The following is a 57,671-nucleotide window of genomic DNA, read 5'->3' on the forward strand; positions in this document are numbered from 1 at the left end:
GCTGTTTTAGGGTAGAATGCGATACACCCCCTTCGCGGTTTTCTTTCTTTTTACCTATAAACACACGCTCCGCTGCCAGTTCGTGATACGACACCCCCCACTGAAACAGCACACTTAAATTAATATACGTAATAAACTGCCATACATTTTTTAAGCGCCATTTAAAATCATTGCTTAAACGCAATAAGCCATAACCAAAGTCGCGGTCTTTACCAATAATATTAGTGTAGGTGTGGTGTTCAAAGTTATGAACGCGATGCCAACTTTGCCCATCGCAAGCAATATCCCATTCGTAGTGTTGTGAGTTAAGCTGCTTGTCGTTCATCCAATCGTATTGGCCGTGCATAACATTGTGGCCAATTTCCATGTTGTCTAAAATTTTTGCCAGCGCTAATAACAGTACACCCGCAACCCATAAAAGTGGCTGAATAAAGCCCAGCATAAGTAAAATACGGCCACTCCACTCACATAGCCGCTGCTTTTTAACAACCGAGCGAATGTAGTTTGCATCTTGTTGCCCTACTTTGCCTAGCGTATCCATTTTTATGCTATCTAAATCGTGGGCTAACTGATCAAAGTTTATGTTTTTCATAGCTGTAACTCCAAGTCGCTAACAGGTTGACTTACACACAGTTGAATTAACTGCTCGCCGTTATCACTCAACTCACCAGTTTTTAAATTACGCACCACGCCTGACTTTTTAATGCACTGGCACTGGTGGCAAATACCAATGCCACACCCGCGTTTAACCGGTAATTGTTTTTCCTCAAACTGTGCTAACAATGCGTTATTAGCATTTACGACATGAGCGCTGCTATTAATCTGTACGTTAAACAGACTGTCGTCATTTTGGCTTGGCAGCGTTAAACCAAATGCCTCTTGGTAGTAATTTAAATGGTGTTTTTTAGCAAAGTCACACACCGTTTTCATAAAGTTTGCAGGCCCACAGCAGTATATGTCTGGGTTTTCCCATACATTTACATGGCGAGTAATATCATCTGATTGCTCGCGTGTGAGCAGTAAAAACGAAAAATGCGAAAACTGGTTTGCTAATGCGCTTAGCTCGTCTACACATTGGTGCGCTGCGGCTTTGGCATAATAAATCAGCGATACTTTTTGTGTGGTATGTTTTAAATGCTCACTAATCATGGCTAGCATAGGTGTAATACCCGAGCCGCCCGCTATAAACGTTGCATTGTTTTGGGTGTTTTTATAAACAAAGTCGCCACTAGGCGCTGAAATATTGCACCACTCACCGACTCGTAAAGCACTGCTTAAAAGGCTTGTAAAACGCCCTTGCTCATTAGTTTTAATTAATAAACGCACCAAGCCCGTAGTTTTAAATTGCACAGGGCTTGAGGCAACCGTAAACACACGAGTTAATAAACGCCCGTTTATTTCTACCGTTAAACTAATATGTTGCCCAGCAATGTGTGCCTGCCAGTGCTGAGTAGGCTTTAAGGTAATACTTAAAAAATCACCATTGTGCTGCGTCAGCTCTTCTATTTTTGCTCTATAAAGACCAGCACGCCACGCAGGCTTAACCATTTGCATAATGGGCTCAATGTAGCCTGCAAAGCTTTGATGGTGTAAAAACCACTTCGAAAATTGGTCTAATACTTTAGTAATCATCACTATTAATCTCTTGGATATTAAATATTGAATTTGAACTTACATGTGTACGCTCAAACTTCAGCGCACAAGTGTACGCCCAAAAAAATTAATTTCAATAGTATTAGAGTAAATATTCAGTTTTTTAGCACGGTTTTTACGCAGCTCACTAATTTAAAGCGCTGTACTAAAGCCTCAATTAAGGTGTAATAAATAGCTGTTTAAAATATTAAAACCAGCCATACAGCACTGCGGGTAAACTCTTCATGATTGAAATATATATAGTTTTTATTAAAGCGCTACATTTAGCAAAATCTGCAGCAGCATGCTAATGTAGGTATTACTTGCTTATTTATTGGACAGGACAACAACTGTGTTTTTACCTATAAAAACGATTGCTAAAACATTATCAACGGCGTTTATAGCTGTACTCGTTTCAATGCCGGTGGCGGCTGTTGATTACAAAACCCTTGATGTATTACCGCTCAATGTAAAGGCCGTCAGTGTGGCTAAAGGGGTAACTATCCCCTGGGCTATCGAGCCGTTAAGTAACGGTGATTTACTTATAACCGAGCGAAGCGGCACACTTTATTTACTGCCTAAAAACTCATCAACCTTAACTAAGCTCTCGGGTTTGCCACTAATTGATGCTAACGGGCAAGGCGGTTTACTAGATTTAGCCCTACATAGCGGATCAGACGATAGCCAATGGCTTTACATAACTTACTCAAGTACCCAAGGCGCTAAAAGTGGCAGTAATACAGCCCTAATGCGCGCCAAGCTTAGTGACGATCGCACTGAGCTTTTAAGCACACAATTACTATATAAAGGTGAGCATAACAGCACAAAAGGCCAGCACTACGGAAGCCGTATTGTGTTTGATAACCAAGGGTATGTTTACTTTTCGATTGGCGATCGCGGCTCGCGCGATAAAAACCCGCAAGACTTAACCCGTGATGGCGGTAAAATTTATCGCTTACACGCTGATGGCCGTATTCCTAAAGATAACCCGTTTGTAAATCAAAAAAGCGTTAAACACGCTATTTGGTCTTACGGACACCGTAACCCGCAAGGCATGTGGTTTGATAACCAAAATAATATTTTATGGTCTCACGAACACGGCCCACGCGGCGGCGATGAGCTAAACATAATTAAAGCGGGCGCTAATTATGGCTGGCCTGTGGTTAGTTATGGTGTTAATTACAGCGGTACGTCGTTTACCGACATACAAGAAAAAGACGGCATGCAATCGCCCGTACTGCATTGGACCCCCTCCATAGCCCCTTCTGACATGTTATTGGTTAGCAGCGATAAGTACCCGCAATTAAAAGGCAAGCTTTTGCTATCGTCTATGAAGTTTTCGTTTTTAAGTGCACTGGAAATATCCAACAAAGGTGTTTCAAAACAATATAAAGTTTTAGAAGGAATAGGCCGCGTTCGCAGCTTAGCACAAGGGAGTGATGGCTATATCTACTTAGGCATTGACGGACAAGGAATTAAACGCCTTGAGCCTGAGCAATAAAACCGTTAGTAACCGCAGCATAGCAAATAATGCGTTTACCTTATTTTTGTATAACAAGGTAAACGCCCTACGGCTAAAAGAACTATTTAGCTCTTTGTAGCGTATGGTAATGCTAGGGCGTGTTGATCTTTGATGGTTGAATTTGCAGCAGTATGTTTGGTTTTTAGGCAAGGCAGAGCCTATGAAGTGTGGTTACTCCCCATAAATAGGCGATAACGCAGCATAAATGCCAAACATGCGCTGCCCTTCGGGTTCTGCCTAGGGGCGATAAACTCTTTGTTGCCTACATGGATGTAGGTAAGGGGCGTGAGCAGGACGCGGAAGCTTTACTCGGTTTTTACTTAGCCCACTAGGTTACAAACCTCGCGCCGCGATTTAATCGCCCCTAGATTGAACAAATTTCAATCCGCAAAGCTCAACACGCCCTAATACTTTTATAAAACTAAGGAGCCACATGTTTTCACTATTCAAATCAGACCCGACAAAAAAACTACGCAAAGAGTACGATGCAAAGCTTGAGCAAGGCATGCAAGCACAGCGTAAAGGCGACATTAAAAGCTACGCCGTGTTAAGCGCAGAAGCCGAAAAAATCTGGAGTGAAATAGAAGCGCTTGAAGCTAAAAAGCCAGATAATACCAATCGTGTTAAGTAATTAGACATTTATAGCGATGGATAAATAGAGTGATAACAAGGCATAAATTTCGACATGTAGTTTTTCTACATGAGAAATTTATAACGCAGTTAACGCTTTATTTAGCACGCGAGAAAGGCTAAATATTTAAGTCGATTGGTATAAATATCGTGTCTGTACTGTTTTAAAAGTAGAAAGACGCGTTTAGTAAATAATTCATCACCTCGTTTTATAGCCTCCACCAGCCAAAAACCACCTTTTATAATAGGCTTGCATAAACAAATGTACTTAAAGCGGTTACTTATATTTTCGATGCAGTTTTTAGTGGCGGTTAAATGATTAAAAAAGGGGTTTGGATGTCATTTTAAATCTTTAACTGCTGTATTTGCTTACTGCGCTGGCGTTTTTCCTCCTAAGTCAGAAAATGAGGACTCTTTCCTCTTTTCCACCTGCCATAAAAAGAACACCCAGCCTTAAAGTTTAATACTCGCAATGTGTTACAAGATTTGTTATTAATATTAAAAATAATTAAGAGGACGTACATTGCTCATAAAAAGAGGAAAGTGTCCTTTGATAAAGTTGTTAGGCATTTAAATGAGCAACGAAGGATTAGTTAAGGTTCACGTATCTTTACCCAATCACTGGATGATTGGTGGCGAGTCTATGTGGGCAGAGCCTCTAGGGAATAATATTTACCGGCTTGAAAATGTTCCATTCTTTTCATACTCGTTAAATTTTAAGGATGAAGTACAAGCTTTAGAGGACGATAACGGCATTTTAGAAATTGAAAATGTCATAGCAAGAAGCGGTAACCGCACGCTCAGAATAATCTTTGACAAAACAATTGATAGAAACAAACAAGATTTTTATATCAAAAAAATACGCAATTTGGATTGTTCATTGGAAAGATGGGATGAAACATATTTAACTGTCAATGTTCTTAAATCTGCTAGCTATTTAGATGTAATCGAACAGTTTGATATCTGGGATGCGGAAGATATTTTTGCTTATGAAACATGTGACGAACATATTCCAGGATCCTTTGATGCTGAGCAGGATGACGATACCTAACATAACAAACTATTTAAAATGGACTATATTACGTTGTATTGATTTCGCTCCGCTTCACATTTTAACCAAGATACTTTTGCCTAAACACAGGGCGTGAGATTTTTATGATTCAATCTGAAAATTTACATCAACTCTACGCCGACTTTGGTATGGTAGCAGAGAAAGCTCAAGTATTGGAGTTAGAAGCGGGAAATGTCGTTTTGTCATTTATTGCGCTAACAGTTGACCCAAATAATATTTCACCAGCTGACAAAGTTGTTTATAAAAAACTAGTTGACGAGGTTGACCGTAAAACTTTTGGAAATTTATTGCGTCAAGTTAGAAAGGTTATAGAGTTTGACTCATCATCAGAAGAAGTAATCTCTGATGCCTTAAATAAACGGAATTACCTAGTTCATGGCTTTTTCAAAACCCACAACTTTGCGATTTATGATGACTCTGGACAGGTTAAAATGCGTCAAGAACTAAGTGACATATCAAAACAAATGGATATTGCACACATGCACTTATCCGCAATATGCCAATTATTAGAAAAGGTTGCAGGTAGAGAGCCATCTGATGAAAAGGCAAAGGAATTTATGGCGCTAGGGAAATCAATCGAAATCTAACAAGAGCTTTAAATTGAACATGCTCTTCCCCTTTTACTATACCTCTCTAGTATTTCCCTCATACACATTTTCAGTATTAATTTGCATTAGCAATGCTGGGTTATCTATCGGTTTAAAACCGTATTGCGCATACAGGCCATGCGCATCCGATGTCGCTAATAAAAAGCGCCTTAGCCCTTGCAGCTCAGGGTGCTCTACTATCGTTTTAACCAGTAACTTGCTCAAGCCATTACCTTGCAAATCTGGGGTAATAAATACATCAGCCAAATAGGCAAAAGTGGCGTTGTCGGTTACTACGCGGGCAAAACCCACTTGCTCGTTATCAGCGCTGTAAACACCAAAGCACATTGAGTTATCAATCGCTTTTTGCATAACGCTTTTAGGTATTCCTTTAGCCCAATAGCTATTAGCAATAAAGTTATAAATAACGTTAAAGTTAAGCTTGCTTTTATCTGTGCTTATCGTGAAATTGTGGGTATTTACAGTCATAATTTATTGTCTTTTAATCATAAAATTTGAATCAATAATCTTTAACATTTTTTAACTGTTTATCATGTACTTTTGAAAGCAGCAATATCGAGCAAATAGCCCCAAGTAAGGCAATTCCCATATCAGATTGAGTATCCCATACGTACCCTTGCGTACCTAAAAATGCTTCTGCGTTTTCACCGCTTAACACTGCAACCCACCACTCTATTAGTTCGTAAAAAGCACTAAACGCTAAACATATCGATACAACAAACACATTTAGCCAGCCTTTACCATTTACTACGTTTTTACGTAGTAATATTTCACGCGCTAATAATGCAGGCACAAACCCTTGAAAAAAGTGCCCTACTTTGTCGTAGTTGTTACGCTCACTGCCAAATAAGTTATCAAACCAAGGGACTTCGGCGTAGGTGTAATGCCCGCCAACCATTAGCACAATACAATGCGCTAATATAAAGCCATATAAAATGGGGGTGAGTTTAAAATGCTTATAGCTGCTTGCCATAAGCACTAAACCAATTATTGCGGGGATTACTTCAAGCAGCCAAGTAAACTGATCTTTTGGGTTAATTCCGGACCAAATTAATACAATAAAAAACAGGCCAAGCCATAAATACTTCATTTAGAATCCTTGTCTAAATTGATTGAATTTACAGCATTTTATATCTCTAAATCGCCCGATGCTACCGATAGTTTGTTTTAGCGGTTAATCGATTAAATACACGAGGAAAAAACCGTTTAATGGTCGGTGCCCAGCCACTTAGGCCTTTGCCAACAATCACTTCGTCTTTTTTATTATGAATTGCGAGGATCATTTTTTTAGCGGCTACGCTTACATTCATGCCATTTTCTATTGAGTGCTCTGGCTTGTTTTGCGCTATGCCTTGCTCGTTTAACGAATTATGTGCAATGGCGGTTTTAATAGAGCCGGGGCAAATAGTTAAGCAATGAATGTTATGCTCTGCAAGCTCAGCACGCAGGCAATCCATAAAGCCCACTACCGCATATTTAGAGCCTGAATAGCCCGTTCTAAATTTAGAGCCTACTTTACCCGCAACGCTACTAATAGAGACGATTGAACCGCTTTGTCTTGCTACCATACTAGGCGCCACCGCTTTAGTGAGTGCAATGAGGCCAAAATAGTTAACTTCCATCAACTGGCGGTAAACATTAAATTCGTTTTCTAAAAATAGGCTGCGCTGCGATACCCCGCCGTTATTAATTAAAATATCGATAGCAGGTAATGTACTCATTAAATCAGTAACTTGAGCTAAAACAGCTTCAGGCGATGACAAATCAAGAGGCACAATAATGTGGCCATCGCCATGTAAGCTTTGTTTTAGTTCGTTAAGTTTATCAACGCTTCTGGCTGATAAAATAACCTTGGCACCCAGTGCTGCAAACTGTATTGCGAGCTCTTTGCCAATACCTGATGATGCGCCGGTGATCCATACGGTTTTATTGTTGTATTGCATGGGTTATTTGCCTTTATTATTTTATCCGCTGCTAATAACAAGCGTGTTAAGTTTTAAACGTTTATAACGACAGATATATGATTTATAACGTGGTTAACGCTTTATTTAGCACGCTCGAATAACTAAATATTTAAGCCGCTTAGCATTATGCCTTGGTGGGGCCTGCTATGGCGTTAACTTCATGCTCTAGCGATTTATAAAGCCCCATTAAAAATAAAAGCTCAACGGTTACATACAACGGGCCAATAATTAGGCCAATTAAATCATCTACAAACGCAGGCTTTTTACCCTCATAATAATGGCCAATAAACTGCAGCACCCAGCCAAATACAAATACACTCACACCAATACTTAACCAAGGCCAAAAAGCCATAGCAGCGATTGGCTGTGCTGCTAAAAGCAATAAGGTAAACAGTACACCCATTATTAAACCAAGCGATACGCTCAGCATTAAGTAATACACCACGCTTGCAAAAACAAAAAGCTGCGCGCCATCAATAAGCAGGCTGCCAATGGGTATTAGAATACGCGCTAACAAGCACAGCACCGCAAATACAATAAGCGGAATACCAAAAAAATGAGTTAAAACATTGCGTTTAGAGCGATGGTACAAACCGTATGTACCAAGCTGTTGCTGTAGAGTTTTCATGTGTGTGCCTTTTATTGTGTTTTTTTACACTATATCAGGCTTTTAAAATATCACTCTGTCGGGGAGCCGACATTTACTGATTACAAAGTAGCTCTAAAGCAGATTGGTTTAAAATGGTCACTTTGTTATAGCCGACCTCAATGAGTTGCTGCTTTGCTAACTTTTTTAGAATTTGATTGGCGGTTTGCCGTGTAAGGTAAGTCATATCAGCCAATTGCTGCTGAGACAAAGTAAAGGTATGGCCATTACTATGCGCTAAATGCGCGCACAATATAAGTAAGCGTTTTGCAACGCGCTGCTCGGCACTTAATAGTGCGTGATCTTCCACGCTAGTAAACATAACTCGCAATTTTTGGGCAAGGAGTAACCCAAAGTCTTGCCAATAATGCGGGTATTGTTTTAACAATTGCTCTAGTGCGCGTTGCCCAATAAAACACAGTGTTACATCGGTTTGCGCATAAACATCGTGGGTGCGCATTCCGCGGTCAAATAAAGTGACTTCGCCAAACCACAGCGAGGCGTCAACAAAACTTAAAACAGCTTCTTTACCATTATTACTTACCCCACTAATACGCACCACACCACTTAATACAGCATAAATACCGTCGTGTTTATCACCTCGTAAAAAAAGAGATTGGTGCGCGCTAAGGCTTAAAGTTTTTGCGTGGCTTAATAAAAACTGTTTTAAGTGTGCATCACGCTTAGAAAACCACTGCCCTTGTTCAATAATGTTACAATGTGCTTTACTTAATCCATTCATTGCATTGTGTTTATATGTGGTTGAAGCTCTATCGCCAACGACTTAGGCAAGTCTAAATTACTGGCAATAACAAAGTCGTTATACGCCTCATTACCAGAGAAAAACTCCGCAATAAGCGTTTTATTTTTATATACGTTCACTGAAACACCACTGCCCATACCACCAGCATTAATAATGTAGTAATAGTAATTGCCTTTGTTAAAAAACAAAATACTTTCGCCTACTTTCCCTATTTGACGATAGTAGCTACCAAATGGCTGCGCGGCAGTGGCCGTATACTCTAGGCCAATTTTTTGCTCAGTGCCATAACGATAAGTAATAGCTGAGTTATCATTGGCCACACACACAGACAAAATATTATCAGTGGGCTTTAGTGTATAAGTCACTTTTGCAGTTGGGTTGCGTATAACCTTTTGCATTTTTGCATTTATATACGCTGTTTCACCACGTTTACAGTGACTTGGTACAATTCCCTCAATTAGGCCTTCTACAACAAGGTGCTTTTGCTTAATAGCCGTTGCCGGTAAATTAGCGTTTTCGTTTTTAGCCACTAACGGCGTTTTACTGCTACTAAATAAACTCACTTCCTCATCGCAACCATTTAAAAAGAGTACGGGAATACAATAGCAAAAAGAGATCAATTTGAAACTCATACTAATTCCATCTAATACAACTTAACCTTAAAATAGCGGCAAAATTAAGCACTAGCAACCATTAAAAATGGTAAGTTTTATAAATCTTTTTTTTAACCATGTTATGCAAATATTGCTTTACTATTTAGTGACTTATTTAATATTTATTTACACATTAATTGGTTTATTTACGAACAATTCATAAACCAATTAATACCCGTATGTCTATTTTCAATATAGGGACAATAAGCCCTCTTTTTATAATACTTAAACACAATAATTGCGAATAAATGTTGGCTTAGCCTAAAACAATGTTGGCTTTTATTAATACAAATTCGCTTGGTTAGGTAATCTATTTTAGATAGGAGGCGTGTTGAATTTTAGGCAAAAATTACATTGTTGAGCTTTCTTCAGCAGAACACTTTAACGTAGCAAGGTTTGCTTTGGGTTCTATAGTATTAGCTAGAAAAGTTAGCGCATGCCTTTTAAAGGCATGCGCGGTAAATAATAAAGCACAGCGACTCCTGAGCTAAAGCTAACCTAATCAGATGAAGAATCGTTTTCTTCACGTTTATATATGTAGGTTTGCTGCGTTTTAAAGCCAAAGCCTAATGTGTCGCTGTCATTTACAAGTTTAACTTTACCATCAACAACAGTTAGCCCTGGTCCGTTAATTTCAGGCGGTTTGATTGGGTTTACTGCGCCTTCACCAGTAAGGCTCGGGCCGATTAAATAAAACTGGCTTACTTGGCTCACAGGTATTGTTTCTTCGTACTCGTAGCCACCGCCTGGGGTACCGTCATCTGGGTCACCATCATCAGGTGTTGGCACATCACATAATCCATTATTATTAGCATCTATACATGAGTCGCCTTCACCAAAATACAACTGAGCGGTATCGGGTACATCGTAGCTGGTAGTAAATTTAAGTTGGTCGTACACTTTTGTGCCATAGTGCAAATGAAAAGCATACATTGCACCACCGCCCCCTGTTAAAGAGCACTGATTTTTATCAGACTCTAGTGCAGGTGTAAACGATGTATAATAAGCTACGCCTCCTACTACGGTGGCTGCAGCCAATGATTTTTCACCATTACTTAGCTCATATCGCCACCCTTTAAAGCCTGCTAAATCAGCTTCAAGTTCTACAAACTCATCTACATTATCTAGTGCATTGCCAAATGGGTCGTCATTCATAAGCATTAAATCACTTGGCACTATGGGCTCTGGCGTATTTTGTGAATCGAAGGTTTTAGTTACGGTTTGTTCATCGCGAATCATGTAAAGGTGATCTTGCTCATTGGTTGCAAGCGGATTTGAGCGATTACCACTGCCTATCACGATGGCATCGTAAGGCGTATCTAATCGTGTGGTTATTTCTTCACCGCCATAGCTCGTTTTGCTCACTTTACTAAACATAGTACGTGCCACTAGTGGCTTGTAAAAAAAGCGTCGGTCTTGCGTTGCTAATGAACTGCCAAGCTCTGCTAATTTGTAATGAGAAAAACTATTTTTGTCTGAGCCAGGCATATCCACACGCCAAATATTACCCCCAGTATCGGTGGCATATAAACGGTCAATGTAACCATCATAATCTGAGTCAAGCGTTGCTATATCGGCAGCTATACTGTGCTTACCTTGAAAATTATTATCCTCAGGCGTTAACGCCCATACTCTTTCGCCAGTTTTAGCCTTAACAATGTAAATTCCCGTGCCTGATTTATCCTCGCTACGAATCGCATTGTCTTTGTTTGTATCGTATCCGCCACCAAATACCAGTAAAGGCTCATCTCCAAACGCTTTAATATAGGCTATTTGTGGTTTTGACCAGGTTTGAGCTAGGTATTCAAACCCATCTGAGCCGCCTACAATAGGCTTACTCCAAAGCTGTTTTGGTTTATCTGGTGAGCTAATATCAAGTGCATAATAGTTTTTACCCCCACGGCGCATACCAGCAAATGCCCATACTTCATCACCTTTAGTGGCATCTATTACTCCGTCATTTAAGCCGTCACTGTTTAAACTTTTATTGTTAAAAAACACACTAATAGGCCCATCCATACCATACACTTTAGTATTGGCTTGATTTGTACGAAGCGCAGGTATGTTTTTTAACAGCTCAGCAGGCATAAACGCCCACTCCTCTTCAATGCTGTTACCTTTATCGTTAAACATGTGTAAAAAGCCAGCATTAGTGCCCACTAAAATACGTATGTTGCCATCACCATAATCAATAGATACCGGTTTAGAATGCAAAGGATCACCAAAAATATTGGCACGCTGATCTACTGATGAGCTATCGCTATCTTCGTTATCTACATCCATGCCTCTTGCCCAATTAATATCATTGCGCGAGATAGCAATATCAGTACCCGGTATGATGCCACCTATGGCGTCTGACACTATATTTAAAATTTCTTTAACTCTATCAAAGGTAAAATCAACAATACTACCGTCCGAATCTATATACAGTTTGCGGCTTTGTGAGTCTAAGCTTGAAAGTAAGTAGTTTACGCCGCCTTGTGCGACTAAATTACCATCGGCCGGTTTATTTGAAGGTAGCCAAAACGTGCGAGCGTCTTCTTTAATTAAGCCGTCATCACCTATTGCCTCACGGCCTGTGGAGTCAACTATGTTAGAGCCCGACATAACTAATTTTTTTAAATTGCCGCCCCAACGAGCCCCGGTCTCTGGGTAGAACATAGCAAAATAAATTGCTTCTCGGCTGCGGGTTTGGTCAACGTTATTACTGGCAACCGTAGGCGATGAAAAGCTATCGTTTACTTCGCGTATTCTAGAAATAGTATTATTTAATGCTTCAGAGAGCTCTGCTGAGGTATCTGCGTGAAGGTACTCGCCACCACCAAGTTCAGCAGTTTTTTCAAGAAGCGTTTTACCTTTGCTACTCATGCCACTACCAAAACCAATAGTAAATACGCGGCCTGTGTCTGCTACCTCCGGTGTGTCTTCGTAAAGATCTATTTCAACGTCTTGTGTACCATGAATTATTTGCGCTAATACCGCTAAATAACTGTTACTTGTTTTACTTGGGTTATAACCAAATTTTTGCTTGTATAAATCTTTAATATCGTCATTGCGGTTATTATCCTGAGTAGGGTCGCCGTCGGTCATTAATATTAAATTTATAGAATTATCACAGCGCTCTTGCGAACCATATGCCTGTCTAAACGGCGATATATAATCAGGGGGCGTTAAAGGGTTGTCATTGGCCTCTACACTAAAGTCACGTTGATTGGTATTTTGTCCATACCAAACGGTTTGGCCTGTCATATAAAGGTAGGCTTCCCATAAGGTTTCTGTAACGGGGGTATTACCGCTAGCAGGTAGCTTTTCAATTTGGCCTAAAATAGTGTCATGTGATGAGCCTAAACCAGCCATAATATAACCACCGTTGTTACCATTAAAACGCATTAAACCAAAGTCAATGGCGCTATTATCATTAACCAGTTGGGTCATGGCATCTTTAGCTGCATCTATTTTTTTAGGTCCGTTGTAAGGAAGCTTACTTCCCATACTTCCGGAGGTATCAAAAATAATCACAACACGGGGGTTTTCATCGGTTTCTACGTTATGGTTTACGTATAGCTCTATATCTTCGGCGGTTACAGAGAGGCTAACAGTTGCTGCAAAAAAAGATGCAACAATGCGATTGAAGGTAAGTTTCATTTCAAATCCTTTTATCTGCGCTAAAATCACGCAGTTCCATTAAAAGTGCAGTTACTTATTTATTTTTAGTTTTAATTAGAAAAATGCACAAAACAGCTAAATGCCATTAAACATAAACTTATTTACAAAGATTAATATTAACTGAATTTACTATATTTTAAGTACTTTAATGAAAATAGGCGAAAATATAAAGAAATTTAATACCCTTAGAGCATTTTATATACGCATCGCCATTAGTAAAATATCCCGCTTTTAAAAACAATTAACCCTGCAATTCTCGGTTAACCTTACACGCAATGATGTAATTACCATATTTTAAGGTTAAAACCCCCTATTAAAATAAGTATTTAAGTGAGGATACACGTTAAACTCGCTTAAAAATTAACAACTCGCATTGGTTAATTTCAAAAATAAAAACTAAAAAGCCCCCGCGAGTTATAAACTCGCAGGGGCTTTTTAAGTGCTAAGTAATAATTTATAACGATAAATCTTCTTTAGCACGCGTTAAGTTATGAGATACCAGTGAGTTTTTAGAGATTTGATACGCTTCGTATAAATCTGAAAGGCCTGCGGTGTCTTTTTTAGCCATCATGCGGGCTACACCACGGTTACTTAATGCAAACGATGTAAGTTCGCGTACTTTTAAACGTGGGCCACGGCTTTCTTTTAATAAGGCAATTGCTTGTGTACAAATGGCTTCAGCTTCTGTGTAGTTTTTAGATTCTACATTAAGTGCACAGCTATTAAATGGCTGTTCAAACTCTGGTGCGGCTGTTACAGAATTTTCAATAACCATTAATTTGTAGTCACTTTGATCAGCCATTGCAGCAGCTGAGCAAGTTAATAATGAGCCAAGAGCGATGGTTTTTAAAAGTGTACGTTTCATGATTATCTTCCTGTTTGGTTAGTCGTACTTGTTGCCGACAACTTAACTTTAGATAAATCCTCTCCCCCCGACAAACGATAAAAACAAACCTAATAAATGAGAAATACTAACTTATAGACTTAGCCTACCCTTCTTTTACAGCAGAAGATTGGCCGACTGAAAGCTATAAATAAACTTAAATAAACTCAACAATTTACACAATGGTTACCTATTGCCAAAAAAGCATTAGTGTTGTAACTTTGTTAATTAACCCAATATTTACAAGGATTGTCATGATTAAAAAAACAAAAAATATAATTTTATCTAGCTCAATTTTATTACTATGTGCATGTGGCGGCTCCTCAGAAGACGAAGGCAAGGTTATAAGTTCCGACCCTGCAATATGTGCTAGTCAAACAGCACAAAACGAAGCCCTTTGGGACTACCTTCAAACAGATTACCTTTGGAGTGAGCAGCTAAATACCTCAACAAACCCATCTACATTTGACTCATTAAGCGATTTAATGAGCGAAGTTAAATCGCAAGTAGAATTAGATAAATACAGTTATGTAGTCACTGCGCAAGAATATGAAGACCGATACCTTAACGCGAGCTATTTTGGTTATGGTTTAGCAAACAAAATAGAATCTAACGGTCTTCTTGTAAAGTATGTATTTGACGATGGTAATGCAGCAGCTATGGGGTTAACCAGAGGCTCATTAATCACCAAAATGAATGGCGTAAATATTGAAGAAGCAATAACCAACAATACGTTTGACTACGATGCCTTATTGGGGCCTGAAGAAGAAGGCTATACAGTAGACGTAACCTGGATAGATTTAAACGGTGAAGAACAAACCGGCACTATGGCACGCGCAACGGTTAGCACAAACACTATTCTAGACGCCCGCATATTAGAATCTAACACAGGTAAGGTTGGCTACCTGGCCTTTAATAGCTTTATTGAACGCAGTGCCCCAGACTTAGATGACGCATTTTCGTTATTCGAGCAAGAGGGCGTTTCAGAGCTAGTACTTGATTTACGCTATAACGGCGGCGGTTACCTATCTATAGCGAAGCAACTAGCAAGTCAAATTGCTGCAGATCAAGTGCTAGGTAAACCGATGTATAGTTACGAATATAATCAAAACCGTAAATCTAAAAGCACAAATTTTGAGCTAAGCAGCAGCAACCCTCGCCTGAATTTGCCTCGAGTTGTAGTGCTCACCACTGAACAAACATTGTCTGCTAGTGAATTGGTGATTAATGCGCTAGAACCCTACATTGAGGTTCAAGTGGTTGGCACAAGCACAGGAGGAAAACCTGTTGGTATGGATGTTAATGAACTTTGTGACCACGTTGTGTTTGCTATAAACTTTAAGATAGCTAATTCAGCTGGGTATAGTGATTACTTTGATGGTTTACCTGCAGATTGTTACGCCGAAGATACCATTAATTCAGATTGGGGCGATACCAAAGATCCTCTTGTAAACGAGGCTCTATACTTATTAGCTAATAACAGTTGCTCAACAACTCAAACAAGCCAGTTACCTAAACAAAAATCGCTTTATAACAATTTTGGTCTATTCGATAAAAACACGATATAACACTTTCAATTGTATACAAAAAAGCCGATGCAGGATTATCCCTTCATCGGCTTTTTTATCGCGTTATAAAACGTTTTTATAACGATAAATCTTCTTTAGCACGCGTTAAATTATGAGATACCAGTGAGTTTTTAGAAATTTGATACGCTTCGTATAAATCTGAAAGACCCGCGGTGTCTTTTTTAGCCATCATGCGGGCTACACCACGGTTACTTAATGCAAACGATGTAAGTTCGCGTACTTTTAAACGTGGGCCACGGCTTTCTTTTAATAAGGCAATTGCTTGTGTACAAATGGCTTCAGCTTCTGTGTAGTTTTTAGATTCTACATTAAGTGCACAGCTATTAAATGGCTGTTCAAACTCTGGTGCGGCTGTTACAGAATCTTCAATAACCATTAATTTGTAGTCACTTTGATCAGCCATTGCAGCAGCTGAGCAAGTTAATAATGAGCCAAGAGCGATGGTTTTTAAAAGTGTACGTTTCATGATTATCTTCCTGTTTGGTTAGTCGTGCTTGTTGCCGACAACTTAACTTTAGATAAATCCTCTTGCCCCGACAAACGATAAAAACAAACCTAATAAGTGAGAAAATCTAACTTATAGACTTTAGTCTAATACCTACTTTGAATAACGTTTCTTTCACTCTCAAAAAATACAGCAAAAACAAGTGAGTTAACAACGTTGGCAGCTAATCAGTAAAGGCCCATCCATACATAAAACTGAGTTAGTTAGCAGTTAACTTTTTATGTGGGTTTAAAAAAAACATCTTTTTCCACCCTTGGCTTTGCGTTGTGAAAAGCCACGGCATAGGCATAAGCGATAATATAGAATAATGCACATGAGGTTGCTTTCCTGCGGCATTACCGGTATCACCCAGTAAGCCAATTTGACTGTTTATGCTAACTACATCCCCTGCACTTACATTGTAGTCATTTAAATGTGCAAAATAATGCACTCGCCATTTTGCACCTAATACCGCAACCACTTTGCCACCTCGGTTTAGTTCACCTGAAAAAATAACAATACCGCTTGTTGCAGCAACCACAGGCGTGTTTTTAGCGCCAAAAATATCAATTCCTTTATGCACACCCGAGCGCCCCCAAGGCTCATACCAAAACGTATTGTGGTTCCAATCCTTACTTGTAGCGCCTTGCACAGGAATTACTAGCTTCTCGGGAATGAGTAAACCCACTATTAATAAAATTATAACTGCGCCCAAAGTCCACTTTAGTAGTTTCAATGCATTACCTTTGCTGTGAATAGTCATTAAATTATTAATTACAATACCTGAACGCCTAGTGAGTATTGTTAGAACGAAACACTTTTTTAACGTGAACTAAACTCATTAATTTTAATACAGGTTTTATTATTAATTGCGCACTGCCAGCTATAAAAAGCCAGGTACCGCTTTCAACTAATGACTCATTTAAAAAGAAAAAGCTACCAATTAAAAACCACACCGCAATTAAAAAATCGTTAACTGCGCCTAATGCTTCATAACGGCGTTGGATAGTAATATGCTCTTGTCCTAAGTCTAAATTAAGCTGATTTTTGCTGGAGCCCATCAATACTACTCACTCTTTTTACTATGTAATTAAAAAACTGTTTTCACTAGCATCTAATACCAATTCGCTTAATTAAGTATTATTGCGAATTGGTATAGGCTTATCTGCATAATACAATAGCAAAAAACACACAATAAAAAACGCTGCCTGATATATCAGCCAGCGTTTTTATTGGTGTAGAGTCTTTATAACTAAAAACTCACTATTGCTTGTATATTTAATTGTTTATTTTTGGTCTTTTTCTAAACGTTTTTTAAGACTTAAAGCCGCATCTGCCGCTAATAATCGCATAAATTCAGAACCATTGCTTTGTTCGCCCTGCCCTGCACCTATTACAATTTCAGGCACTAAACGGCTTTTTCCTAAACTATTGAATAAAGCAGTTTGAATTTTCACCTCAGCTTTTAATGTTTCATCAAACACATATTTAGGATCAAGCGCTGCTGATTTAGCACGTAACCGTGCCTCAGCTAACACATCCATGCCTAGTGCTTCTAAACGCTGTTGCTTTAATATCTCTTCTTGCTCTTTTGCCAACTCAGCTTTTACAGCTACACGTTGCTGCGCAGAAATAATAGCATTCGCTTTAATACGCTCGGCATCGATTTGCTCTTTAATTTTAAGCTTTTCAGACTCTGCCCGCTGCTTTGCTATTGCTTGTTCGCCTAAGGCAACTTCTGTACGCGCTTGTTGCTCTGCTTTTTTAAGATTTTGACGTGCCAAGGCTTCATCTGCAGCCGCTTGCTTTTGCGCTTCTAAGCGCGCGTTTACTTTACTTTCGTAGTCAATATCAATAATACTTGCATCTACAACAGTAATACCATACGCACCTAAAATCGGCGCATTACGCAGCGGTTTACCCTCTTTATCAGATTTAATATTTACCGTTACACGCTGCTGTTTACTTAAGCTACCTAGTTCATCGCTTTTATCCCGCTCACCGCTGCTGATTATTTGCTCAGTAACAAAAATACCATTAGTAAGTTGATCAGAAAAGTCTTGGCTAAGTTGCCCGTTTCCACCAGAATAATGCTGCTCAACCGACATCATACGCGCCGACGCTTTAACGTTTTCTGTAGTAGCACGCATAAGTAAATTAGATATAAGCGTATCTTGCGAACCAAACTCTTCGTGTATTTTTAGTAATCCACGTAATTCACCTTTTTCAGTGGCTGGTACATTGCCTGGCAACCTAAAGCGCGATACACCACGTGCACCACCGGTTGTTGTATCCAAAAAGCGTATTGGAATAAGAGGTACAATTGCACTCGCAGTCGCGTTTTCGTCACCCGTAAAGTTAATCGATATAACCTTTTTATAAGCAGATGTAGTGCCAAATGCTTTTAAGTATGGGCCAGCTTGGTTAATAACCGTTAACTTTCCGGTAAACGCCGATTGATGAACTAAACGCTCGTCAGCTTCGTTCCAAGAAATAACTTGTGAAGTAAGCGTTGCTATAACAGCCAACACAACCACTATTGATGTTACTAAAATGACATTTCGGCGGCCAAAACGACCTATAAATGATTGTGACTTTTCTTCTGGAACCGCTTTTTTATCGCTATCCATTTTCCTTACTCTCCATGTTTAGTTTTTTCTTAACAAAGTAAATAATTTCTTGCTCGCTTAAATGCGCACAAAAACTACCTGAGCGATGCAATTCTATAAATGTTGCAAGGATCTCTTCTTTGCCTTTTATTTTTTTATGTTTATCTGCTTGGGCTTGGTTTTTATCCGTAAGTTGAGTAATAAGCTCATCTACAATGGTGTCTTTATCAAACAGCACATTGTATTCCTTAGTTTTTCTTACTCGGTTTTTGCGTATATTGCTATAAATAACATAAATAGCTAAACACAAAATAATAACCAATGTACTCAACCCAACAATATAGAAAATCATATAACCTGCTTATATTTAGTTGAATGATTACGTCAATAACAGGTGTTATAAATCAATAACAAATGTTAACTCATTAATTTTACAGAAACCTCGTATAAAAAACAGGTAAAAGTAATAATTCCAAAAATAAAGCTTTCTAAAACGGGCTTTCTCGCTTTTAAATTTACATGTGAGTTTTATAAAAAATTTTATTACACGCACAAAAAAGCCCCTACCAAATATAAATCGGTAGGGACTTTTTTGTGACTCTCGCTAATTAAATTGCTTTATAAGGCAAGCTCTTCTTTAGCGCGAGTTAAGTTATGAGACACTAATGTGTTTTCAGAGATTTGTACTGCTTCGTATAAATCAGCTAATGCTGCTGTATCGTTATGCGCTTTTAAACGTGCAACACCACGGTTGCTTAAAGCGTACGATGTAAGCTGGCGTACTTTAAATTTAGGGCCTTGTGCATCTTTTAAAAGTGCAATGGCTTTAGTACAAATTTCTTCAGCTTGAGCGTAATTTTTAGATTTAACGTTAAGTGCACAGCTATTGAATGACTCTTCAAGTGGCAATGGTGCAGTAGCGGTTTTGATAACCATTAGTTTGTAGTCACTTGAATCAGCCATTACAGCTGCTGAGCAAGTTAGTAATGAGCCAAGAGCGATGGTTTTTAAAAGTGTACGTTTCATGGTTTGTCTTTCCTAATTAAGTTAGTCGCGCTTGTTGCCGACAACTGAACTTTAGAGTAATAGCTCAGCGCCGACAAACGAGAAAAACAAACTCAATAAGTGAAGAAAATTAACCTATAGACTTTAGTCTAATATACGTACAAATTTAAATGTTTAACAGCGTGTAAACCAGCGTAATTACTGCTTGTTTTGAAAAAGGTTTTAAAACGAGTGTTATGCAGTAGCTACGCAAACAAGCCTATGAGCTGTACAAAAATCAGTCTTTATAATTTATTTTGTTTTTATGCTTTTGGCGACTTTTCCTACGCTCAAGCCCTGCACTAAAATTGAAAAAACCACCACCGCATAAGTTAAAGCCAATAATATATTACGCTGCGCTCCGTCAGGTAGCTGCAACACCAGTGCCACCGAAATACCGCCACGTAACCCTCCCCAGGTTAACACTTTCCATGCACCGCTGGGCAGCTCGAGCTGTTTATTAAAAATAGTTGTTGTTAGGCCAACCACAATAAGACGTGCGCATAGCGCAATTAAAATGGTTAAAACGCCCGCCACCAGCAAATTAGCTGAGTACACAATCATTACCACTTCAAGGCCAATTAGCACAAATAAAATGGCATTTAAAATTTCATCAATTAGCTCCCAAAACAAATCAACATAGTGGCGAGTTTTATCACTCATGGCTAAATTACGGCCATGATTACCCACCATTAATCCCACCATAACCATCGCAAGTGGCCCCGATAAGTGCCAGTGACTCGCCAATGCATAACCGCCTATAACACCCGCTAGCGTAAGTAATACTTCTTCTTGGTAGCTATCTATTGCCTTTAATAAATAATTTAAAGCAGCGCCTAATATAAAACCAAATATTATACCGCCCCCCGCTTCAACAGCGAGTGTATGAGCCACTGAGTATGTAGTTGGCATATCACCACTGGTTAAAATTCCTAATAAAAGCGCAAATACCACCACGCCTATACCATCATTAAATAGCGACTCCCCCGCTATTACGGTTTCAATACTTTTAGGCGCGCCAGCAGAGCGTAAAATACCCATTACCGCTATCGGATCGGTTGGCGAAATCAACGCACCAAATAATAAACACCAAATAAACGATAAATTAAATCCCAATAAAGGCACTACTACATATAACGCTGTAGCAATAATCACTGTTGAAATTAGCGTACCCACACACGCTAAAATACCTATGGGTAATTTATAACGTCTTAAGTCACTTACATTAACGTGCAGCGCCCCAGCAAAAAGCAGCATTGAGAGCATGCCATCGAGCAATACATGAGTAAAATTGAGTTGATCAAGTAGGCTTACTTCGTAATCAATAAGTTCATCAAACCCTAAAAAGCCCAAAAATATGGCCACAATAGACACTAAAAGCGAAATAACCATCACCCCAATGGTGGTTGGCAGGCCAATAAACCGATGATTTATATAAGCAAGCAATGCGGTTATAGATAAAAAAATCGCGCTAATTTCAAATATACTCAACGTACTGGTGACATCCATAATCTAGCTCTCTTAAATTTAAAGCCTAATAGGTAGTTTCCACTTTTATGATTTGCACTTTTTAACCGTGCAACGCAAAAAGCCCATGTTAAGAATAAACCTAACATGGGCTTTTTATACACTAGCTTAATTAAAGCATGTTTAGTGCTTTTTTATAGCGCAAGCTCTTCTTTAGCAAGTGTTAAATTATGCGATACCATTGTACTGTTAGACATTTGCGCTGCCTCGTACAAATCAGCAATGGCTGCGGTGTCATTATTTGATTTTAAGCGTGCAACACCTCGGTTACTTAACGCGAATGACGTAAGTTGGCGTACTTTAAATTTAGGGCCGTCTGCATCTTTTAAAAGTGCAATTGCTTTTGTACAAATTGCTTCAGCCTCTGCATAGTTTTTTGACTTAACATTCAGTGCGCAACTATTAAATGACTGCTCAATTGGCTGCGGTGCAGTCGCTTGTTCGATAACCATTAATTTGTAGTCACTTGTATCAGCCATTACAGCAGCTGAGCAAGTTAATAAAGAGCCAAGAGCGATGGTTTTAATAAGTGAGCTTTTCATGATTATGTTCCTGTTGAGTTAGTCGTGCTTGTTGCCGACAATTCAACTTTAGAGAATTAACACAAAACCGACAAACGATTAAAACAAAACCAATAAGTGAAGAAAATTAACTTATAGACTTTAGTCTAATGGAGAATTACTAATTTACGGCAATTGGTATTTATACAATCAGTAACCGAACCCGCTCTTTACTTAGTCCGTTCAAGTAGCTTAACTTTTCCATAACAGCTTCAAACTTAAAGCCTATGTCTGCAGCATCATTTATCCACCAAACCAGCTGTTAAAGCACCAAGTGCTTAGCAAATTTGCGTTTGATTTACTTTGGACCGGTAATAACTATTTGCAAAAAGGTTAGCAAGCCATGGGCTATAACGGCGCGCCCCCTTACTTTTAATTCGTGATTGTCGATTGGAACAAAACTCAAACTTGACGTATTATTCCAAAGTTCCGCGAACACATTTATCACCCAAAACTATAAACTCCCTCGCCCATATGCCATAATCTAAATAATTCATTATTTTAGTAACTTGGCGTGTATTTAAGCGTTTTTAAGTTAACTACTCAGGGTTTTCAGCATGGCATATCAAGAGCAAAATCAAGCAACAATCTACTGGCACGATTATGAAACTTGGGGGGCGAGCCCTCAAAAGGATAAGCCGAGCCAGTTTGCGGGGATTCGTACCGACCTTGATTTAAATATAATTGGCGAGCCGCTTATTGAATATTGTAAGCCGCAAGCGGATTACTTGCCTCACCCTGAGGCATGTTTAATTACCGGTATTACGCCACAAGTGGCGATGCAAAAAGGTTTGGTTGAGGCTGAGTTTATAGCCAAAATTCACGCTGAATTTAGTGCGCCAAACACCTGTGTGGCTGGTTATAACAGTATTCGCTTTGATGACGAAGTAAGCCGTTATAGCTTTTATCGTAACTTTTACGACCCGTACGAGCGCGAATATAAAAACAATAACAGCCGCTGGGATATTATTGATTTAGTACGTGCGTGTTATGCGCTGCGCCCTGAGGGGATTGAATGGCCGTTAAAAGAAGACGGCAGCCCGAGCTTTAAGCTTGAACATTTAACGGTAGCTAATGGCATTGAACACGCCGCTGCTCACGATGCGCTAAGCGATGTAACTGCCACTATTGCACTGGCTAAACTTATAAAAGAAAAACAACCAAAGCTTTATAATTTCTTTTTTGGGCTGCGTAATAAAAAAGCGCTTGGCGAGTTAGTTGATGTATTTAACATGACGCCGCTGGTACATACCTCGTCACGCATTCCAGCCACACAAGGCTGTACTACGTGGGTAGCGCCTATGAGCTTTCATCCGGTAAATAAAAACGCGGTTATTTGTTTTGATTTAACCCAAAGCCCGCAAGTATTGCTTGATTTAAACGTAGAAGAGTTACGTAAACGTTTATACACCAAACGCGTTGATTTAGCCGAGGGTGATTTACCTGTTGGTTTAAAATTGGTGCATTTAAACAAGTGCCCTATTTTAGCGCCTGCTAAAACGTTATTGCCTGAAAACGCAGCCCGTTTAGGCATTGACCGCGAGCAATGCCTCGCTAATTTAGCTATTTTAAAAGCCAATACCGAGCTTCGCGATAAAGTGACTGAGGTGTTTAACGAAAAAGGCGATTACAGCGCGACCACTAACGTTGATTACTTACTTTACGATGGCTTTACAAGCCACGCCGACAAAGCTAAATTTGCGATTATTCGCGATGCTAAACCAGACGAGCTAGCGGGCTTAAATTTAGATTTTGAAGATAAAAAGTTCAATACATTACTGTTTAGATACCGCGCGCGAAACTGGCCAGAAACGCTCAACCAGCAAGAGCTTGACCAATGGCGTCAGTATTGCCAAAACAAGTTAATGCACGGAGAAGATCAACCCTCAATTAGTGCACAAGATTTTATGATCACCCTTGAAAACTTGGCCCATGAGCACGACGACAGCGAAAAAAACCTAACCATTTTAAAGGCTTTGTACAACTACGCGCAAAGCATGTAATTTAGTTTAAGTTTGTGTAGAACACTTTTAAAACGCGACACTTTAGCAATAAAGTGTCGCGTTTTTTGTTTTATATAACTTTACTACTACAAGTAAAGCCAAAAAAATTTTTCACAAAGAGAAGCGAATGAGAAGTAAATGAGAAAACATAAAGGCCAACAACAATCTTTTTAGAACTATCACTGCCTCTAAAAGCGCAGCGCCTCTTACCCTCTTTGTGAATAAATCGCTTTACGGGCTTTACCCATCACGCCAGCAAGCTTCGCGTCTACAAGTAAAACCCATATCTACACCTTCGCTGTAGACGTCGAGGCAAGCTCACTGACTTCGATGTGATAAATGATAGCTACAAGACGTAGAGCTTGCTCACGTGAAAAGCGCAGTTTTTTAAATATAAAATAATCCACAAAGAGAAGCGAATGAGGAAAAAATGAGAAGACATAAAAACATAAACCTTTTTAGATCTATCTCTTCCTCTAAAAGCAAAGCGCCTCTTATCCTCTTTGTGAATAAATCACTTTACGGGCTTTGCCCGGCACGCCAGCAAGCTGCGCGTTTACAAGTAAAACCCATATCTACACCAGCGCAATAGACGTAGAGCTTGCTCACGTGAAAAGCGCAGCTTTTTAAATAAAAAATAAACCACAAAGTGGAGCGGATGAGGAATAAATGAGAAAACATACAGACCAACAATAATCTTGTTAGAACTATCACTACCTCTAAAAGCGCAGCGCCTCTTACCCTCTTTGTGAATAAATCACTTTACGGGCTTTGCCCGTCACGTAAGCAAGCTTCGCATCTACAAGTAAAACCCATATCTACACCAGCGTGGTAGAGGTAGAGCTTGCTCACGCGAAAAGCGCAGCTTTTAAATGCTTAAATAAAACACGACTCACAAAGAGAAGCGAATGAGGAGTAAATGAGAGGGCAAAAAAAATAAACCTTTTTAGATCTATCTATTCCTCTAAAGCGCAGCGCCTCTTGCTCTCTTTGTGAATAAATCACTTTACGGGCTTTGCCCGTCACGCAAGCTGCGCATCTACAGCGGTATACTCAAAACGTTATTTTTTGTGCAGTGCTTCAATGCGTGCTAGTAAGCTTGATGTATCGTATCGGCCGCCACCAAGCGCTTGTACGTCGGCGTAATATTGATCAACCGTTGCGGTCATCGGTAACGTAGCGCCGTTGTTTTTAGCTTCATCAAGCGCGATGCCTAAATCTTTGCGCATCCAATCTACGGCAAAACCAAACTCGTACTCACCTGCCCACATTGTTTTATAGCGGTTTTCCATTTGCCACGAACCCGCAGCCCCTTTTGAAATGGTTTCAATTACCTTTTCACCATCAAGCCCTGCTTGTTTAGCAAAGTGTAAGCCCTCGGCTAAGCCTTGCACTACGCCGGCAATACAAATTTGATTAACCATTTTACATAACTGCCCTGCGCCCACATCGCCTAATAACTGGCTAAAACGGCTATATGCCGCCATTACGGGTTGCACTTTAGTGAAAACAGCTTCGTTACCGCCTGCCATGACTGTAAGCACGCCGTTTTCAGCACCTGCTTGTCCGCCTGATACGGGCGCGTCTATAAAATCGATATTTTGCAAGGCTGCTTTTTCTGCTACTTCACGGGCTACTTCGGCCGATGTAGTAGTATGGTCAACCAAAATGCTATTAACGGCCATCCCCGCTAAAACACCATTTTCACCATAAACAACCGCACGTAAGTCATCATCATTACCTACACACATAAATACAATATCAGCATTATTAGCAGCTTCTCGCGGCGTGGTAGCAAAACTTCCTGCATACTCATCTACCCAGCTTTGCGCCTTTGCTTGAGTGCGGTTATATACACACACATTAAAGCCCGCTTTTGCTAAAAGCCCTGCCATTGGGTAACCCATTACCCCTAAACCTATAAATGCAACATTGATTGACATAAAAGTGCCTTATTTTCCTGCTAACTTAGAAACTATGCCCGATTATGTCAATCGGCTGCTTAAAAAGCGAATTAAGTCTTTATAAATTTCCAACGTAAGGAAATAAGTAGGTAACCATGGATAGTATTTATCAATTTAGTGCCCCTTTGTACAACAGCGAAAGCTTTGCGCTTAGCCAGCTAAAAGGCAAAACAGTACTTATTGTTAATACAGCAAGTAAGTGTAATTTTTCGGTGCAATTAAGTTCGCTAGAAATGCTCTATCAAGAATATAAAAATATCGGTTTCACTATCTTAGCGTTTCCGTGTCATCAATTTGGCCAAAACGAGCCGCTTGATAACCTCGCAATTAAAGACTTTTATCAAGGACAATTTGACGTGTCGTTCAAAGTGTTTGGTAAGGTAATGGTAAATGGCCCCGAGGCGCATCCGCTGTTTAATTATTTAAAGTCGCATACCCGTGGTATTTCGCAAAACCGCGCAGTAAAGTGGAACTTCACCAAGTTTTTAATTAACCCACAAGGTCAGCTCGTTGCACGTTATGCGCCGCGCACCAAGCCCGAAACGCTTAAACATGTCATTGAGGCAAACTTACCTAGCGCACTAAACGCTAATAACTTAAATAACGCAAAAATAATACCCAACTTTAATGCATTAAAAGGCGCTTAATTATTCTAAATCAATAAACGGGTGGTTACTCAAGCATGCTTTATTAAACTAGTTTAAGGTTACGTATAATACCAATCGGCAATAATACTTAATCATTTTTAGGGGCTAAACATGTCGCTATCTGCGTTACAAAACTCTCATTTACGACTTCATGGATGCAGAAGGTAGAGCAATGCAGGAGCAATTGCCGAGAGCAACTAAATAGCGAATTTTTTGCCTTACTATCAACGCGTTTTTATATCCTCAAAATAGATCACTTGATTATGCGCATTGGTATAACAGCTAGGCTTTGGAGTAAATAACATGAATATTGCTTTTTTTAGTACGCAAAAATACGAGCAGCCTTTTTTTAAGCGCAGTATTAAAAAACACCCGCAAATAGAGATTTGTTACTTTGAGCAAGCACTGAATGAGCAAACAGCACTGCTTGCTAAAGGGTTTGATGCTGTGTGTGTATTTGTAAACGACACGGTTAACGCCCTCGTTATTGAGCACCTTGCTGAGCAAGGAATTAATACTATTTTACTTCGCTGCGCAGGGTTTAATAATGTTGATTTAGTGGCTGCCAAAGCACACAACATTAAGGTATTACGAGTACCCGCCTACAGCCCAGAAGCCGTAGCTGAGCACTGTGTTGCACTTATGCTTACCCTTAGCCGTAAAACACATAAAGCCTATAACCGCGTACGCGAAGACAACTTTGATTTAAACGGTTTATTAGGCTTTAACTTACACGGCAAAACAGTTGGCATTATAGGCTGTGGCAAAATTGGCCTTGCCCTTTGTAATATTTTAAATGGCTTTGGCGCGCATGTTTTAGTGTGCGACCCTTATGCAACACCTGGCAATTACACCATTACCGATTTAGATTCGCTGCTTACTCAAAGCGATATAGTTTCACTGCACTGCCCACTGAATGAGCAAACACATCATTTAATAAATGACGATGCATTTAATAAAATGAAACCTGGGGTAATGCTAATTAACACTTCGCGCGGTGCGCTACTTAATAGCAAAGCGTGTATAAATGCGCTTAAAACTAAAAAGCTAGGGTATTTAGGGCTTGATGTGTACGAGCAAGAGTCGGAGCTATTTTTTAAAAACCATAGCGACGAGATAAACCAAGACGATATATTCTCGCGCTTAGTTAGTTTTAAAAACGTATTAATAACTGGCCACCAAGGCTTTTTTACTCAAGAAGCCCTTAGCGAAATTGCCAATACCACCATACAAAACGCAATAGAAATTAATGAACAGAGACCTTTAACTAATGAGGTTTTATAAAGCTGCGGCCCATTAATTTAGCTTTACCCGTTTTGCTATTTACATAACGGGTAAAGCTTAAAATACTTTAGCCAAACGCAACGTTTGCAAAAACAAGAGTCATTAATACTGGGCACACAAAACGAATGTATTGAGCAAACCAGTAATGCGTGCCGGTGCTGGCTTTATGAAGCTTATTACCGCGTTTCCACATCCAACCTGCGGTTATAAAATAAAACAGCCCCATAAGTGGCAGTTGGTACTGAGTAAATAGCATGATTACTAAACCAAATAACCACTCAAAGTTTAATATTATTGCACTAGCGCATATTAACACCACTAGGCTAACGGCCCACGTTGCTTTAGTACGATCTACGCGGTGGTTTTCTACTAAAAACGCTACCGGTATTTCTGTGGTAGAAATAGTAGATGTAACCGATGCAATCGACATAAGTACAAAAAACAGTAACCCAATTAGTAAGCCAATTTCGCCCATGGTACTAAAAAGCTCTGGCAAAATAGCAAATATAAGCTGCCCTTCACCTATAAGTTTTCCGCCGCTAAACACCTCTACCCCGTTATGCTGCGCTACATAAATTGCAGGCACTATCAGTAAACCTGCTAAAAATGCCACGCTGGTATCAAGTAGTGCAACGCTTGCAGTTAGTTTTGGCAGGTTTGCATCTGGCTGCAGGTACGAGCCATAAATCATCATGCAGCCAACCCCTAATGAGAGCGAGAAAAAAGCCTGCCCCATTGCAGCAATGATTAAATTTGGGTCAAGCACTTGGCTAAAATTAGGAATTAAATAAGCAGCAAACCCTTCGCTGGCGCCTTCTAAACTGGCTATATAAAAAATTAAGCCTATTAGTAGCACCAACAACAATGGCATTAATCGACGTGACCAAGTTTCAATCCCCGATTTAACCCCTTTTAAAATAATACTGGCGGTTAAAATAAGCATAAGCGGCGTAAATATAAAATTACGCACCATAGAGTCGCTGTGTAAAAATTCGCTTGCTGCGGTAAAACCAAAAAATGTAGTAATAGGCTCTATGGCGTAAGAGAGCATCCACCCAGCTACAATAGAATAAAAGCTAAGCATAACCACAGCGCCCGCAAGGCCAATATATCCTGCGGCAGCCCCTACTTTTTTGTTGGTATTTTGCCACGCATTACCCAATGCTTTTACTGGGTTTGCTTGCGCTTGGTGGCCTAAATAAAGTTCGGTATAAAGCGCAGGTAGCGCAAGTAAAAATATAACTACAAAGTAAACCAATAAAAATGCACCGCCACCATGGTTGGCCGCCTGCGTAGGAAAACCCCAAATATTACCTAAACCCACTGCTGCGCCTGCAGCGGCTAAAACAAAACCAAAACGGCTTTGAAATCCATCACGCACTTGTGCCATACATCTACAAATTCTGTTATTCTTTGATTATTGTGAATTAAACCATATTTAATGCCAACTGAGTAATAAAATTGCTTTTGGCATAAATAAGCGCTGTTAACCGCTCATAATTACAGCACTCACTTATTTTAAGCGCGTATGACTAACCACTTTTTTAAAAACACCCTAAGTATTGCTCCCTCTTTTTATAGCGATTTATCCCCTAGCAACAATACTATTTTAGTGTTTAATGCCAACACACTTAATGTAGAACACCTTGATTTAACCCAGTACCTAAGCCCATTTGAGCTAAGCGTTATAAATCGCCGTAAACGCATGCAAGCAAAGCAAGAATATGTAGCATCGCGCATATTACTAAAGCAACTTGCAAAGCATACTCAGCCCCAATACGCACACATACCGCTTAATAAAATGAGCACCCACTTTAATGAAGAATGCTCAAAACTGCAGCTCCATATAAACCACACCGTTATAAATACCTGTATTTCGCACTCGCATGGCTTAGTTGGCGTTGCACTTAATGTTACTAAGGCGGAGTTTGGCTTTGATATTGAAAAAATAAACTTAAAACGCCCATTCGAAAAGCTCGCTAAGCATTTTTATCATAAGGCTGAAATTGCCTTAATTACCGCGCCTTTGGCTATAAAAGAGCAAGCCCACCGCTTTTTTAGAATTTGGACCTTAAAAGAGGCACTCGCTAAAGCAACTAGCCGCCCAATAGCGCAATTGCTTAGCCCAAATGTATTTGATGAATTTTCTTTGTTAAACCTAACAGCATCGAGTAACACCATAACGGTTGCCAATGAGGAGTTTGATATAAGCGTGGCGCATAAAAAAAGCACCGACTGGCGGTGCTTTATACTTAATAACTTAGATACTTAATAACTTGGCTTTAAAAGCTTAAGCAGCGCTTTCTAATAATCGGCTGTGTATTGCTTGTACCACGGTATCTGACTCGCTTTGCTCTACTAAAAAGCATAAGTTGTGCTTACTTGCACCATGACAAATTAATCGAATATTAAACTCTTTTAATACGTTCATTAGGTTCATTTCGTGCTGGCGTAGCTGTATTTCAGAGCCTATAAGCGCCACTAAGGTTAAGTTGTTTTCAACCGATACATGACAAAATTCGGCCAATTTATCTAAACACGCTTGCTCAAGCTCAGGTCGCGAGGCATTAGGTGCATTATCTAGGGTTATGGCAACACTAATTTCTGAGGTAGTAACTAAGTCTACCGATATATTAAATTCACTTAAAATGGTAAATACACGAGCCAAAAAGCCACTTGCTAATAACATTTCTGGGCTTTTAAGCGTTAGCAATATTTGGTTTTTACGCTGCGTAACGGCACGAATACCTGGCTGCTGCGATTTTTCACGCTCAATCCACGTTCCTCCGCGCTCCGGTTCGCGGCTAGAGCCTACAAATACATTAATATGGCTACGGCTTGCTGGTAAAATAGTCGCAGGGTGCAATACTTTTGCGCCAAATGTCGCCATCTCTGCGGCTTCATCAAAGCTTAAACGGGCAATTGGCGTTGCCTTAGCGCATAAACGCGGGTCGGTGCTAAAAATACCCACTACATCGGTCCAAATGTGTACACTTTTAGCGTTAATAGCCTCTGCTAATAACGCCGCGCTGTAGTCAGAGCCACCACGGCCAAGCGTTGTGGTTTGGCCAAATTCATCACTACCAATAAACCCTTGTGTAACTATTACTTGCTCATCTAATAACGGAATTAACAGGTCTTTAGCCGCTTGTGCAGTGGCCGCAACATCGGGCGTTGCTTTACCAAATTGGCTGTCGGTTTTAAGCACTTTGCGTACATCAAACCTATCTGCATTTAAGCCTTTTAAGCGCAGCACTTGAGCAAATAAATAAGACGATAAACGCTCGCCAAAGCTAAGCAGCTCATCGTGTTGTTGATCAGTGGTGAGTGTTTCAAGGGCTAACGTTTGAAACGCTTTTAACGTCTCGTTAAAACCTACGGCTAAATCGGCATCAAGCGACAGCTCATCTAAAATAGCCTGTTGAATAGCCAATACGCCATCTATGTGTGCTTGGCGCTGCTCTTTACTAAGGTCGGGTTTGCACAGTGCAACTAAGTGATTAGTTACGCCGGCACTGGCGCTCACAGCTACAATACGTACGCTTTTATCTGCAACAATAATTTCGCTACAGCGACTCATCGCTTCAAAGTTTGCAACACTGGTTCCGCCAAATTTGGCAACGATGTAATCTGATTTTGCGCCTGATACTGTTTGTGGCACTGATTGGGTAGTCATTTCGTCTCCTTTCGCGGTATCCAAACCGCTAAAAAACAAGAAGAACTTGGCAAAGGAATGCAAATAAGATGTGTCCGCTGCCAGAAGCTCTCCACCTAAGTTGGTGACAGTTTTGGGGATTCAGCCCCATAAACCGAAAAACACGGTTGACGTAACCTTGTTTTCCTCGGCGAGTACTTCCCTCTTTAATGGTTATGGGCGTTCGTCACCTACCATTAAATACCTAAGTATCGCACCTCTTCTGAATGTTGTATTAACCTGTGGCTAATAAAACAAAACCCCACTGTGTAGCGGGGCTTTGAAAGTTATCGTTTAGACGTCTAGCTGTCAAGGTGTTTTAGTTAATATAACGCGAATAATTTAGCCAAGGTTTACATTGCTGGCTACTTTTACAGCGCTTAATGTAACTCGCCTGTACGCCAGCTAAAAAAATGTGTAAATTAAGCCAGTTAATAACGAGTACTTTTTATTATAAAAATATAAAAACTACGCTCTGCTTTAAGCGTAGTTAACTCATTACTAGGATGTATCACCGCATTATGATCCCAGCTAAAAAGCTGCTTAATACCCTTAGCGAACACTGGGGTGTTTTAGAGCTATTATTTAAACGTTTTAAAATGGCCGACTTTAGCCTCAAAGACGTGCAAAACGCCATTAAGCAAAAACAGCCCACGTGGACAAACGAGCGCATATACAAAGAAACAAATCGTTTGCTCAATCAAGATATACTTATTCCATTGGCTAAATCATCCCAGCTTGAAATAAACCGCGCCATTGCCGATTTTGCGACCTTTTTATTACAAGAAGAACACCTAGGTTTAGCACAAGAAATTAGCGTTTTGGTTGATGATTTAGCACGCCTAGGAAACCGATTAGATAATGCCGGCGAAATAGAAGACTTTGACGATTTACGCCGCTATAGCCGCATTATGGATGATCGGGTGCGTAAAATAATGAAGCTTTACGCGCACAACGAAAACGCTATTTTAAACATTGTTGAGCAAGCTAAATCTGATCACGCGGTGCAATCTTTGCAAAAGCGCTACAAAGCGGTAATAGAAGCCTTTGACGAATACATAGAGCCGATGCTTGAAATGGTCGATATTCGCGGTGACTTTCATGCCTGTTTTACACTTATTGAGCAACAAATAAGTAAGCAAATAGAGCACATTGAACGCTCAGGCAAAGCCTACAGCGACAAACGTATGCTTGAGCAATTGCGTACTCGGATACTCGAAATGCATTTAGTTGGCAGAGAAAGCTTACGCAAAAGTGCCGATATGCTTATGCCACTGCGCGAAGAGCTACGCCGTAATAACCTAATTACCCGCCAAGCAGCAAAAGTGCTCGGCCTTGTGCGTAAAAATGGCGTAGACAACATGCTAAGCGCGGTACAACCAAATTTTGTAAGCGATGCGCAGCGTTATTCGCTTGGCCAGCAGCGTCATATAGTTGCCTATATGGCAAGCTTGGTAGAATTTGAACACGAAGAATACCAACTCCCAGAGCAACAAGACGTGCCGGCATTTGTTACGCCAAACATTCCTGATTACCACGATGTTAAAACAAGCTTTGCAAAACGCTTTAATAAAAAACGTAAAAAGCCCCAGCCATTACTGCAATTTTTAGATGAAAGCTACCCAGAATTAGACGCCGACGAAATGCTATTTTTATATCAAAAACTAGTCAGCGACAGTGAAATTCACATTAGCCAAAGCGATGAAAAAACACGCGTAAAAATTGCCGGCCAGCATTTTTCGTTATACCCATTTAATTCTGCGCCTCAGCCAGATACACAGGCAGACGAGTAACACATGACACATATAAACTTAAACGAGCTTACGCACCTACAAGCCATTAATAAAAAATTAGGTGCGGGTTACCATATTTGCGAACAAGACAACGTAATGTGGCAAGAGCTTGACCAGCACATAGAATCTTATAGCGCCTTATTTAGCGCCCTTGGCCACGAGTTAAAACACGACAGTCGCGGCTTTTACTACTTTGCCAGCGACGAAAGCACGCCAAACATGGGTAAAATATCCCGTGCTATTGCACTGACTATTTACATTTTAATTGAGCACTTTGCCAATACGGGTAAAGACCCAATGCATGCCCTATTTGATGAAGTAAACGATTTAGAACTGATGCAAACCTTAGTGCAAATTAATAAGCACTTGTTTGATCAACTTGAGATATTTTCGGGCTCAGATTTACGAAAAGATGTATACCTGCGCATGGTACGTTTAGGCCTTGCCCGCGAAGTCGAAGGCGGCTTTATGCTACAAGCGCCTATTCACCGCTATATTGATGCACTTATGGAAGTAAACGAAGAAACCTACATTACAGAGGACGAGCAATGAAAAACTTATACGGACTAAGTAAACTCGCCCTACTTAATACCGCAGGTTATGCAAAATGTGTTATTCCGCTTGATAAAAGCAGCTCTATTTGTGCGCCAAACAATACCGGTAAAAGCTCGGTTATTAACGCCCTGCAATTTCCGCTAATAAACGATTTGCGCCTAACCGAATGGGACGGGCACGATTTAGATGAAACCCGTAAATTTTATTTTTCATCAGATCAGTCGTACATTTTGCTTGAAGCCAACCTCCCCCATGGCTCGGTGGTTATTGGTGTAGCAGGCCTTGGTAAAATAGCCGGTTACGCGCATCAGTACTTTTGTTACCAAGGCAAACTTGATTTAGCGCAGTACACGCAAGGTAATACCATTATTAAGTTTACCAAGCTGTTTAATCATTTAAAAACGCAAGGTTACAACCCTATAGAGCTTAAAGCACAAGAGCTAAACGCCCTGCTTACCGGCGGCGCAACCCCTTTTGACGGCGACATTAATTTAAAAATGATCCCGCTTAATAACGTGCAAGACTCCGCCATTTATAAAGAAATTTTTAGGCGTATTCTTAACTTACACAAATTGGGTGCAAGCGATGTTAAACGCTTTATGCTACGTGTGTTTGAACGCCATATGTCTAACTCTAAAGTGGACTTTTACGAGGTATGGCGTCGCTCGTTTGATAAAGTAAATCGTGCTAAACGCGAATTAAAAGCGCTTGAATCAATGCAAGAGCCAATAACAGCGCTTGAATCAATGCTTGAAAACCAAACCGTGCTTAAAGGTAAGTTAGCAGCCTACGCGCCTAAAATTGATCAAGCATTAATAGACTTTGATACCTACCAAGAAGAGCAACTAAGCGAACTAGCCATTGCCCTTGAAGACATAGAGCACGAAAAACACGAGTTTGAGCAAAAGCAAAGCTTATACGTACAGCAATCGCGCGATATAGAGCGCCGGCAAACCCAAATAGAGCAATGGTTTTTAGATTACAGCGCTCTTAAAAGCGAATTTGAACTGGTAAATAAAGCCACCCTTAAAACCAACCTTGGCCAACTTAAGCAAGACTACGAGTCGCTTTCGCACTCTATAACCAGCGCACAAGGGCAAAGCCTACACACGCTTGATTACCGCATTAGCGAAACGCAAAAGCAAATTAAAAGCTTAAAACTGCAGCTTAAAAACCTTGAGTTTAATTTGTTTACTCGAATGCGCGAAGACCTATCACTTAAAGAAGTAGAAGAAATATCACGCATTTTAAACCCCGATATACTCTCGTTTGCCACCACCAGCAATGGCGATATAACCATTGATGATGAAGACGCTTTTGGGGAATTTTTATCGCTATTAAGCGAAAACGTTAAAGGCGGTGTACTAACCCTACCAGGGGCAAGCATTAAACTTAAAAAACTGTCGCCAGTGCAAATGCAAAGCGGCGAAAACAAAACCCAACTTAGCGCTCAGCTAGACGCGCTGGAACGCTCGTTAAAAGAGTTTAAACAACAGCGCGAAGTAGCCGCTAACGTGGCCGATAAACAAAAAGAAAAAGATGCACTTTACGATGAGCTAATGAGCGCAGAGAGCGCCCTAAAACGCTTAGAGCAATTTGAGGTAATGCAGCAATCGGTAGAAGCGCAATCCATGCTAAAAGAGCAGTTATTAGCAGAGCGCGAACAAGTTGACGACTACCTGCAAGACATTCAAAAAAATAGTGGCTCAATTGCAGACAGGCGCTCGTTAATTAAATCTAAGCAAGAGCAAATTAATCGCCAAACCGAGCGCCTACGCCAAGTTAAAAGCGAGCGAATTGACCACACGCTTGATTTATACAGCGGTAAAGTAACCCCGTATATGATTGATATAACAGTCGACTTTGATAACTTAAGCGACCTAGTACATCACTTTAATAAAGACTGCCAAGAGCTGCGCAACTTTGACATAAACGTGCGTAATACCTATTTGCATGTATATAACGCGGGTATTACTAAGTTCGATAACGAAAACGACGAATTTACTAAATACCAAAAGTTGATTAGCGCGTTTCATAACCTTGATAACGAACGCGATGCCGTTGAGCGCCAAGGCCGCGTAGCCCTGACCGAAGTAGCCGCCACAATTAAAGGCTTGCGTGAAGACTTAGACCGACTTCGCCGCGAAATGAACAGCTTTAATAAAGGCATAAGCCAGCACCGTATTTCTAACCTTCAAGCGTTTAAAATTAACGTAATACCGCGCAAAATGCTGGTTGATAGTATTGATACCATTATCAGCACGTCGCATCAGTTTGAACAAGGCGACACCCTTGATTTATTAAGCCAAGAACCTTACAGCGAAAGCGCGGTAAACGAAGCAAAAGATCACCTAATAAAACTTGCCTCCGACAAAGCAGGCCTTACATTAACTGACTTATTTGATATTCGTTTTGAAGTGGTTAACCACGCAGGTGAAACAGAACACTTTGAAAAAATAGACTCAGCTGGCTCAAACGGGACCCGTATTACTATTAAGTTATTATGTGGCATGTTGTTTATTCGTTACTTATTAAGCGATCAGGAACAAAACCTTTACCGTATACCTATTTATATTGATGAAGCGGCCGACATTGACCCGCAAAACCAAAAAGCAATCATAGAAACGGCACTGAGCTTTGGCTTTGTGCCAATTTTTGCCTCGGTTAAACCGCAGGTAAGCTGTGATTACATTGTACCTATTCGTTCAGTAAAAGATGGCGCCCAAAACTGGGTAGACGAAAAAGACTGGATTGAAGTTGAACACAATTAATTGGCCGTTAAGGCAAACCAACTAAACTAAAATATAGGACGTTAAACTAATACACATTTAAACGATGTGTGTTATTTTAAATTAACGCATTTTATTGGAGCAAAGGTAATGAAAAATATACTTATTGTTGCAGCGCTGACATTACTTACAGCCTGTACGCAAACCCCTGACTGGGATTACGACAAATCAGCCAACTTTAGTAATTTTAAAACATTTGCTTGGGTAGAAAACGCGAGCCTAACCAAAGACACCACAAACTACCAAATTAACGGCTTAATGGAAAAACGTGTACGTACTGCCGTTAATAATGAGCTTAGCCAAACATTAGGTATGAGCTTAGTAGACCCAGCCCAAGCTGACGTACTAGTTAACTACCATGCATCGGTAGATAAAGAGCTAGAAGTAGACAGCTTTAACGTAGGCTACGGCGCGCGTTGGGGGTACTGGGGTACGGGTTTTCAACGCGACATTAGCGCCCGCGAATACGAAGTGGGTACGTTAGTAATTGATATTATTGACCGAGAATCAAACCAACTTGTATGGCGCGGCGCAAAAGAAGGCCGTTTAAAGAAAAAACAATCGCCTGAGCAACGCGAAGCATCAATTAAAGAAACAGTCGCTAATATTTTAAGCAACTTCCCGCCGCAAAAGCAGCAGTTAGTTAAAATTAGCGTTAAGTAAGTTTTAAAAAGCTCACAGTATGTGAGCTTTTTTGTGGGTGTTTATTTTTGGGACTTCAGATTTAAATAATTATGAGCTGCGCTCATCACGTCAGCAAGCTGCACGTCTACAATACCGAGTTAAATTTACGCTTTATACTTATACAATAACTCAAAAGGTATATGGCAATAGTCATCTGGGTGGTTGGTTAAACGGTCTTGATGCTCAGGATCGCTTGGTACGTAATTAGTTAGCCGCTCAACGCCGACTACAACTTTTTCTGCATCACTGCGCTTATTTATATAATTGTTTGCTGCGTCTAAATGGCCTTGGTATTTGCTGTAAATAGCAGTGCGGTATTTAGGGCCTACGTCATCCCCTTGTTTATTAATGCTATATGGGTCAATTATTTCAAAAAAGTAGTCAAACAGCTTATTTAGGCTAACGGCGTTTAGGTCAAAAATTACCTTTACGCATTCTGCGTAACCATCGTAGTCGCCATCTGTAGTTTTACTTGAACCATTCGCGCGCCCTGCCTGTGTGCTAACAACACCTGGTAAGTGTTTCATAAACTCTTGTACGCCCCATAGGCAGCCACCAGCAAAGTAAATAGTATTGTGTTCTTTAGTATCCATTATAAATGCTACCTAATGAGTAAAGTGTGAATGGTTATCAAATGCAGATATTAACAAATTAATGTACAATCGCGCACAAAATGACTGCTGTTACATTTAGCTATTTTATCATGCTCAAATATGAGCTTTGAAATTAATTGTAACCGCAGCTACAAATAAAAAACGACGAGAAACACATGAACCGCACACCACACATTATATTACCTGCCCTTTTATGCAGTGTTACCCCATTTGCTTATGCCAATACACAACCTGATGATTCTTCAATCGAGCAAATAACAGTGGAGGCTTCGCCTACTGCGAATAAACTGCCTGTAGGTACATTTGACTCGCCTATTTCTAATTTAGAATACGATCCGCGTGTAGATCTTCAATCACGAAATATGGCTGAGGCACAAGCTGATGTAACTATTCGTGGCGGTATTTTTGAAAACACCGGCTTTAGAGTAGGCAGTGCTACCCTGCTTGACCCGCAATCTGGTCATTATTTTGCTGAAATTCCCATTGCACCGCAAATGCTAAGCGGCCCAGCAGTTTTAACCGGTGCCGATAACGCACTGTACGGTATGAACAGCTCTGTAGGTACGGTTTCGTTTGGTTGGAAACCGATTATTACTGGCGGTAGTGTATCGCTCGGTACTGGTACGAACGACTTTAATCTTCAAAGTATTCACGCTGCTAAAAACACACAACTTGATAGCTTAGCTGACTATACCTTAGGTTTTGAAGGTGAATATTCTCACTCGCAAAGTGATGGCACTATTGATAATGGTGACCATGACTTTTCGCGCGCCTCAGCTCGCGTGCAATTAGCAAGCGAGCATAGCCAAACCGATTTATTTTATGGCTCACAGGATAAGTTTTTTGGCTGGCCTAACTTGTATACCCCTTTTGGCGTTAACGAAACTGAAGATTTAGAAACCCGCCTTTGGATGCTTAATCACAAACAAAACTACGCTAAAAACAGTAATTTTGAAGTATCGGCGTATTACCGCACCCATGACGATCACTATATTTACTCGCGCGAAAACCCAAGTGCATTTGAAGCGTTTCATAAAAGTGAAGTTAAATCGCTTGCTCTTTCCGGCCGCCATGCACAAAGCAATGCGTTTGCAATTAATTACTCAGCACAATTTATTGATGATTCTATTGAATCAACCACACTTGAAAACAACTTTACCTCACGAAAATATTATAAGTTGAGCGTATTGCCCCAATACACAATGGCGCTAAAGGCTAACCAACAGCTTATTTTTCGTTTAGGGGCTGCGTATGACGATACAAACCGTGATGACGCTGAGGTATCTGCCATTGGTGATATAACCTTAAATACCCAAAATAATGACGGCACAGCGCAAAGCCTTTATTTATCGTACGCGCAGGCGAGTCAAGTTGCAGGCTATACAGCTATTGGCGGCAGCGATTCTGGTGGATTATTTAGAAGTAACTACAACCTTGAGCGCGAAACCACTTCGAACTTAGAGCTAGGTTTATTACTTGAAGAGCAAAGCTGGCAGTTAAACTCGGCTATTTTTTATCGAAAAGATAATAACTTAACCGACTGGACCTTTAATTTTGATTCTACCTCGGCGCGCTTTGCAAACCCGGTTGATATAGATACTGCAGGGGTTGAATTTTTAGCGACTAAGCACTTTGATACAGCAAAACTTATTGCTAGCTACACCTATTTACATAAATCAGAGAACTACGGCGCAGCCGATATTGATGCCAGTTTTTACGCGTTAAACTTTCCTGATCACCGTTTAACACTTGGCGCTGTGTATAACCCAACTGATATTTTAGAATTTAGAATAGATAACGAATGGCGAACACAACACAAAAACGCCCTTAGAAACGGCGACGACAACGCGCTTTTTACCCAACTCGCGCTTAAAATAACCCCGCCTCAGTTACGCAATTTATTTATTACTTTAGCGGCAGATAACGTATGGGTTGAGTCGTTTGAAGAAATACCTGGTACACCAGGGCGCGGTGAACAATATACGTTAAGCGCAACGTATAGTTGGTAAAATCAAAGCGGCGTTTACAAGCTCAATTTATACTTTGATTTGTAGACGCTGTGTTTTTTATAAAAGCGCTATTTTAGAAAAAAATATTGCACGAAGTGAAGCGAATGAGCAGTAAATGAGAAAACACAAACCAACTATTACTTAAAGTTAATCTCTTCCTCTAAAAGCGCAGCGCCTCTTGCCCTCTTTGTGAGTTACTCACTTTATGGCCTTAAGCCAGTAAAAGCAGCGCGTTTTTATATAAAGCAAAGCTAAAAAGTTGCACAAAAAGAAACGAATAGGCAGTAAATGAGAAAACACAAACCAACTATTGCTTAAAGTTAATCTCTTCCTCTAAAAGCCCCGCGCCTCTTGCCCTCTTTGTGAGTTATTCACTTTATGGCCTTAAGCCAGTAAAAGCAGCACAAAGAGAAGCGAATGAGTAGTAAATGAGAAAACAAAAGCCAACTATTAATTAAAATTAATCTCTTCCTCTAAAAGCGCAGCGCCTCTTGCCCTCTTTGTAAATAAACCACTTTTACAGGCTTTGCCTGTCACGTAAGCAAGCTTTACGTCTACAAAACAACCATATATCTACGCATTTGCGGTAGACGCAGAGCTTGCTCGCGTGAAAAGCGCAGCTTTTAATTACTTAAAAAATTACTCAGTAATAGATAAATGTAAATATATGTGTATTAACTTCGTAAGCTAGGTTAACTGCTCAAGTTCGGTAATAAGCGCTAGAGCCTCTGCATTAGTAGACCCACATACATCGCGCGTGGCGCTAAAATCGCTACATACTTTAGGGCGGCTTTCATCGCCAAATAGTTTACATAAATTGTTCTCATCGAGCTGAATACAACGCTCTCCGGCTTTTTTACCGTTTGGCATTCCTGGGATTGGGGAGCTAATACTTGGGGCAATGCAACATGCGCCGCAGCCTAAGCGACATGCCATAGGCACTGTTTTCATAAATACCTCTGTTAGTTAAAGCCAGGCCTCTGTATTTAAATTAACACCCTGCCTAGCCCATTATTTATCTGTAATACACATATGTAATGCTTTGTTACATCTTAAAACGCCTTGTAACACTTTATTGCGTATTATTGCCTTGTCACCAAATATATGAAGGAATGCCTTGTGGCTACTAAAAAACAAATTTTATTACCAGTCGCGGTTTTAGCAGCCGGGATTGCACTCGCTTTTGGCCTTTCAGCCATGAAAACGCCACCAGAAGAAAAACCAGAACAAGACACTCGCCCACTTGTTGCTGCGCAAAACGTAAACATTGATGCAATAACGCTCGATGTTAAATCGTACGGCGTAGTAAAACCTAAAGACCGTACAGAGCTGGTTGCACAAGTAAGCGGGCAAGTTATTTCAGTAGCCGAACAATTTGTTGAAGGCGCGTTTGTTAAGCAAGGCGATATTTTAGCACGAATTGATCCAAATGATTACGAGGCCGATTTAATTGAGGCCGAAGCAGGCCTTGCCCAAGCAAGTTCAGCGCTTGAAATAGAACGCGCGCAAGCTCACGTAGCTAAAGCCGAATGGGAACGTATTAAATCAGACTCAAGCGATGCAATTGCATCGGAGCTTTATTTACGTAAACCACAACTTGCAGAAAAAATGGCAAACTTTCGCTCTGCCCAAGCCCGTGTAAAACGCACTAAACGTAATTTAGAACGCACGTACATCAAAGCCCCTTACGACGCTATAATAAACCAACGCACCATTAGCTTAGGCTCGGTGGTTAGTGCGGGTAGCAAGTTTGGCGAGCTAAGCGCTACCTCGGTTGCAGAGGTGCGTTTACCGGTTGCAGATAAAGAGCTGCAATACCTAGATAACGGCGGTATTGGCGCATTGGTTACACTTAATGCTGAATTTGCCGGCAAACAAACAACATGGCAAGCCAAGATTGTACGAAGCGAAGGTGTGGTTGATCAAACCAGCCGTATGAGCTATTTAGTTGCTCAGTTACCAACTCCGTACGCTGATAACACCAAACCACTGCGTTTTGGCTCTTATATAAATGCCACCATAAAAGGCCGCGCGCTTGATAACGCGATTATAGTGCCGCACCATTTAGTTAAAAATAACAAAATTGCTATTTTAAACGACGATCACACCCTGAGTTTTAAAACGCTTAATATTGTACGTGAACAAAACGGCATGGTGATTGCGGACCAAGGCCTAAACAGTGGTGAGCAACTTATTACCTCTGCCCTTGAATACCCAACTGAAGGCATGGCGGTTAAGCTGGAAGGCACTGAGCCTAAAAGCGATGTGACTCAATTAGCACTTAAAGAGGATACACCATGAGTACCTCAGAAAAAGGCTTAATTGCATGGTTTGCACGTAACCCAGTGGCGGCAAACCTCATCATGATTTTTATACTTATTGGCGGGCTTTTAACAGCGCTGACAATTCGTAAACAGGCATTTCCGCAATTTGAAAGTAACTGGGTGAGTATTGAAGCGGTATACCCAGGCGCAGCCCCGCAAGAGGTTGAAGAAGGTATAACGATAAAAATTGAAGAAAACCTTGAGGGTACCGAGGGTATAAAGCGTTTAATCACTTACTCTAACCGAGGTTATGCGCAAGCGTGGGTAGAAATAGAAGAAAAATACGACCTACAAGAAGCCCTAGACGAAATAAAAGCGCAAGTTGATTCTATCAATACCTTTCCGGCAGGAATGGAGCGCCCTGTTATTCAGCGTGAAAAATTTCAGCAAGAGGTGATGATCCTCGCGCTTTATGGCGACATGAGTTACTACCAGCTTAAAGAGCTAGGTAACGACATAAAAGATGAACTACTCGCCTTGCCTGGCGTTAATTTAGTCGACTTTTACAGTGGCCTAGATTACGAAATAGGCATAGAGATAAGCCCCGACAAACTACGTGAATATGGCCTAACTTTTAGAGATGTTTCAAGTGCGGTGCAAAATTTTTCTACCAATATGTCGGCAGGGCAAATTCGCTCTGACACTGGCTATATTTCAATGCGTGTTGAAAAACAAGCCTACCGTGGTGGTGAATTTGCAAAGCTTCCGCTTATAACGCTTGCCGATGGCGCACAGATTAACTTAGGCGATGTAGCAACGATTAATGATGGCTTTGAAGAAGGCTTACTTTACTCTAAATATAACGGTAAAAACTCACTCACGTTTGAAGTAGATGCCTCAAAAGATCAAGACATTACCGATGTAGCTAAAATTCTTAAAGGCTACATGGCAGAAAAACAATCGAAGCTTCCACAAGGCGTAAAGCTCTCCCCTATTGTTGATTTAACTTACTACCTTGAAGGTCGACTCGATATGATGATCGACAACATGGTATGGGGCGGTATTTTAGTAATGATAGTGCTGGCACTGTTTTTACCGCTGCGTTTAGCTTTTTGGGTAATGATGGGCTTACCGGTGTCTTTTCTAGGTGCCTTTTTGTTTATGCCAATTGGCTTTTTAGACATCACCATAAACATGGTGTCGTTATTTGCCTTTATTATTGTGCTTGGCATTGTGGTCGACGATGCCATAGTCGTGGGTGAGTCTGCCAGTGCCGAAATAGAAAAACACGGCCATAGCCTTGATAATGTTATTCGCGGAGTTAAGCGCGTTGCAATGCCTGCCACTTTTGGGGTTTTAACCACTATCGCGGCGTTTTTACCGCAAGCTATGGCATCGGGCCCGGGCGCTGCGTTTTCTAAAGCCATTGGTGTGGTTATTATACTGTGTTTGATTTTCTCGCTGATTGAATCAAAGCTAATATTACCTGCGCATATTGCAGCCATGAACCCACGTAAACCTAACCCTAAAAACCCATTACATAAACTGCGTAATGTGGTTGATAGTGGCTTAAAACACTTTGTACAAAACTATTACACGCCTTTTATAGGTCATTGTATACATTATCGTTATACCGTAATTATTGGCTTTTTATGTATATTAATAGTCAGTGCAGGTATGTTTGCAGGCGGCTTAGTTAAGTTTGTGCCTAACCCTAAAATACCGCATGATTTTCCGCGTATTACGCTTGAAATGAACCTGGCCTCTTCGGAGCAAGCCACCCTTGAAACGGCTCGTAAAATAGAAGATGTATTACTCAAAGTAGATAAAGAGCTTGAAGAGCAATATGGCCAAAGCATGATCCGCGATTTATCGGTAAGCTTACGTGGGCGTACTCAAGCAAACATTATGGCTATTTTAGTAGAGCCACACTTGCGCCCTATCGACACCTTTGCATTAAGCACCCTGTGGCGCGAACAAATGCCCCCGCTTCCAGGTGTTAAAACGCTTAATATTCAAGATAATATTTTTAGCGGCGGACGTGATGACGGCGACGTAAGCTTTAGGCTACAAGGCAAAGATGCCGATGAGCTAAAAGAAGTAGCTGGTAAATTAAAAGCTAAACTACAAAGCATGGAAGGTGTAGGCGATGTAAACGACTCACTGCAAAGTGCCACCGACGAAGTACAGCTTGATTTAAAACCACTGGCGTACAGCATGGGACTTACACTTGCCGATGCTGCATCGCAAGTAAGCTTTAGTTACTACGGATTAGAAGCACAGCGTATTTTACGCGAAGGTGAAGAAATTAAAGTAATGATACGCTACCCAGAAAGCGAGCGTAACTCAATTAGCAACATTCAAAGTGCGCGTATTATTACCCCAACCGGCGCAGAAGTACCGTTAAGCGAAGTAGCCGAAGTTAGGCTAGTAGATGGTGTAAACCGTATTCGCCGTGAAAACTCAAACCGTACTGTTAATGTGTGGGCAGCAGTAAATACTGACCAAGTTGAGCCATTTGCTATTGCACAAGAAATTCGCGATACCTATTTACCTTCATTGCTTAAAAGCTACCCAGGCGTTAAAAGTAATGTGGCTGGGCGCGTACAAGAAGAAATGGACAGCGCCGATGAGCAGTTACGCGACTTTGCTATATCGCTGATGATTATATTTGCCTTATTGGCCATTCCGCTTCGCTCTTACTCGCAGCCGCTTATTATTATGTCGGTTATTCCATTTGGTGTAGTAGGTGCAATGTTTGGTCACGTAATATTAGGTATGACCATGAGCGGGCTGTCTATGTTTGGCATTATTGCGGTAGCGGGCATAGTCGTAAACGACTCTCTCGTAATGGTTGATTTTGTAAACAAAGCACGCGCAGAAGGCATGGCCGTAAAACAGGCCGTTATGCAGGCCGGTGCAAAGCGCTTTAGAGCTATATTGCTTACCTCAATCACTACATTTATTGGTGTAATGCCAATTATTATGGAAACCAGCTTACAGGCTAAAATAGTTATTCCTATGGCGGTATCGCTGGCCTTTGGTGTGCTATTTGCCACGGTAATTACTTTAATACTTATACCTTGCCAATACGTAGCACTAGAAGACGCTAAGCGCCTTACCCGTAAGCTACTTGGTAAATCGCAACCTATAAGTGTTCAACCGACACCCACTGCAAAATAATTAAAGTTTCTCTCCCAACCATTAAAGCTCGGCCTAATACGCCGAGCTTTTTATTGCCTGCATTATTAATAGTTTTTATAAAGTGTTTCAAATAAATTATGGGTAATTATTTTAATTATATCAGCGTATTATGCGCCCTCAATTTAAAGCATCGCTAACGCATTATAATTTTATTGCTTAGCATTAAGCTCACACCGCAATGGTTTTGAGCCGCTTGTCAGTTAAGTGCCCTCCACTTAGCTCTAATAATTAATTTAAAACACCTAAACATACTGCTATCCGCTTAAAGCGCTATGGCATCTAGTTTATTTATGCACCCTAAGGAACCCTATGTTTGATTTAATAAGCAAACGCAGCGCTAATTTAAAAAATGATGTATTAGCCGGCTTAACCGCTGTGCTTACGCTCATTCCCGAAGCTGTTGCGTTTACCTTTGTAGCGGGAATTGACCCAATGATGGGGCTTTATGGCTCGTTTTTTGTTGGCTTTATTACCGCCGTGTTTGGCGGCCGCCCAGGTATGATTTCGGGTGCTGCTGGCTCTATGGCTGTAGTCACCACCGCCTTTATTATTATGTTTGGGCTGGAGTACTTGCTGGCCGCCGTGGTATTAACCGGTGTGCTACAAGTTGTGTTTGGCGCTTTTAAAATGGGCAAATTTATTAGGCTGTTACCTCACCCTGTAATGCTTGGCTTTGTAAATGGCTTAGCTATTGTGATTGGTATGGCGCAATTTGGCCAATTTAAAGAAAACGTTCGCGTAGTTTACGATAAGCAACACGATATGTTTACCTACGCAGGCGATTGGATGCAACTAACCAGCCCAGCTATGCTTACCATGATGGGGCTAATTGCGTTAACCATGGCAATTGTGTATTTTTTACCGCGCTATACTAAAGCAATTCCTGCCCCTCTTGCTGCAATAGCAGTATGTACAGCGCTGGTCACCTTTACGCCACTTGAGTCAAAACTTGTTAGCGATGTTGTGCACACGCAGCGTACTTCAATGATTGAAAAAGAGATCATTACTGAAAACTTTGCAGCTATAAAAAATCAAGTACCTCATGGGCAATACAGCGAAGTGGCGCAAAATATTGCGCTTGAGCGCCCAACCGATGCGCAAATTACGGCTAAATGGCAAGAAAACGAAGCGCAAAAAGTAGCTGAGGGCTTAAAAGAAACCATCGACCCACTTGATGGCAGTTTAAAAGGTGCATTACCGAGTTTTCACTTTCCGCAAATTAGTTGGGATTTAACCAATAGCGACTCGCTCGATGCGCTTATTACCGTGCTCATGCTTGCGCTTATTTTGTCATCTGTGGGGCTAATAGAAACCCTTATGACGCTTTCGCTTATTGATGAAATAACACAAACCCGCGGGCAAGGTAATCGTGAGTCCGTAGCGCAAGGCTCGGGCAATATTTTAAGCGGTTTATTTGGTGGCATGTGTGGCTGCGCCATGATTGGTCAAAGCATGGTCTGTTTAAACTCAGGCGGACGAGGGCGTGCTGCAGGTATTGCTACCGCTTTATTTATGCTGGTATTTATTTTGTTTTTTCCAAGCTTAATTGAAATGATACCGGTGGCATCTTTAATTGGCGTTATGTTTATGGTGGTTATTGCTACGTTTGAGTGGTCATCTTTGCGCTTATTTGGCCGTGTTCCAAAGTCTGAAATATTTATCATTATTGTGGTATCTACCGTTACCGTATTGCTCGATTTAGCCGTAGCCGTAGGCATAGGTATTGTTATTTCTGCCTTGGTTTATGCATGGAACTCTGCAAAAGAAATCCGTATTCAATGTAGTGATGAATCGCAAAGCGAAAAAACCTATCAAGTAACGGGTAATCTATTTTTTGGCTCAATAACCTCGTTTAAAGAAGGGTTTAATCCACATAACGACCCACAAAAAGTGTGTATAGATTTTGCCAATGCCAGAGTGTGCGACCAATCAGGTATTGAAGCCATACATGGTTTAAGTGAGCGTTATAAAGCATTAGATAAAACGTTGTATTTGCGCCATTTGAGCCCAGAGTCTGCCAAGTTATTACAAAAAGCCGGTGATTTAGTTGAGGTTAACATTGTTGAAGGCCCTAAATACCCTGTAACCAACGACGCTATGGCGTAACACGTCACTTAGGTAACTCACTAAAAAGCTCGGAATTTCCCGAGCTTTTTATTTTTAAGTCAATTGTTTAAATTATTTTAAGCTGGTAAGTTAGGCACGTATATGGACACCCACGCATAAAAGGATGTAACTATGCCACTCGTACAACTTATTCTATTTATTGTTTTTGATGTGTTAACCACACTTGGTTTAAAAAGAATAACCGTAACTTAATGCTATTTGGCTTCATTGCTATATCGTTCACATTTGTAGGGCTCGACTTTTTGATAGGCGTAGATGAAGGGAAGTCAGGCATTAATTAATCAAAAAAATTTTAGCTTGAAAATTAAAGGGACTTTAATGCGCTTATACATACTGATTATTTCTTTAGTTATTTTTTTAAGTGGGTGCCAGAGCTATATTGCTTATCAAATAACTAAGCCTCCGCAGAAAGTTCTCCCTAAAGAATTTGAGAGCTCTATCGCTTTATCTGGAGTACAAACCCATTACTGTAGCAGCGAAGTAGATTGTCTTGATTTTAGGTTTATCTCACCTAAGGATATCGAAAGCTACCTACTCGATGGCAATACACTTTCGTTAAGTTTGATTGTTGGAGGAAGCACTGAAGATGAGGTTTTTGAATACCAACTTACTTCAGATAATTTACCAAACAACCAAAATAGCGGGCTTTTAATTATCTTTCCTGGGTATGGCGTAGATAGCTTGATTTACACCATGCAAGCAAGATGGCTTAGCCATGTCACTGGAAAAAATGTGATAGTGATGCCTGCAAGTAATCAATACGAGAAGTTTAGATTTGGTTTAAACTCGCTTGATGTGCTAGTCAATTATGTAAATAAAGAAAACTACACTGATATTTCCTTAATTAGTTACTCAATGGGCGCAATTGCGGGAGTTGAGTTGGCATCTAAGCTGAATATTAGTAAGCATATACTTTATGCCCCAATGATTAATTTTGAGGCCGCACTAAACACAATTGCTAACTTATCACACCCTATTTATAGCAAACTATTAGGCGATGATTATTTAAACGAAGTCGCGGCTAAGATAATTGAAAAAAGTGAAGTACCTCTTACTAAACTCGACATATTAAATAATCTAAATAAGACCCCGCATGCTAGGCAAACTTACATCTTTTCAAGTAATACAGACAAAGTGAGTCCATATAATAGGTTGCTTACTCTTAACAACTCAAAAGTGAGCATGTATGAGGTAAAAGATTTAAATCACATTGAAATGGTTTCTTTAATTTCCACACAGCAAAGGAATGTGCTCCTTTCCTTGCTTGATGGATAACTTTGCCAACATTCCTAATAATTGAGAAAAATATTGCTCGTTTTTTATCCCTAATACGTTATGGTATTTAAATAATAAATATACATAATAAAGTTAAGGAGCAGCCATGAATACCCCGCAATCAGATCATATCCCGCAAGAAGCCTTTGATTGGTACGACGAATACGCCCACGGTTTAATGGACCGACGTACATTTATGAAAAAACTAGGTGGGTTAGCTGCACTTGGTTTTTCAATGAGCGTACTAACCAGTGCCCTGTTACCTAATTATGCGTTTGCAGAGCAAGTATCATTTAACGATGATGATATTAAAGCCACCTACGAAGAATTTGATTCGCCAAACGGGCATGGTAAAGGCAAAGGCTACTTAGCTGTACCTAGCAAAATTGAAGGTAAACTGCCGGTTGTATTAGTTATTCACGAAAACCGTGGTTTAAACCCATATATTAAAGATGTAGCAAGGCGCTTAGCCAAAAAAGGCTTTATTGCCTTTGCACCCGACGCACTCTTTGCGCTTGGTGGCTACCCAGGCAATGACGATGAAGGCCGCGCTATGCAAAAAACCATGGACAGAGCTAAAATTCAAAACGACTTTGTAGCTGGGGCTCACTTTTTAAAAAATCATTCGAATAGTAACGGCAAACTGGGAGCTGTAGGCTTTTGTTTTGGTGGTTACATTGTTAATTACTTAGCAGCGGTTGAGAGTGACTTACTGAGCGCGGGCGTGCCTTTTTATGGCACACCTGCCAGTGAGTCACTGCACAAAAATATAAAAGCGCCTTTAATGATTCAATTAGGTGAGCTTGATAAACGCGTTAACGCTACATGGCCTGATTATGAAAAAAGCTTAAAAGCTTACAATGTTGAGTACATTATGCACATGTACGAAGGCGCTAATCATGGTTTCCATAACGACTCTACTGGGCGTTATGATGAGCAAAAAGCAGAACTTGCTTGGCAGCGTACCTTAGCGTTTTTTAATGAAAAACTAAGTTAATAATAAGGTAATGCCACCAGCTTAAAATGGGTGGCATTTTTTAAGTTAATTGAGCTCTGTAATGTGTAGAAGCTCACCAGATGGTCCCCATAAATAAATCACTTTACCCCACGGCTCTTGTTTTATCCCTTCATAGCGAATATCAAAGTGAGTTAACTTACTAATAGTGTTAAAGGCTTCGTATATATTTAATACGCACACTTGCAGCATTAAATTTTCAGCAAATTCTTGGTTGTAGTAACGTTGTAAAAACAAACTACATTCACCTGATGTTGCTATGCTTAAATCAGCTGATGCAGGCTCAATAGTAAAGCCAAGCGCCTTATAAAAGTCGCGCGATTCCTGATAATTTTTACACGGTACAAACACTCTAATATCATCAACTTGCATTATCAGTCCTTCATTAGCCAAGCACGCTTTTATCAATAATCCCTTTTGCAATAAGGGCTTTTAAAATACCGGCGCTTTTTTCTCTAAAGGCATCGCGAAGTAAGCGCACCGCTGGAGTGATTGACTGCCTACTTGGGCACACCAACCAAAGCTCTGTAGGCGTGGGTTTAAAGTTTGGCATAACACTTATGACATTACCGGCAAGTAATTCATTAGACATATCTAAGCACGATTTAACCGCCAGCCCCTTGCCCGACACACACCAGCGCCTTACTAAATCGCCATCGTTAGCCGCATGGCCACCGTGCAATTTTACTTTAAACTCTTCGCTGGCATCGCTAAATACCCATACATCTTTAATTATATCTTGCAGTTGATAAAACAGCCCTTTATGTTCAGTTAAATCATGTGGATGAGCAGGCGTGCCATGTGTATCAAGGTAGCTTTGTGCTGCGCATAAAATACGCGGTACGTCGCAGATTTTAAAACCGTACATGCTGGCATCGTTAGGTTTACCATAACGCAGTGCAATGTCGACCGAGTCACGATAAAAGTCGATATTACTGTCGCTTATATTGGCGCGCAAGCTGAGCTGAGTGTGGGTTTGCATGAACTCGTCAAGCCAGGGGATCACAATGTTGCGCCCTAAATCAGAAGAAAGCGCAATACGCAGCTCGCCATCAATTATATCGTCATCGCTTTTAAGTGTATTTTTGGCTTGTTCAAGCATTGCCATTGCTTGCTGGCATTGCGGAATGTAACGCTCGCCGGCTGCAGAAAGCCTTAAATGGCGAGTGGTGCGTATAAATAGTTCAAAACCTAAAGCCTGCTCTACCCTTTTAACAGCAGCACTTGCTGTGGCGGTGCGCATATCTAAATTTGATGCTGCAGCAGTAATACTTTTAAACTCTGCCACTTTTAAAATTACCTGTAAGTCTTCTAAAAGCATTGTGTATTAATCCATTATCAACTTAATAATTTAATTATTATTTTTGGCAAAATTAAGCGCTTTAGGTTTGCTTACAGTGTATTGAGCAATCAAAAAGTAATTTATTGTCTATTTATATTTGACAATGCTTATCTATTGCGCGGTTTATCAATATAAAGGCTAATATTACACTGTACCCAACAGCTAGTCACTAACCACTATTTATTAAATTAGGACAATCTTTAGGGCGTTTATTAGTAAACCCAGCTTTTGGGCATTAATAGTATGTTTAAAAAGCAAACTTGTTTAAAGCGAGCGCTCACCCTTTTAATTAACTAATATTATTTGATAAAGATTCAATTATTACCCTGTTTATTACATAAAAATTCTCACCTATTATTCACCTCATCGCAAGCGAAGTCATTTAGGCTATTAAAATCGCTTTACTCTATTTTTTAGCATAACGGGTATCACAGTATGAAACGATTAAAAACCACCTTAGCAATAGCAACCCTGTCATTAGCCACAAGTGCTTTTTCAAGCGCCTATGCAGCAGACGTTGGCCCCCTTGAAACGGTGACTACTTTTAATAAATATCGCGGCGCAGGTATAACTATAACACCTGCAGGGCGAATGATTGTAAGCATGCATCCGCTTGATGCACCAAAAACGCGAGTAGTTGAAATTATGGCAAACGGTGCTCAACAACCTTTCCCTAGCGAAGATTGGGCTGACGGCCCCGAGCTTGGCAAAGTAGGCCTTGCAGCCGTAATTGGCGTACATAGCGACAGCAAAGGTGTGGTGTGGATTTTAGACATGGGCAGCGAGCAAGTAGCTCCAAAACTAATTGCTTGGGACAGCGTTGCCAATACCTTAGTTAATACCATTGAATTAAATAAAGACGCTGTACTTGATAACTCGTTTTTACAAGACTTTGTTATTGATGAACGTAACGACAAAATTTACATTGCCGATATGTCTTTTGGTAACTTTATGGGCGCCACTAAACCTGCGTTTATTGTTGTTGATTTAAAAACCGGCGAATCAACGCGTGTACTTGAGGGCAATGCTAAGCTAATGCCAGAGGAGCGCGATATTGTCATAGAAGCCTCTCCTGTTGCATCTAAATCAGCAAAAGGTGAAACAACAAACCTACGTTTTGGTTTAAACCCAATTACCATTGATGATAAAAACGAATGGGTATACTTTGGCGCATTTACAGGCACAAGTATTTACCGTATTCCGGCAAAAACGCTCGCTGATAGCACGTATTCAGATGCTAAAAAAGCAAAAAGCATTGAAGTGTTTGGCCCTAAAAACCCAAGCGATGGCATGACCTACGCGCCAGGTGGCGGTATTTTAGTAACCGACCTTGAAAACAATGCCATTGGTTTAACGACTAAAGGCCACTACGAAATAATTGTTCAAGACAAACGATTATCATGGCCTGATAGCCTAGCAGTGAGCAATGGTTGGATTTATGTAACACAAGATCAGCTTCACCAGCACCCTGCATTTAGCCAAGACTTTGGTAATGCAAAACCACCTTACGTATTAACGCGTTTTCGCTTTAATCAAAAATAATTAATTATTTTTATAAGCCAGCCATACCCGCTGGCTTTTTAGGAGTTAAGTTATGCTACTGGATACCCCTATTTGTGACTTTGGCTGGCAAGCACCCAACTTTACGTTAAAAAACCCGCAAGGTGAGTCTTTTAACTTAGCCGATAACCTTGGCGAAAGCGCCTTGTTAATCATGTTTATTTGTAACCATTGCCCTTATGTGCAACGTATTGCAAGGCGCTTAAGCGAAGATACCGCGTTATTAATAAACGAAGGTATAAATGTGTTAGCTATTATGTCGAACGACTATAAAAGCGTCCCTGCTGACTCCCCAGCTAATATGGAAAAATTTGCTAAGCAGCACGGCTTTTTGTTTCCCTACCTTGTTGATGAAAACCAACGCGTAGGCAAACAGTATGGCGCGGTTTGCACGCCTGATTTTTTTGGTTTCAATAAACATGGGGCACTGCAATACCGTGGCCGCTTAGACGATGCAAAAATGAGTAACGATGCACATCGCACTCCTGAGTTAGTTAATGCCATGCGCCAAATTGCGGCCACAGGCAAAGGTCCTGAGCAGCAAACACCCAGCATGGGCTGCTCTATAAAATGGAGTAATTCATTATGAGTACAGTACATTTAAAATTGGGCGTAACCGATTTATCGTTTCATCATGTAACGGCCTCTTTAGTGAGCCATGTTTTAACTGATATGGGCTTTAACGTTGAGCGCATTTATGCGCCGCATCAAGATAATTTTAAAAACCTTAAATCTGGTGAAGTAGATTTACTCGCCTCAGCATGGCTGCCTTCAAGCCACGGTATTTATAAAGCCGATGTTGAACAAGTTATGCCACTCGTTGAGCTTGGCTTACATTATGAGCCTTATGCACACTGGGGCGTACCAGATTACGTACCGCAAAGTGCAGTGAACGAAATTAGTGATTTGTTAAAACCAGACGTGCTTACAAAAATGCAAAAAACAATTCAGGGCATTAATGCCGGTGCTGGTATTACCCGTTTTTCTATTAATATGATGAAAGAATATGGGCTGACGAGCGCAGGGTATGAGTTTTTAACCGGCACAGAGCATGACTGTTTTAGCGCGTTTGAAAACGCCGTCGCCACCCAAACCTGGTGCGTAGTGCCGTTATGGAAGCCACAATTTTTGCATTACAAGCACACAATACGTGAGCTTAAAGAACCACAAGGATTACTAGGCGTTGTTGATAGAGCTGTTTTACTCCTACGTGAAGATAAACAAGCGCTGTTTAACCAAGCACAGTTAAACACCCTTGATAAATTACGCTTTTCAAATGAGATCATTGCCGAGCTTGACTATAAAGTATGCAAAAACTTACAACCACTCGATGACGTAACGCGTAATTGGCTTAATAACAATCCAATTAAAAAGTAATTTGTGCTTTGTTTTTTTAAAAAAGGCTCAATATAGACACTACTTGGCTAAAATAGCCACTTAACGGAGATAACCATGACCCATCCAATTATTAATGATTTAGAAAAACGTTATACAACTAAACGCTACACAACCAAGCGTATTCCTCAAGATGATCTAGATGTAATTTACGAAGCTATGCGTCTTTCTCCTTCATCTATTAACTCGCAGCCGTGGAAATTTATTGTTATTGAGTCAGACGAAGCTAAAGAGCGTATGCACTCTACGTTTGCTAATAAATTTCAATTTAATCAGCCGCATATTAAAACTGCATCACACGTTATTTTATTTGCTTACAACCCTAAATATAAACGTGATGACTACGCACAAGTCATTGATGCAGACATTAAAAATGGCCGTACTCAAAGTGAAAACCGCGAACAAGCATTTGGTGCGTTTGCTTTTGTTGATATGAATACCGATGAGCAAGGCAACAATGCAATGTGGACCAAAGCGCAAACTTACATTGCCCTGGGCAACACAATGCACGCCGCAGCACGCTTAGGCGTTGATTCAACACCTATGGAAGGTGTAGATGCACAGCTTATTGGTGAAGTGTTTGAACAAGAGCTCGATGGCTATATTTGTGATGTAGCATTGGTACTTGGCTACCACGATGACACTGAAGATTATAACGCTAAGTTACCTAAATCTCGCTTAGCAAAAGAGCAAGTTATTCAGGTTTTATAAAAACCTATTAAAAAAGCTTAGCGCTAATGAGTGCTAAGCTTTTATATTCATTTTATTTTTTAGCAATAGCTTGCAGTACCGACGCTAAACCTGTGTGGTATGTGCCTTCAAACACTTCTCGCTTTAGCTCTTCTAAATGTATAAAGCTAAGCTCGGTTAAGTCATCTTGTAAATCGCTTTTTGAGGTTTTAGTATCGACACTTGGGCCGCCTCCGGTATTATAATTTACTTGCTCAGGCGTATAGGCCTCAAGTAAAAACACCCCACCTGGCTTTAAACCTTTAACAGCGCGCTTATATACCGCTGAACGCACGGCACTTGGTAAAGGGCAATAAATAGACACTACTGCATCCCATTTTTCTTTTTCAAAATCAAACTTCGCTAAATCGGCGTGTACTAGCTCAATGTTTACGTTGTGCTCTTTGGCAAGCTTTGCCGCTTTTTCAAGCCCTACTTTTGAGCCATCAACCGCGGTAACGCTGTAACCCATTTTTGCTAAAAATACCGCATTTCGTCCCTCACCTTCGGCTAAGCTAATAACATTGCCTTTAGGTAATTGCTTATAGTGCTCAGCTAAAAAATCGTTTGGCTGTTTGCCATAAGCATATTGCTGAGTGTTATACCTTTCATCCCACATAATAGCTCCTGGTATTATTTTGCGTATTCATAGCGTTGAATAAGCCTGCTTAATAATTCCACTAATAATATGTAGTGTAAATAGGTAACTAATTTTTTAATGTTGTTAATATACTACTCAGCCATGCTCACGCACACTGCTAAGTGCTGGATTAAAAGGGGGGATTTTCAGAGCTAAATAAAAAAAGCCAGTGACGAGGTCACCGGCCAAAAGAAGGCAATACGAAGGGAGTCGTACTGGCTGTTAAAACTTTTTCAGTATTCGCTATCTTAATAACGGCACATGAGATTCTAATGCCTGATAGTTCATCCATTGGTTTAATTGCTCTGGCCAGGTAATGGTTGGCTCGCAATATAAACCGCGTAATATAGAAAAATAAATAGCGCTATCAAGCAAGCTTAATGACGTTTTACCATTATTAATATTGAGCTGTTTTTCGGTGCCAATTAAAAATTCATTTACTTGTAAAACGATCTCAGGAGTTGATGCTATTAGGTTTACAAAGTTAAGCTCTGTTGATTGCTTGTTATCTTCCCACGCTATGCGGCTAGATTCTGTTTTAAACTCTTTTAAATCAAGTAATGGCCAGCGCGGCAAACCAATTTGCAATAAAGGCGCAAACGAGCCACCTTGCCACTCAATAGCCCCTTGCGTTGGCTTGTTTGATTCGCTAGAGCCAGCAAGTTCAATAAACAGGCTAATAATTTCGTTACTTTCACCCATAACAGTGCCGTCATCTTTTTCAAGAATAGGTACCATTTTTTTACCAATTAGTTTTGTTGGTGTTTCAGTGTCGTCGTAATCAAGTACAACGTCATCAAGCTTAATGCCTAATTTACCTGCTACATATTTAACACGCGCACAAAAAGGACAATGAGAGTAACTGTATAGTTTCATAATTAATTAAAGCCTAAAGCGGGTTAAGTACCTATGCCCGTAAGATACCCAAATAGTCAGCGCAGAAAAACCGCATTTAGGTTGAAACTTTATCTTGTAAAAATTGATAATCACGCTTTAAAAAGTAAATAAAATAAAAAAACACGCCATAAAGGCGTGCTTAATTTACACATTATAGTTAGCGCCCTATTACGCCCTCAGCTAAAGGTTTAAATCTAAATATATAATAAGGTGCTTTATTTTGAGCATTGCCGTTATTAAGTTGTGCCGAAAGCGGCAATTGCGCAGCGCCGGTGTACATGTAACCCTCTGGTCCAATGCTTACACCATCAGGCCAAATCATGTTTTTATCGTACGTGTAATCACGGTACGTACGTGTTTTGGCATCAATAACGCCCACAGTACGCTCACCCACTATGGTTAAATATAAATTATCATCAGCATCAATACTTAAACCACCGTTTACTGGTTTTTGTGCGTATTGCTCTACACGTTCGCCTAGTTGTTTATCGGTTAATTGCTCGTTAGCAATGTCGGCCATTTTAATACGGTAAACATACTTTTTATTAAGCGGAGCAAAGTAAAGCCATTGCTGCGCGTTATCAAGCACAATGCCATCGGCCCCAATAAAGGCATTAAGTTGCTTTTGGTTATCAGTCCCTTCATCAATCATTATTGGCATTGTGTAATCGGGTAATGCACTTTCGTGACCTTGCAGTACTCGCCGGCTCTTACCTGTTTTAGTATTAACGATAATAAGGGCGGCTTGCTTGCCATTTCCGCCATCTGCAATACCTTCATCAGCGATCACCAATGTATTGTATTTGCTCGATATAGCTAAATCATTAAGTTGAGATTGAGCAACCGATATAGGGCTAGGTAAGTAAATAATTTTATTAAGCTTATTGTTTAGCGCATCCCATGCTATCAGCTTTGGCGTAATACGCGGTTGCGCCTGACCTGAGTCGAGTATCCAGACATTACCTCTGTCATCAGCCCTTACCCCTAATACCCAATTTAAATAGTTAGCGGGATTTTTTAAGCTGCCATCACTTTTATAAGGGGTTTGCATTTGCGCATTAGGAAATGGCACCACATCACCACTTTTTAAAAGCTCCCCCACTTTTACTTTTGGGTTATAAAAAGGGTGATAACTAAAAATAAAGCGCTTGTTTTGTGTATACGTAATACCGCCCACAGCACCGTCGGTTTGTGCGTAAACCTCAGCGGGTACCGTGTCATTTGCAAAAGCCGAGGCACTTATTAGCAAGGCTATAGCGCTTAGCCCTAATTTAGATTTATTTAAAAACATAATTTGCCCTACTTTTCTTAATGTAATTAGCTGTGCCGTCTATC

Annotated in this window: 52 protein-coding genes and 1 riboswitch (2 of these 53 cut by a window edge); of the genes, 23 read left to right on the forward strand and 29 right to left on the reverse strand. The window is 40.4% G+C overall.

Going from position 1 to position 57,671, the window contains the following annotated elements; genetic code table 11:
* Together CWC04_RS06890 and CWC04_RS06895 are read right to left on the reverse strand one after the other, a co-directional pair.
* On the reverse strand, positions 1-592 hold the 5' portion of the coding sequence (locus tag CWC04_RS06890; protein WP_138684972.1) for a fatty acid desaturase family protein. Its footprint begins 461 nt before the window's first position; only the first 592 of its 1,053 coding nucleotides appear in the window; its start codon is at positions 590-592; its stop codon lies off the left edge, out of view.
* The gene (locus CWC04_RS06895; protein ID WP_138685026.1) at positions 589-1,632 is read right to left on the reverse strand and encodes a flavin reductase family protein; all 1,044 of its coding nucleotides are present in this window, start codon (positions 1,630-1,632) and stop codon (positions 589-591) included. The genes CWC04_RS06890 and CWC04_RS06895 overlap by 4 nt, the downstream gene beginning before the upstream one ends.
* A gap of 418 nt (positions 1,633-2,050) precedes the next feature.
* Here CWC04_RS06895 and CWC04_RS06900 point away from each other — a divergent pair, with 418 nt between their 5' ends.
* The 4 genes from CWC04_RS06900 (at position 2,051) to CWC04_RS06915 (ending at position 5,443) form a co-directional block, all read left to right on the forward strand.
* Complete coding sequence (locus CWC04_RS06900; RefSeq protein WP_249326076.1) at positions 2,051-3,133, forward strand: PQQ-dependent sugar dehydrogenase; 1,083 nt, start codon at positions 2,051-2,053, stop codon at positions 3,131-3,133.
* 454 nt (positions 3,134-3,587) lie between these two features.
* Positions 3,588-3,785 carry a DUF6435 family protein gene (locus CWC04_RS06905; protein WP_004587220.1) on the forward strand — a complete coding sequence of 66 codons (198 nt, stop codon included), beginning with the start codon at positions 3,588-3,590 and terminating at the stop codon, positions 3,783-3,785.
* 573 nt (positions 3,786-4,358) lie between these two features.
* Entirely contained in the window at positions 4,359-4,835 is a 477-nt protein-coding gene (locus CWC04_RS06910; protein ID WP_138684974.1) for a DUF4265 domain-containing protein, read from the forward strand.
* Positions 4,836-4,939: 104 nt separating this feature from the next.
* Positions 4,940-5,443: a hypothetical protein gene (locus tag CWC04_RS06915; RefSeq protein WP_138684975.1), complete on the forward strand. Its 504-nt coding sequence runs from the start codon at positions 4,940-4,942 to the stop codon at positions 5,441-5,443.
* Positions 5,444-5,479: 36 nt separating this feature from the next.
* On the opposite strand, the gene CWC04_RS06920 is transcribed toward CWC04_RS06915, so the two are convergent.
* From CWC04_RS06920 to CWC04_RS06955, 8 genes are all read right to left on the reverse strand, one after another.
* Entirely contained in the window at positions 5,480-5,932 is a 453-nt protein-coding gene (locus tag CWC04_RS06920; RefSeq protein ID WP_138684976.1) for a GNAT family N-acetyltransferase, read from the reverse strand.
* Between the two features lie 31 nt (positions 5,933-5,963).
* Positions 5,964-6,554, reverse strand: a complete 591-nt coding sequence (locus CWC04_RS06925; RefSeq protein ID WP_029772243.1) for a DUF2238 domain-containing protein — start codon at positions 6,552-6,554, stop codon at positions 5,964-5,966.
* A gap of 61 nt (positions 6,555-6,615) precedes the next feature.
* Entirely contained in the window at positions 6,616-7,407 is a 792-nt protein-coding gene (locus CWC04_RS06930) for an SDR family oxidoreductase (RefSeq protein ID WP_138684977.1), read from the reverse strand.
* 145 nt (positions 7,408-7,552) lie between these two features.
* Positions 7,553-8,056, reverse strand: a complete 504-nt coding sequence (locus CWC04_RS06935; protein WP_138684978.1) for an Mpo1 family 2-hydroxy fatty acid dioxygenase — start codon at positions 8,054-8,056, stop codon at positions 7,553-7,555.
* Positions 8,057-8,129: 73 nt separating this feature from the next.
* Complete coding sequence (locus tag CWC04_RS06940) at positions 8,130-8,816, reverse strand: Crp/Fnr family transcriptional regulator (RefSeq protein WP_138684979.1); 687 nt, start codon at positions 8,814-8,816, stop codon at positions 8,130-8,132.
* On the reverse strand, positions 8,813-9,469 hold the full coding sequence (locus CWC04_RS06945; protein ID WP_029772248.1) for a hypothetical protein: 657 nt from the start codon (positions 9,467-9,469) through the stop codon (positions 8,813-8,815). The genes CWC04_RS06940 and CWC04_RS06945 overlap by 4 nt, the downstream gene beginning before the upstream one ends.
* Positions 9,470-9,988: 519 nt before the next feature.
* Entirely contained in the window at positions 9,989-13,135 is a 3,147-nt protein-coding gene (locus CWC04_RS06950) for a PilC/PilY family type IV pilus protein (RefSeq protein ID WP_138684980.1), read from the reverse strand.
* Between the two features lie 475 nt (positions 13,136-13,610).
* Positions 13,611-14,021, reverse strand: a complete 411-nt coding sequence (locus tag CWC04_RS06955; RefSeq protein WP_138684981.1) for a hypothetical protein — start codon at positions 14,019-14,021, stop codon at positions 13,611-13,613.
* Between the two features lie 272 nt (positions 14,022-14,293).
* Here CWC04_RS06955 and CWC04_RS06960 point away from each other — a divergent pair, with 272 nt between their 5' ends.
* Positions 14,294-15,607, forward strand: coding sequence for a S41 family peptidase (locus tag CWC04_RS06960; protein ID WP_171038565.1), 1,314 nt, complete (start codon positions 14,294-14,296; stop codon positions 15,605-15,607).
* 76 nt (positions 15,608-15,683) lie between these two features.
* On the opposite strand, the gene CWC04_RS06965 is transcribed toward CWC04_RS06960, so the two are convergent.
* The 8 genes from CWC04_RS06965 to CWC04_RS07000 form a co-directional block, all read right to left on the reverse strand.
* Positions 15,684-16,094 (reverse strand): hypothetical protein, encoded by a 411-nt coding sequence (locus tag CWC04_RS06965; RefSeq protein WP_004587208.1) that lies wholly within the window; start codon positions 16,092-16,094, stop codon positions 15,684-15,686.
* 238 nt (positions 16,095-16,332) lie between these two features.
* Positions 16,333-16,848 carry a M23 family metallopeptidase gene (locus CWC04_RS06970; protein ID WP_126007417.1) on the reverse strand — a complete coding sequence of 172 codons (516 nt, stop codon included), beginning with the start codon at positions 16,846-16,848 and terminating at the stop codon, positions 16,333-16,335.
* Positions 16,849-16,903: 55 nt separating this feature from the next.
* A complete protein-coding gene (locus CWC04_RS06975; RefSeq protein WP_004587206.1) occupies positions 16,904-17,173 on the reverse strand; it encodes a YrhK family protein in 270 nt (89 codons plus the stop codon).
* A 225-nt stretch (positions 17,174-17,398) separates the two neighbouring features.
* Entirely contained in the window at positions 17,399-18,742 is a 1,344-nt protein-coding gene (locus CWC04_RS06980) for an SPFH domain-containing protein (RefSeq protein WP_004587205.1), read from the reverse strand.
* A complete protein-coding gene (locus tag CWC04_RS06985; RefSeq protein WP_138684983.1) occupies positions 18,735-19,073 on the reverse strand; it encodes a methanolan biosynthesis protein EpsI in 339 nt (112 codons plus the stop codon). Before CWC04_RS06985 ends, CWC04_RS06980 begins: the two co-directional genes overlap by 8 nt.
* 266 nt (positions 19,074-19,339) lie before the next feature.
* Positions 19,340-19,747 (reverse strand): hypothetical protein, encoded by a 408-nt coding sequence (locus CWC04_RS06990; protein WP_004587203.1) that lies wholly within the window; start codon positions 19,745-19,747, stop codon positions 19,340-19,342.
* Positions 19,748-20,017: 270 nt separating this feature from the next.
* Entirely contained in the window at positions 20,018-21,274 is a 1,257-nt protein-coding gene (locus CWC04_RS06995) for a cation:proton antiporter (RefSeq protein ID WP_138684984.1), read from the reverse strand.
* A 152-nt stretch (positions 21,275-21,426) separates the two neighbouring features.
* Positions 21,427-21,834: a hypothetical protein gene (locus tag CWC04_RS07000; protein WP_004587201.1), complete on the reverse strand. Its 408-nt coding sequence runs from the start codon at positions 21,832-21,834 to the stop codon at positions 21,427-21,429.
* Positions 21,835-22,409: 575 nt separating this feature from the next.
* On the opposite strand from CWC04_RS07000, the gene sbcB reads away from it, so the two are divergent.
* Entirely contained in the window at positions 22,410-23,855 is a 1,446-nt protein-coding gene (sbcB, locus tag CWC04_RS07005; RefSeq protein ID WP_138684985.1) for an exodeoxyribonuclease I, read from the forward strand.
* Between the two features lie 1,061 nt (positions 23,856-24,916).
* Here the strand turns inward: sbcB and CWC04_RS07010 are convergent.
* Complete coding sequence (locus CWC04_RS07010; RefSeq protein ID WP_138684986.1) at positions 24,917-25,798, reverse strand: NAD(P)-dependent oxidoreductase; 882 nt, start codon at positions 25,796-25,798, stop codon at positions 24,917-24,919.
* A 116-nt stretch (positions 25,799-25,914) separates the two neighbouring features.
* On the opposite strand from CWC04_RS07010, the gene CWC04_RS07015 reads away from it, so the two are divergent.
* Positions 25,915-26,466 carry a glutathione peroxidase gene (locus CWC04_RS07015; RefSeq protein ID WP_138684987.1) on the forward strand — a complete coding sequence of 184 codons (552 nt, stop codon included), beginning with the start codon at positions 25,915-25,917 and terminating at the stop codon, positions 26,464-26,466.
* 303 nt (positions 26,467-26,769) lie between these two features.
* A complete protein-coding gene (locus CWC04_RS07020) occupies positions 26,770-27,750 on the forward strand; it encodes a 2-hydroxyacid dehydrogenase (RefSeq protein WP_138684988.1) in 981 nt (326 codons plus the stop codon).
* A 67-nt stretch (positions 27,751-27,817) separates the two neighbouring features.
* On the opposite strand, the gene CWC04_RS07025 is transcribed toward CWC04_RS07020, so the two are convergent.
* Positions 27,818-29,140 (reverse strand): sodium-dependent transporter, encoded by a 1,323-nt coding sequence (locus CWC04_RS07025; RefSeq protein ID WP_004587706.1) that lies wholly within the window; start codon positions 29,138-29,140, stop codon positions 27,818-27,820.
* Between the two features lie 138 nt (positions 29,141-29,278).
* Between CWC04_RS07025 and CWC04_RS07030 the strand changes: the two genes are divergently transcribed.
* The gene (locus CWC04_RS07030) at positions 29,279-30,022 is read left to right on the forward strand and encodes a 4'-phosphopantetheinyl transferase family protein (protein ID WP_138684989.1); all 744 of its coding nucleotides are present in this window, start codon (positions 29,279-29,281) and stop codon (positions 30,020-30,022) included.
* An 18-nt stretch (positions 30,023-30,040) separates the two neighbouring features.
* Here CWC04_RS07030 and lysC read toward each other — a convergent pair whose 3' ends face one another.
* Positions 30,041-31,426 (reverse strand): lysine-sensitive aspartokinase 3, encoded by a 1,386-nt coding sequence (lysC, locus tag CWC04_RS07035; protein ID WP_138684990.1) that lies wholly within the window; start codon positions 31,424-31,426, stop codon positions 30,041-30,043.
* Positions 31,427-31,502: 76 nt separating this feature from the next.
* A riboswitch (Lysine riboswitch) is annotated at positions 31,503-31,675 on the reverse strand.
* A gap of 290 nt (positions 31,676-31,965) precedes the next feature.
* On the opposite strand from lysC, the gene CWC04_RS07040 reads away from it, so the two are divergent.
* From CWC04_RS07040 to CWC04_RS07055, 4 genes are all read left to right on the forward strand, one after another.
* Positions 31,966-33,237: an MksB family condensin complex protein gene (locus tag CWC04_RS07040; protein WP_004587702.1), complete on the forward strand. Its 1,272-nt coding sequence runs from the start codon at positions 31,966-31,968 to the stop codon at positions 33,235-33,237.
* A gap of 3 nt (positions 33,238-33,240) precedes the next feature.
* Positions 33,241-33,789, forward strand: a complete 549-nt coding sequence (locus CWC04_RS07045) for a condensin complex protein MksE (RefSeq protein WP_138684991.1) — start codon at positions 33,241-33,243, stop codon at positions 33,787-33,789.
* On the forward strand, positions 33,786-36,563 hold the full coding sequence (locus CWC04_RS07050) for an Mks condensin complex protein MksF (protein ID WP_138684992.1): 2,778 nt from the start codon (positions 33,786-33,788) through the stop codon (positions 36,561-36,563). The genes CWC04_RS07045 and CWC04_RS07050 overlap by 4 nt, the downstream gene beginning before the upstream one ends.
* Positions 36,564-36,671: 108 nt before the next feature.
* On the forward strand, positions 36,672-37,244 hold the full coding sequence (locus CWC04_RS07055) for a DUF4136 domain-containing protein (RefSeq protein WP_138684993.1): 573 nt from the start codon (positions 36,672-36,674) through the stop codon (positions 37,242-37,244).
* A 125-nt stretch (positions 37,245-37,369) separates the two neighbouring features.
* Here the strand turns inward: CWC04_RS07055 and CWC04_RS07060 are convergent, their stop codons facing one another.
* Positions 37,370-37,858 (reverse strand): peptide-methionine (S)-S-oxide reductase, encoded by a 489-nt coding sequence (locus CWC04_RS07060; protein ID WP_138684994.1) that lies wholly within the window; start codon positions 37,856-37,858, stop codon positions 37,370-37,372.
* 176 nt (positions 37,859-38,034) lie between these two features.
* Between CWC04_RS07060 and CWC04_RS07065 the strand changes: the two genes are divergently transcribed.
* Entirely contained in the window at positions 38,035-39,888 is a 1,854-nt protein-coding gene (locus tag CWC04_RS07065; RefSeq protein ID WP_138684995.1) for a TonB-dependent receptor plug domain-containing protein, read from the forward strand.
* A 687-nt stretch (positions 39,889-40,575) separates the two neighbouring features.
* On the opposite strand, the gene CWC04_RS07075 is transcribed toward CWC04_RS07065, so the two are convergent.
* The gene (locus CWC04_RS07075) at positions 40,576-40,839 is read right to left on the reverse strand and encodes a YkgJ family cysteine cluster protein (RefSeq protein WP_138684996.1); all 264 of its coding nucleotides are present in this window, start codon (positions 40,837-40,839) and stop codon (positions 40,576-40,578) included.
* Positions 40,840-41,007: 168 nt separating this feature from the next.
* Here CWC04_RS07075 and CWC04_RS07080 point away from each other — a divergent pair, with 168 nt between their 5' ends.
* From CWC04_RS07080 to CWC04_RS07100, 5 genes are all read left to right on the forward strand, one after another.
* Complete coding sequence (locus CWC04_RS07080; RefSeq protein WP_138684997.1) at positions 41,008-42,189, forward strand: efflux RND transporter periplasmic adaptor subunit; 1,182 nt, start codon at positions 41,008-41,010, stop codon at positions 42,187-42,189.
* On the forward strand, positions 42,186-45,335 hold the full coding sequence (locus tag CWC04_RS07085; RefSeq protein WP_138684998.1) for an efflux RND transporter permease subunit: 3,150 nt from the start codon (positions 42,186-42,188) through the stop codon (positions 45,333-45,335). Before CWC04_RS07080 ends, CWC04_RS07085 begins: the two co-directional genes overlap by 4 nt.
* 330 nt (positions 45,336-45,665) lie before the next feature.
* Complete coding sequence (locus tag CWC04_RS07090; protein ID WP_138684999.1) at positions 45,666-47,462, forward strand: SulP family inorganic anion transporter; 1,797 nt, start codon at positions 45,666-45,668, stop codon at positions 47,460-47,462.
* A gap of 276 nt (positions 47,463-47,738) precedes the next feature.
* Positions 47,739-48,758 carry an alpha/beta hydrolase gene (locus CWC04_RS07095; RefSeq protein WP_138685000.1) on the forward strand — a complete coding sequence of 340 codons (1,020 nt, stop codon included), beginning with the start codon at positions 47,739-47,741 and terminating at the stop codon, positions 48,756-48,758.
* Positions 48,759-48,864: 106 nt separating this feature from the next.
* A complete protein-coding gene (locus CWC04_RS07100; protein ID WP_138685001.1) occupies positions 48,865-49,755 on the forward strand; it encodes a dienelactone hydrolase family protein in 891 nt (296 codons plus the stop codon).
* A 45-nt stretch (positions 49,756-49,800) separates the two neighbouring features.
* Here CWC04_RS07100 and CWC04_RS07105 read toward each other — a convergent pair whose 3' ends face one another.
* A complete protein-coding gene (locus CWC04_RS07105; protein WP_138685002.1) occupies positions 49,801-50,145 on the reverse strand; it encodes a VOC family protein in 345 nt (114 codons plus the stop codon).
* A 13-nt stretch (positions 50,146-50,158) separates the two neighbouring features.
* Positions 50,159-51,094, reverse strand: coding sequence for a LysR family transcriptional regulator (locus tag CWC04_RS07110; protein WP_138685003.1), 936 nt, complete (start codon positions 51,092-51,094; stop codon positions 50,159-50,161).
* A 456-nt stretch (positions 51,095-51,550) separates the two neighbouring features.
* Here CWC04_RS07110 and CWC04_RS07115 point away from each other — a divergent pair, with 456 nt between their 5' ends.
* The 4 genes from CWC04_RS07115 (at position 51,551) to CWC04_RS07130 (ending at position 54,781) form a co-directional block, all read left to right on the forward strand.
* Positions 51,551-52,657: an L-dopachrome tautomerase-related protein gene (locus tag CWC04_RS07115; RefSeq protein WP_138685004.1), complete on the forward strand. Its 1,107-nt coding sequence runs from the start codon at positions 51,551-51,553 to the stop codon at positions 52,655-52,657.
* 52 nt (positions 52,658-52,709) lie between these two features.
* A complete protein-coding gene (locus CWC04_RS07120; RefSeq protein WP_138685005.1) occupies positions 52,710-53,264 on the forward strand; it encodes a thioredoxin family protein in 555 nt (184 codons plus the stop codon).
* Positions 53,261-54,052 (forward strand): glycine betaine ABC transporter substrate-binding protein, encoded by a 792-nt coding sequence (locus CWC04_RS07125; RefSeq protein ID WP_138685006.1) that lies wholly within the window; start codon positions 53,261-53,263, stop codon positions 54,050-54,052. Before CWC04_RS07120 ends, CWC04_RS07125 begins: the two co-directional genes overlap by 4 nt.
* Positions 54,053-54,127: 75 nt before the next feature.
* Positions 54,128-54,781, forward strand: a complete 654-nt coding sequence (locus tag CWC04_RS07130; RefSeq protein WP_054983121.1) for a nitroreductase family protein — start codon at positions 54,128-54,130, stop codon at positions 54,779-54,781.
* 52 nt (positions 54,782-54,833) lie between these two features.
* Here the strand turns inward: CWC04_RS07130 and CWC04_RS07135 are convergent, their stop codons facing one another.
* The 4 genes from CWC04_RS07135 to CWC04_RS07150 all read right to left on the reverse strand — a co-directional run.
* Positions 54,834-55,418 (reverse strand): class I SAM-dependent methyltransferase, encoded by a 585-nt coding sequence (locus CWC04_RS07135; RefSeq protein ID WP_054983120.1) that lies wholly within the window; start codon positions 55,416-55,418, stop codon positions 54,834-54,836.
* A gap of 264 nt (positions 55,419-55,682) precedes the next feature.
* Complete coding sequence (gene grxB, locus CWC04_RS07140; protein WP_054983119.1) at positions 55,683-56,315, reverse strand: glutaredoxin 2; 633 nt, start codon at positions 56,313-56,315, stop codon at positions 55,683-55,685.
* 178 nt (positions 56,316-56,493) lie between these two features.
* The gene (locus CWC04_RS07145; RefSeq protein WP_029774289.1) at positions 56,494-57,627 is read right to left on the reverse strand and encodes an L-dopachrome tautomerase-related protein; all 1,134 of its coding nucleotides are present in this window, start codon (positions 57,625-57,627) and stop codon (positions 56,494-56,496) included.
* Positions 57,614-57,671 carry the 3' portion of a cupin domain-containing protein gene (locus CWC04_RS07150; RefSeq protein WP_138685007.1) on the reverse strand. It continues 455 nt past the right edge of the window, so only the last 58 of its 513 coding nucleotides appear in the window; its start codon lies beyond the right edge, outside the window; its stop codon occupies positions 57,614-57,616. The genes CWC04_RS07145 and CWC04_RS07150 overlap by 14 nt, the downstream gene beginning before the upstream one ends.

Origin of the sequence: Pseudoalteromonas sp. S2893, assembly GCF_005887105.1 — a bacterium.
Lineage (GTDB): Bacteria > Pseudomonadota > Gammaproteobacteria > Enterobacterales > Alteromonadaceae > Pseudoalteromonas > Pseudoalteromonas atlantica.

Bases quoted from the DNA above. Each gene is read 5' to 3' on its own strand.
- CWC04_RS07090 (WP_138684999.1), top strand. From the start codon at position 45,666: ATGTTTGATTTAATAAGCAAACGCAGCGCTAATTTAAAAAATGATGTA.
- CWC04_RS07055 (WP_138684993.1), top strand. From the start codon at position 36,672: ATGAAAAATATACTTATTGTTGCAGCGCTGACATTACTTACAGCCTGT.
- CWC04_RS07050 (WP_138684992.1), top strand. From the start codon at position 33,786: ATGAAAAACTTATACGGACTAAGTAAACTCGCCCTACTTAATACCGCA.
- CWC04_RS07095 (WP_138685000.1), top strand. From the start codon at position 47,739: ATGAAGGGAAGTCAGGCATTAATTAATCAAAAAAATTTTAGCTTGAAA.
- CWC04_RS06985 (WP_138684983.1), bottom strand. From the start codon at position 19,073: ATGATTTTCTATATTGTTGGGTTGAGTACATTGGTTATTATTTTGTGT.
- CWC04_RS07115 (WP_138685004.1), top strand. From the start codon at position 51,551: ATGAAACGATTAAAAACCACCTTAGCAATAGCAACCCTGTCATTAGCC.
- CWC04_RS07040 (WP_004587702.1), top strand. From the start codon at position 31,966: ATGATCCCAGCTAAAAAGCTGCTTAATACCCTTAGCGAACACTGGGGT.
- CWC04_RS07100 (WP_138685001.1), top strand. From the start codon at position 48,865: ATGAATACCCCGCAATCAGATCATATCCCGCAAGAAGCCTTTGATTGG.
- CWC04_RS07015 (WP_138684987.1), top strand. From the start codon at position 25,915: ATGGATAGTATTTATCAATTTAGTGCCCCTTTGTACAACAGCGAAAGC.
- CWC04_RS07135 (WP_054983120.1), bottom strand. From the start codon at position 55,418: ATGTGGGATGAAAGGTATAACACTCAGCAATATGCTTATGGCAAACAG.
- CWC04_RS07045 (WP_138684991.1), top strand. From the start codon at position 33,241: ATGACACATATAAACTTAAACGAGCTTACGCACCTACAAGCCATTAAT.
- CWC04_RS07065 (WP_138684995.1), top strand. From the start codon at position 38,035: ATGAACCGCACACCACACATTATATTACCTGCCCTTTTATGCAGTGTT.
- CWC04_RS07010 (WP_138684986.1), bottom strand. From the start codon at position 25,798: ATGTCAATCAATGTTGCATTTATAGGTTTAGGGGTAATGGGTTACCCA.
- CWC04_RS07130 (WP_054983121.1), top strand. From the start codon at position 54,128: ATGACCCATCCAATTATTAATGATTTAGAAAAACGTTATACAACTAAA.
- CWC04_RS06960 (WP_171038565.1), top strand. From the start codon at position 14,294: ATGATTAAAAAAACAAAAAATATAATTTTATCTAGCTCAATTTTATTA.
- CWC04_RS06920 (WP_138684976.1), bottom strand. From the start codon at position 5,932: ATGACTGTAAATACCCACAATTTCACGATAAGCACAGATAAAAGCAAG.
- CWC04_RS07075 (WP_138684996.1), bottom strand. From the start codon at position 40,839: ATGAAAACAGTGCCTATGGCATGTCGCTTAGGCTGCGGCGCATGTTGC.
- CWC04_RS07120 (WP_138685005.1), top strand. From the start codon at position 52,710: ATGCTACTGGATACCCCTATTTGTGACTTTGGCTGGCAAGCACCCAAC.
- CWC04_RS07110 (WP_138685003.1), bottom strand. From the start codon at position 51,094: ATGCTTTTAGAAGACTTACAGGTAATTTTAAAAGTGGCAGAGTTTAAA.
- CWC04_RS06945 (WP_029772248.1), bottom strand. From the start codon at position 9,469: ATGAGTTTCAAATTGATCTCTTTTTGCTATTGTATTCCCGTACTCTTT.
- CWC04_RS06990 (WP_004587203.1), bottom strand. From the start codon at position 19,747: ATGAAACGTACACTTTTAAAAACCATCGCTCTTGGCTCATTACTAACT.
- CWC04_RS07125 (WP_138685006.1), top strand. From the start codon at position 53,261: ATGAGTACAGTACATTTAAAATTGGGCGTAACCGATTTATCGTTTCAT.
- CWC04_RS06905 (WP_004587220.1), top strand. From the start codon at position 3,588: ATGTTTTCACTATTCAAATCAGACCCGACAAAAAAACTACGCAAAGAG.
- CWC04_RS06935 (WP_138684978.1), bottom strand. From the start codon at position 8,056: ATGAAAACTCTACAGCAACAGCTTGGTACATACGGTTTGTACCATCGC.
- CWC04_RS07030 (WP_138684989.1), top strand. From the start codon at position 29,279: ATGACTAACCACTTTTTTAAAAACACCCTAAGTATTGCTCCCTCTTTT.
- CWC04_RS07145 (WP_029774289.1), bottom strand. From the start codon at position 57,627: ATGTTTTTAAATAAATCTAAATTAGGGCTAAGCGCTATAGCCTTGCTA.
- CWC04_RS06955 (WP_138684981.1), bottom strand. From the start codon at position 14,021: ATGAAACGTACACTTTTAAAAACCATCGCTCTTGGCTCATTATTAACT.
- grxB (WP_054983119.1), bottom strand. From the start codon at position 56,315: ATGAAACTATACAGTTACTCTCATTGTCCTTTTTGTGCGCGTGTTAAA.
- CWC04_RS06895 (WP_138685026.1), bottom strand. From the start codon at position 1,632: ATGATTACTAAAGTATTAGACCAATTTTCGAAGTGGTTTTTACACCAT.
- CWC04_RS06925 (WP_029772243.1), bottom strand. From the start codon at position 6,554: ATGAAGTATTTATGGCTTGGCCTGTTTTTTATTGTATTAATTTGGTCC.
- CWC04_RS06910 (WP_138684974.1), top strand. From the start codon at position 4,359: ATGAGCAACGAAGGATTAGTTAAGGTTCACGTATCTTTACCCAATCAC.
- CWC04_RS07085 (WP_138684998.1), top strand. From the start codon at position 42,186: ATGAGTACCTCAGAAAAAGGCTTAATTGCATGGTTTGCACGTAACCCA.
- CWC04_RS06950 (WP_138684980.1), bottom strand. From the start codon at position 13,135: ATGAAACTTACCTTCAATCGCATTGTTGCATCTTTTTTTGCAGCAACT.
- CWC04_RS07025 (WP_004587706.1), bottom strand. From the start codon at position 29,140: ATGGCACAAGTGCGTGATGGATTTCAAAGCCGTTTTGGTTTTGTTTTA.
- CWC04_RS06980 (WP_004587205.1), bottom strand. From the start codon at position 18,742: ATGGATAGCGATAAAAAAGCGGTTCCAGAAGAAAAGTCACAATCATTT.
- sbcB (WP_138684985.1), top strand. From the start codon at position 22,410: ATGGCATATCAAGAGCAAAATCAAGCAACAATCTACTGGCACGATTAT.
- CWC04_RS06930 (WP_138684977.1), bottom strand. From the start codon at position 7,407: ATGCAATACAACAATAAAACCGTATGGATCACCGGCGCATCATCAGGT.
- CWC04_RS06915 (WP_138684975.1), top strand. From the start codon at position 4,940: ATGATTCAATCTGAAAATTTACATCAACTCTACGCCGACTTTGGTATG.
- CWC04_RS06965 (WP_004587208.1), bottom strand. From the start codon at position 16,094: ATGAAACGTACACTTTTAAAAACCATCGCTCTTGGCTCATTATTAACT.
- CWC04_RS07020 (WP_138684988.1), top strand. From the start codon at position 26,770: ATGAATATTGCTTTTTTTAGTACGCAAAAATACGAGCAGCCTTTTTTT.
- CWC04_RS06975 (WP_004587206.1), bottom strand. From the start codon at position 17,173: ATGGGCTCCAGCAAAAATCAGCTTAATTTAGACTTAGGACAAGAGCAT.
- CWC04_RS07105 (WP_138685002.1), bottom strand. From the start codon at position 50,145: ATGCAAGTTGATGATATTAGAGTGTTTGTACCGTGTAAAAATTATCAG.
- lysC (WP_138684990.1), bottom strand. From the start codon at position 31,426: ATGACTACCCAATCAGTGCCACAAACAGTATCAGGCGCAAAATCAGAT.
- CWC04_RS06940 (WP_138684979.1), bottom strand. From the start codon at position 8,816: ATGAATGGATTAAGTAAAGCACATTGTAACATTATTGAACAAGGGCAG.
- CWC04_RS06995 (WP_138684984.1), bottom strand. From the start codon at position 21,274: ATGGATGTCACCAGTACGTTGAGTATATTTGAAATTAGCGCGATTTTT.
- CWC04_RS07000 (WP_004587201.1), bottom strand. From the start codon at position 21,834: ATGAAAAGCTCACTTATTAAAACCATCGCTCTTGGCTCTTTATTAACT.
- CWC04_RS07060 (WP_138684994.1), bottom strand. From the start codon at position 37,858: ATGGATACTAAAGAACACAATACTATTTACTTTGCTGGTGGCTGCCTA.
- CWC04_RS06900 (WP_249326076.1), top strand. From the start codon at position 2,051: ATGCCGGTGGCGGCTGTTGATTACAAAACCCTTGATGTATTACCGCTC.